The sequence below is a fragment of the Halostagnicola kamekurae genome, assembly GCF_900116205.1.
GTDB classification, from domain to species: domain Archaea; phylum Halobacteriota; class Halobacteria; order Halobacteriales; family Natrialbaceae; genus Halostagnicola; species Halostagnicola kamekurae.
In genome coordinates this window covers 330,245-387,081 of the sequence record NZ_FOZS01000002.1, presented here as the reverse complement: position 1 = coordinate 387,081, position 56,837 = coordinate 330,245, and the positions used below count along the sequence as shown (strand labels likewise).

Sequence of the window (56,837 nt, the reverse complement as noted above, 5' to 3'; positions counted from 1 at the left end):
CGACGTCCTCGAGGACGCCGGCTCGCTGTGGGCCGCGGACCGCGCGATGCCCGAGGGAGACGACGACGTCCTCACCGTCCTGCCCCACCGCGGGTTTCCGGGCGGGACCGACGAGGCGGTCCAGGAGTCGTTCGCCGTCGAGTACCCGGACGTCGAGTTCCCGAGCGCCGCCGTCGTCTCGAGCGAGAGCGTCGGGTTCCACGATATCCCCGGACCGGACGATCCGGCGTCAGGAGCCGACGCGTACGTCGTCTCCAACGCCCGGTCGGCGATCGGCCACGGCGCGGCGCTCGTCGAGACCGTCGTCGCCGTCCGCGAGACGATCCCGGCCGACACCGCCCTGATTTTCTCCGGCGTCGCGACGCCCCGAAACGTCGCCCTGCTGGCCTACGCCGGCGTCGACGCGTTCGACGCCTCGAGAGCGATCGTCAAGGGAACGCAGGGCAAGTACCTCACGAGCGAGGGCGAGTACTACCTCGAGGACTTAGAAGAGCTCCCGAGTCCGCTGAGCGAGGAAACCGATATCGACGCGTTCGACCGCGAGGACTGCGTCGAGCACAACGTCGCCGCCCTCGAGGCCGAACTCTCGATCGTTCGCCAGCGTATTCGGGACGGCCGACTGCGGGACTACATCGAGGGGCAGGCGCGCCACGATCAGTGGCTCACCGCGGCGATGCGCGAACTCGACGACCAGTGGGCGTACTTAGAGGAGCGAACGCCGATCCTCCGGGAGGCTGACCTCGACGCCGCGACGGGCGATACGATCCGGCGGGTGGAGATCCAGCGCTTCGCCGACCGCGTGACGACGCGGTACCGGAATCGGTTCGAGAACCCGCTCGTGCTCACCCCGTGTTCGGCGAAAAAACCCTACAGCGAGTCCAAGAGCCACGGCCGGTTCCACGACGCGATCCAGTGGCGGGCCCACCAGGTGTCGATGACCTCGCCCATCGGCGTCGTTCCCCAGGAACTCGAGACGACCTACCCGGCCCAACACTACGACAGCGTCGTCACCGGCCGCTGGACCGAGGACGAAAAACGGTTCGTCGCGTCGGTCCTCGAGCGCTACCTCGAGCGCAACGAGTACCCACGGGTCGTCGCCCACGTGCCCGACGAGGGCTATCGCGACATCGTCGAGCGCGTCGAGGACTCGCTCGACCTGGACGTCGCCTACACCGTTGGGAAGGGCGCACACCCGACCGACGAGGAGTCAATCGCCGCGCTCTCGAGCGAGCTGTCCGGCGAACTCAAGTACAGCAAGCGCGAGCGCGAGCACAACACGGTCCGGGCCATCGCCGACTACCTGCTCGGCGACGGCGCCGGCGACGACCTCTTTCCCGACATTCAGACGACCAGCAGATACCCCAAGATCCAGGTCCGCGACGACGAGGAGACCCAGCTCGCGACCATGGTTCCCAACTACGGCACCCTCTCGTTCACGCTCGAGGGCGCAAAGCAGTGGGTCGACAGCGACGCGCCGGTCAAACGGGTCGAGATCGACGACTTCGTCCCCCACGGCAGCGTGCTCGCGCCGGGGATCGTCGACGCCGACGAGGACATTCGCGTGGGCGACGAGGTCGTCGTCGAGGGCCCGAAGGCCTTCGCCGTCGGCCGCGCCGAGATGTTCGGGACGGAGATGGTCGAGAGCACGCGCGGCATCGGTGCGGAAATCCGTCACGTCGAAGAGCGATAGCTCGATCGGTCGGCAGCGTCTGCTGGCACGGTACCCGTCCGAAGACACCGACTGGAAACGAAACGGGCGGTTATATGTATATCAATACACAAGAAGTCGGTATGATTCGTCTCTGGAACCGCCCGAAGGGACGCCTCGATCCGGAGTGGCGACTGGCAATCGTCCTCGGACTCGCCTCGATTCCGTTCACGATTGCGTCTTACTGGCAATCGTTCCCGGACTTCACGCGCAACTTCGTTCCCGTGTTTCTCGCTGGCGCGATCGGTGGATCGCTCGCCTACACCACCGATCTGAAGGCGCGCCGAGTTGGCGCACGAACTGGGGTTGTTGGGTCGCTCGCGGAACTCTGGCCGCTCGTCGATCTCCTCGCGTTCATTTCCGGGTTGAACCAGCCGCTCTGGTTTAGCGGGCTGCAGGGGATCATGCTCATCTGTTTCATGCTACTCGTCGTTTTGCTCTCCGCTCTCGTCGGGAGGATCGGCGCAATCATCGGACACTGGACGCTCGAGAAGAAGGATACGTACCGCTCACGTCTGGGAGAGTTTGTCAGATGAGTGTCGTGTTCTCGAGGTCGATGTGATCCGTGGTCGCGCGACGGTCCGATTTCGCTTTCGTTCGTTTCTCGAAAAATATAGCCTGAAAACGGATAGATCTAGAACCCCAACATCGTCGGTCACGATCCCAGACCGGTCCATCTCCCGGAAATACTATCAAATAACGAATGCCTCTATATCTACTCTCGAGTCGTATCTACTGTCGGTGTAAGACAATGAGTTCTACCACGACCACAGACGAATCGACTCCCGGATACTCCCTCGAGCGCGGATGGCGCACGCTCGCACTCGCCGGCGGCGTTATCGGGCTTCTCGGCCTCTTTGCGATCGCGTTGCCGGTCGTAACCGGCCTCTCGATTACCGTTGTACTGGGGGCGGTGCTCATCGTGAGCGGGATCGTCCACGGTGCGCACTCGGTGACGACCCGCGGCTGGAAGGGCTCTGCATGGCAACTCGCGGTCGGCGTCGTGAGTCTCGTCGCCGGGTTGTTCGTCCTCGCGAACCCGGTCGTCGCGCTCGTGAGCTTGACGCTCCTGCTCGTCGCGTACCTGGTGGTCGACGGGATCGCCGAACTCTGGATGGCGACCCGCATGGCCGGCGAACCGGGCCGCGCGACGATCGGCGCGAGCGGCGCGATCTCGCTCGTGCTGGCGGCGCTGCTCTGGGCCGGTTTCCCCGGCGACGCCGCCTGGGCCATCGGCCTGATCGTTGGCGTGAGCCTCCTGCTCACCGGTATCTCGATGGCCGCCGTCGCCATCTCCGGTCGACGCGGCGACGAGGCGAGCGCTCCCGCGGGCGAACCCCGCCGGGCGTGAGCGTCGAGGCTTCGGTTTTCACTATTTTGGCGACTGTAAGTAGCTGGCGCCACTGTGGCTGGTTGGGAGCGCAGATCGGCGGCTACGAGTCGTCCTCGCCCGCGGATTCGAACATCGACTCGAAGAATTTTCGCTCCGCGGTCCGCAAGTGCTGGTTGAGCGTCGCCGGGGAGATATCGAGTCGCTCGGCGATTTCCTCGCCAGTGCTGCCCCGTGGCCAGTCGAAGTAACCGGCCGCGTAAGCCGTCTCGAGCGCGACGCGTTGTTTCTCCGTGAGGCTCTTTTCGAGCACGGACTGTGCGCCCAACTCGTCCGTTTCGCGCTGATCGTAGGATCGCTGGGACAGGTAGCTGATGCCCTCGTGACTGTCTCGGACGAGTTCGACGATGCGGCGGGTGTCGCGACCCTGCGGGAGTTGTACTACGAATCGGAACTCGCCGTCGTCGATCGTCACGGACGAGATCCGGCCGCCGTGGGTCGCGATGGTCTCGAACAGGGAATCGACGACGGGGGCGACCAGTTCGAACTGGAACTGATCGTCGCCCTTCGTGAGGAATCGAACGTCGTCGAACCGCGTCGTTCGATCGATCGCATCCGCAAACGCGTCCTGCGAGACGCCCTCGGCCGAGCCGTACGCCAGCAGCGTTTCTCCCTCCCAGATCAGCCGATTGAACCGGATCGTTACCGACGCTTCCGTCGAGAGGTCGACGAGCGGGTCCGCGAGGTCGTCGATCTGGAACTCGAGTTCGACGACGGCGTCGCTGACGAGCGCTTCCCGGCGCTCGATCGCTGTGATCGCGTGCCCGATGACGTCGCCCATTCGAGAGAGCACGTCGCGTTCAGGGCCGGAGAACGCGTTGACTGCCGTCGAATACACGAGTAGGACGCCGTAGACGAGCTCCTCGTGGCTGATCGGAACCGAGGCGACGGAGCGATAGCCGTACTCCAGTGCGACCTCACGCCACGGTTTGAAGTCGGGATCGGTCCGCACGTCGGCGGTGATCTGGACTTCCTGTGACTCGAGCGCGCTTCCGCCGGGGCCCTGCGCGAACTCGTCGTCGCCGGCGGTGACCGTGATCCGCTCGAGGTACTCCGCGTCAGAACCCGCTTTCGCGCGCGGCGTGACCTCGTCGCTGCCCGGATTCAGGCCGCCGATCCAGGCGAACTGGTAGGCGTCGGAGTCGGCGAGGCGATCGCAGACCTGCTGTTCGAGCTCCCGCCGCGTGTCGCTCGTGATAACCGCGTGGGTCGTATCGTGGGCGATCCGGTTCAGCCGGTTGAGCGACTCCATCTGCCGTCGGCGTCGCCGGCGTTCGCGGCGCTGTCGGGCGCGCTCGATCGCGTGGTAGATCGTCCGAACCAGAAGCGGGGTCGTGACTTCGTCTTTGACGAGGAAGTCCTGCGCGCCGCGTTGGATCGCCCGAACGCCGATCTCCTGATCGCGAACGCCGGTCAACACGACGATCGGCACCGATTCGGCCGTCTCGTGGACCGCCTCGAGCGTCTCGAGCCCGTGGCTATCCGGCAGGTTCAGATCGAGCAAGACGACGTCGATTCGCGTCGTCTCGAGGGTCTCGAGGCCGTCCTCGAGGCGCGACTCGCAGGTGATCGTCGGCCGGTCGCCCGCCCGCTCCTCCAGGTCGAATCGCTGGGTGAGTTCCTCGGACTCGCGGAGCATTTCGCGGATCAACCGCGCGTCGCCGGGGTTGTCCTCGATCAGCAGGACGTGGATCGCCTGATCGGCGTCGGCCTCGCTCGCGTCCGTCACCGTCTGCCGGTTCACCGGGTCGGAGTCGCGGCCCTCCGCGCGCTCGTGGGGATTCGTGCTGGTCACTGTGAATCGTCCTCCGGCGGCAACCGGACCATCGAAAACCAGAACTTCTCGAACGTTCGAACGGTCTCGATGAACGCATCCGGATCGACCGGTTTCGTGAGATAGGCGTTCGCAGACAGATCGTACGACGCGATGACATCCTCTTCGGCCTGTGAACTCGTCAGGACGATCACCGGGATTCGCCGGAGGGTCGGGTCGTCCTGTAGCTCCTCGAGAACCTCCTCGCCGTTCATCCGAGGCAGATTGAGGTCCAACAGAACGAGGTCGGGTCGCGGCGCGTCCGCGTACTCGCCTTCCTGGGAAAGATACTCGAGCGCGTCGACGCCGTCGGAGACGACCTCGAGTTCGATCTCGATCCGGCCGCGTTTGAACGCCTCTTTCGTCAGTCGAACGTCGCCGGGATTGTCCTCGACGAGCAGGATTCGAGCCGGTTCGGCGCTGGAAGTCGGTCGCTTTGTCATTGCTGTAGCCGTGCTGGGAGGTGGACTGAGAACGTGGACCCGTCCGTGCCGTTCGAATCGACCCAGATTCGACCGTCGTGTCGCTCGGCGATTCGCTGGCAGAGCGCGAGTCCGATTCCGGCCCCAGCGTACTCTTCGACGCTGTGAAGTCTGTTAAACACCTCGAAGATCCGGTCGGCGTCCGCCGGATCGATCCCGATTCCCGAATCGCGCACCGAAATCGTCCACGACGACTGGGACTGCTCGGCGAAGACGGTTACACGCGGCGACTCCCCGCCGGCGTAGGTAAGCGCGTTATCGAGGAGGTTCTGAAACAGCTGTCGCAGCTGTCCCGGGTCGCCGTGGACGGTCGGGAGCGATTCGACGGTGATCTCAGCGTCGGTCTCGTCTATCTTCATCTCGAGGTCGGCTAACACGTCCTCGAGGAGCCGCTCGCAGTCGACCGGTTCGAACGGATTCCCGCCGGTATCGACCCGCGAGTACGCGAGCAGTCCGTCGATCATCTCCTGCATCCGGTCCGCGCCGTCGACTGCGAAGTCGATGAACTCCGTTCCCTCTTCGCCGAGAACGTCGCCGTACCGGCGCTCGACGAGCGTGAGATAGCTCGAGACCATCCGGAGGGGTTCCTGCAGGTCGTGCGATGCGGCGTACGCGAACTGCTCTAAGCGTTCGTTCGATTCCTCGAGTTCGTCGACGAGCTCCTCGAGTTTGCGCTTGGAACGAACCCGTTCGGTGATGTCCTGTACCATCATCATGCCGGCGAACACCGTCCCGTCCTCGTCGCTGATCGGAAGCGTGTGTGCGTGCCAGTGCGAATCGAGGTACTCGAAGTCGAACGACCGTCGTTCCCCCTCCAGGGCGGCCCGAAAGTGCGGCTCGAGTTCCGTCGCGAGCGCCGCCGGGTACCGCTCCCAGAGCGTCGCGCCGACGATATCGTCGACGGTGGTGTCGACCGGGTGAACCGACTGCCCGCCGACGAGCGTGTAGCGCAGCTCCTCGTCGAACAACGCGACCGCGCCGTTCGGGAACTGCTCGACGAGGATCCGGTATCGGCGCTCGCTCTCCTCGAGTGCGCGCTCGCGGGCTTTCCGCCGCGAGATGTCCCGCCCGATGCCGGCGAGCACCGTCTCCCCCTCGGGCGTCTCGAGGGCCGAGACGACGAACTCGTACTCGAGCGTCTCGCCGTCTCGCGTTCGAAGCGGCGCTTCGGTTCGGATCTGGCCCGTTTCGAAACCCTGTTCGATCGCGCGTTCGACGGTATCGTCTGCGAGCGCGAAGAACGTCGAGACGTGAACCGACTCGAGTTCGGCCGGCGAATACCCTGTTATCTCGGGAAGCGTCTCGTTCCAGCGTCGAAGCTGGCCGCCCCCGTCGATGATACAGAACACGTCGTCGATCGTATCGAGCACGGCGTCGATGTATCGAACGTATCGCTGGAGGTGTTTTTCACGGCGCTGGCGGCCGAGTTCGTAGCTCACCCACTGGGTGATGAGTTCGACGAACGTCTCTTCGGTCTGCGTAAACGGCGCGGAGCGCGGCGACGTATCTTCGAAACAGAGCGTCCCGTACCGCTCGTCGTCGACGATCACTTCGCCGCCGAGATAACAATCCAGGTTCCACCGATCGTAGATCCGATCGTCGACCGTGTCGGTCGCGCCAATCGTCGAAATGTCGGCGAATCCGAACAATCCATCGGCTTCGATCGTCCGCTGACAGTACGTCTCCGACAGCGGCGCGACCGATCCCGGATAGATGTTGTCGCTCTCGCCGCTGGCGTGTGTCACCTCGAAGCGATCCGCCTCCAGATCGGTCTTCGCCAGATAGCCGACCTCGAGGCCGAGCCGTTCGCGCCCGATCTCGAGCATCTGATCGACCTTCTCGTCGAACGATCGGTGTTGATCCGATGCAATCGAGTACAGCCGATGCAGCGTTTCGGTGTTCTGCGTGCGTTCTCGTTCGATATCCTTCTGCTCGGAGATGTCCTGAAAGTAGACCGACAACCCCGTCTCGGACGGATAGACGTTGATCTCGAACCAGCGCTCGAGCGGGTCCGGGTAGTAGAACTCGAACGACGTTGGCTCCTGGGTCGCCATCGCTCGCTCGTACTCCGCGCGCAACGTCGAATCGGCAGTCCACTCGAAGGCTTCCCAGATCGTCTCGCCGACCAGCCCCCGATCGTGAAAGTCGATCAGTTCCTCGGCGCGGTCGTTGAGGTACGTGAACCGCCAGTCGTCGTCGAGCGAGTAGAAGGCGTCGGTGACCCGATCGAGAGTCGTCTCGAGTTCGTGCTCGAGGCGCGTGCGCTCGGTGACGTCTTCGAGCGCGTACACTGCGCCGTCGAACTCGCCGTCGTCGTCGGTCAGCGGTGCGCAGTGTGCCGACAACCACACCCGCGTTCCGTCGGGGTGGTCGATCCCCAACCGCTCGCCGTGGACGGACTCGCCCGTCTCCTCGACCCGCGAAAACGGCATGTCGTCACCCGAGAGCGGATCGCCGGTTGCGTCGACGAGGTTCCACCGATCGTCGTCGTGATCGTAGGATCGAAGCGTCTCGAGGGGGCGACCGAGGAGTTCTTCCCCGCGGCTGTTCGCGAAGACGTTCCGGCCGTCGTCGTCGATGACGGTGATCCCGACCGGACTCGTCTCGACGATGCGGTCGGTGAGCGTCTCCGCGTCCCGCAGCGACCGTTTCGCTCGTCCGGTGTCGATGGCAGACGCGAGGACGTTCCCGACGGATCGGAGGAACGCCTCCTCGTGGTCGTCGAACTCCCGTCGCTCCGCCGTGTACGCGCCCAGAACGCCCCACAGATCGTCCGCCGGGCCGATTCCAACGCAGAGCCCGCTCTCGAGTTCGTGCGCGTCGAACAGTTCCGCGCCGTCGAACCGGGGATCGGCCGCGAGCTCCGCGACGGCGACCGGCAGCGCAGACAGCAGGTCGGGCGTCCCGTCGGACTCGTCGTCCGTCGGGATCGCTGCGGTCCCGACGGACCCCGACTCCCAGCCGTGGCCCGCCCGCAGGCACAACTCGTCTCCGGCGATCGACTCGAAAACCCCACAGCAGTCGGCCGGAAGCGTCTCCGCGACTACTTCGGCTCCCTCGCACAACAGCTCGTCGACGTCGTCGGTCTCGAGGGCCCGCTGCCCGAGCGCAGCGACGGCCTCCTGCTGTCGAGTGCGAGATCGCAGAGCAGCCCGATGGTGATCGGAGGTCGCCATAGTAGAATGGATTGAAAGAGAGGGTCGAGCAGTGTAAATGTAGCGCTCGACCCGTTAGGCTGACAGAAAATCGGTTTCAGTTGATCGTCGGACAGCGCCGTCACGGTCTCCGCGTTCCGCCACCGCGACCCTCGTTCCGACGATGCGAGCCACTCATTTCGACGATGCGAACGTCGAGAGTCGAACCGTCCGTCCGTCCCGAAGGTGTTCGCGAATCCGGCGACGATCCCACCCCAGCGGCGAGACGACGCTCTCGCAGGCGCTGACGAGCAGGCGCGAGTAGTAGTCGACGTCGACGGACGGACAATCCTCGAACGCGAGGCGGACGCGCTCTATGCCATCCGCGTCGTCGTCGGTCACCACGTATTCGACGGACTGACCGGGGTGGCGGTCGACCCCGTGGCGATCGTACCGCTCGAGGGCGGCGACCGTTCGGGTGCGCTGGCTGTACTCCTCGAGCCGGCGCGAGACGCGTTTCGTGTGGACGAGTCGGTCGGGGTCGACCGCGCCGCGTCGGAGTCGCCCGATCCGCGCCTCGAGCGCGTCGCAGACCGCCGCCGGGTCGCGCTCGCGGTCGAGGACCGTGACGAACTCGCGCTGGCTCTCGGCGACGTACTCGGGCGTGCTCCGCTGTCGGGTCTCGATCCCGCGGAACTTGTAGTTCCCGTCCGTTCGCTTGCCGAAGTACTTGTTGAGCGCGCCCGGCCGCGTCGACCTCGAGCGTGAGTTCGGGGGCGAACTCGAGCTAACGGGCGACACCGAATCTCCCCCGGCAGACGCCCCCTCGCCCGAGTCGCGAAGCGGAACGAAACAGACCCACTCGTAGCGCCCGTCGTGCTCGAGGTCGATCCCGACCGAACTCGAGACGTCCTCGATGACTGCCTCGAGCGGTTCCGGGTCGTCCTCACGGGCGGTCACCCAGAGGCTGTCGACGATGCCGTGGACGACGTGCCAGCCGCCGTCCTCGAGTCGCGTTTTCGCCCGCAGGGCGATATCCCGCGCGTAGGCGTTGATGGATTCGTGGCACTCGATGCGACCGAACTTGGCGTTTCGATACCCCTGGTAGCCGAAACAGGACACTAGCACCCACTTGATCGCGCCCGACTCGGCCCGGAGCCGCCTCGCCGCCTCGTCCGCGAGCGAATCGGACTCGAGTTGCCGTTTGATCTCGGCGCGGTCATCGAGCAGCGGCATGAGAACCTCCGGGAGGAAGCCCGGTTTCGAACAGCGGTCGTACTCGAGTTCCGGGACGGTGGCTGCGTCGTCTCGTGCGGAGTCGAGCGGCGACGCGTCGCTGCCGCCGGATCCGTGATCGCGGTCGCAGCCGATCGTCTCGGGGCTGACGTTTCGCCGGCAGATGATCCGCGGGTACAGCGACGCGAAGTCGATCTCGTGGACGTCCTCGTGAAAGCCGACCTCCGGCGAGAACGTGAACCCGCCGCGGTCGCCGGCGTGGAGCGTCGAGACGTCCTTGAACTCCTCGGGCTCCCACTTGTTCTGGGGCGCGAGCACGTCGTGCTCGTTTCGCGCGAGCCGGATCTGTCTCGAGGTCAACAGCGTGCCGATGCTCCCGCCGGCGACCTCCTGTAGCGGTCTGCCGGTCTTTTCGACCATGTACAGCAATCCCGGGAGTCCGGACTGGTGCCAGAGGAAGCTGTTGGACCTGTCGACGATGGCCCGTCCGGGAACGCGGTACCGGGCCGGCGAGTGACCGACCGCGCCGTAGCTCTCGTAGGTGTTCGCGCCCGCAATTCGACGCCAGCCGGGGAGCCGCCCCAGGTGGAACTCCTCGAGTCCCGCACGCGCGGCCGCCGACTCGAGGACGGGCACGAGGTCGCCGTGGCTCAGGACGAGCACGTCCGGATCGACTCGATCGAGTCGGCGGCCGATCGACCAGCAGACGTCCGCGGGGTCGCCGGTGACGCGCTCGCCGTCGAGTCGCAACTCGGAGACGTCCTCGTCGGCCAGTCCCGGCTCGTCAATCTCGATCTCGAGGGTTCGAAGCCCGCGATCGGGGCCCCGAATCGCCGGAGAGCCGCGCTCGGGCGTCGGGTCGATTCCGTTGTCGAGACAGTACCGAAAGCCCGGGTCGAGGTCGACGTCGTACAGCCGAATCGCGCCGGGCGCGTACCGCTCGCGCTCGTCACCCCCGCGAATCTCGCGAGCCAGCGTTCGAATTTCGTCGACGCGCTCGACGCTGACCCGCAGCAGCTCCGTTCGCTCGTCGACGTGGCTCTCGTGGAGGTCGGCGGCCCACCGCTCTCGCGTCGTCCCCGAAACCTTCGGATCCGATCGCAGGCGCTGCTCGAGACTCGAGAGGTCGGGTGCCGAGACGAAAAGCGACGGGCGGTAGCGTTCGACCTCCCGAAACGTCGCCCCGTCCTCGGTGAGTCGCCACTCGCGGACGAGTCCGTCCTCGAACTCGAAGGTGTAGGGGCCGGTCACGAGCGACCGTCCTCCGGACCGGTCGTCGCGTATTCCTCGAGCCCGGAACCGGTTTCTGCGAGTCTCGCCTCGATTTTCTCGAGCCGACCCTCGGCGTCCTCGAGTTTCGCTTCCGTCTCCTCGAGCCGGCCGCGCACCTGTCGAAGCTCCACCTCGTGGGCGAGCAACACCGACAGCACGAGCGCGCGTTCGGGGTCGGTCGCGTTCGCGTGGCCCGCCGCGTCGGCGAACCCGCGGGCGCGCTCGAACAGGCGGTCGAAGTCGCCCTGGTACTCCCGCCGGAGCGCGCGCCGCATCGGTCCCCACTCTGACTCGAGACTCGAGACCGCGTCGCGATAGGTCGGGTTCGTCCGGCCCATCAGCCCGACGCCTCCGTTCCGGGGGTCCAGGGTGATCCGCCGCTCGATCCGCCGGGTTCTGGAGCCGCGTCGAACAGCCCGCGGTCGGCCGCCGCGACGACGGGATCGATCCGGTCGGCGACGCCGCAGCAGTCGACCCAGTAGGGGATCGTCGTCTGCCAGTAGGCCCCCTGCCAGTAGCCCATCGTCTCCGCGCCGTCGCCCTCGAGGCGAACGCCCTCCCGCGTCCGGACGCACTCGACGCGGTGGTCCGCGTGCTCGGCGACCCGCTCCTCGGCCGAATCGCTCGCCACCGTGATCAGCACCGGAACCTCGAGCGCCCGTCCGAGTTCGGCCAGCGTCTCGAGGCTCGCCGCGAGCAGTTCCTCGCGTTCCCAGGCGGGGACGTCGTCGTCGCGATACCGGCCGACGACGTTCGGCGCGACGATGACCGACGTTCTCGGCGTCGCCTCCTCGACGACGCGGCGGACGATCGAGTGGTGCTGGTAGGCCGTAAACGACCGCGCGATGCGAAGCGAGTCGAGGACGCGAGGACTCGAGGCGCAGTCGTACAGCGCCCGCGTCGAGGCAACGTTTCCCGCGTCGATCCAGTAGGCGGTGCCGGCGGTTTCCGCGAGCCGCGAACAGACCAGTTCGTGGAGGATCGGCGACCGCGCCGACGGCACTCGACAGCACGCCAGTCCGGGTTCGAACTCGAGTCGTGACATACCCGAACGGTCGACCGGCCGGCCCATAAGCGGCGGAACGCGGATTCCGGATTTCCGATAGGGACGGGTTCGCCGCGTTCGGGCGGAACGACGGGGGAACGCTCGAGTGTTCGCGGCGACCGCTCGAGTTCCGAAACGAGGGGAACGGCGATGGCCTCCGGAAAATCGGACCGAAGCGGTGACGGCGAGGCGAAACAGGACGCCGTCCAGACGAACAGCAGGACTGTGGCGTTCAGACGAACAGCAGGACCGCGGCGTACCCCGCCGCACCGAGCGCGAACGCCCAGAACCGACTTTCGCGTTCGGCCGGCAGTTCCTCTTTGATGACGTTGAGGATGATCCCGCCAGCGAGGAAGGCAAAGAGCACCGAGACGAGCGGTTCGGTGATCTCCACCGCGAATCCGACAGCGGAGCCGAGGAGCACCGCCGCAGCCAGCATCCAGCGCCCGTAATCGTGGTAGAGCCGGCCGTGGTGGGATCGAAGCCCGGAGTCGTTCACGGCGAAGTGAAGCGCCATCGCGACGGCGAACGTCGCCAGGCCCGCGACGCCGGGGCTCTCGCGGTGAACCAGCAGGTAGCCGATGAGCCCGTTGTACGCGGCGAACGAGCCCACGTGGATCCAGAAGACGCCCGTGCTCGGCTCGAGGCCGTACCGAAGAGCCGCGACGTTCGACTGGCGGACGTACTGCTCGAGGCCATAGAAGACGACGAACCCGACGAGCACGATTAGGTAGACGTGGGCCTCGGCGAACGAGACGACGGGATCCCAGCCGGCGACCGTCAGCACCGCCTGGTGGATCTCCGGAATGATGTGGACGAAGACGTACGCGATGGAGACCCCGCCCGCGAACGAGAGCCACCGACTGCGAGGAACGCGGTCCGCGAGCGCGAGTCGACCCACGAAGAGGTGGACGAGCGCGAGCGCGACGGCGGAGACTGCGACGAGAAACGCGAGGGGCGTCGAGAGGCCGCTTGCGGACATCTCGAGAACGGACCACGCCGACAGGGATGTAGGTTGCAGGTGGTCGCTCGCGCGGACTGGTCAGTGTGTCGAACCGTCCGCCCTCGAAACGATGGGAGACGCACCGTCCTTACTCGTCGTCGACGAGGCGGTAGGTCCGGCCCCGGCGCTCGCCGACGGCCTCGATCAGGTCGTAGTGGACCATCTTCGTCAGGTAATTTCGTAGCGTCCGGTTGGTCTTCGGGTCCTCGACCGCCTCCTCGTAGGCCGCGTAGAGTTCGCCGGGTTCGATCTCGCCCGCCTCCGCGATGAGGTCGTAGAGCACCCGCTGGTGTTCGATCAACTGCTCGACGGTCTTGCGACGGATCGCCGTCCGCGCGTCCGGAATCGACGCCTCGAGCACGTCGTCGGTGACCGACTCGAGGCCGCGGCGCTCCGCGCGACGAACCGCCGAGCGGAGGATGCCGATCCCGACGCGAGCGTCTCCCGCCGCTGCGTCGGCGATGGTCCGGAGGTGGCGCTCGTCGACTACGCCCGGTTCGAGCCCCTGTACCGCTCGTTCCTCGAGAATCGCGACGAGTTCGTCCGTTCCGTAGCGGTCGAACTGGACGCGAGTCCCGGCGCGCAGTCGCGAGCGAACACGGTCGTCGAAGCTCGCGAACAGCTCCTCCTCGCGGTTGGCGATCAACACGAGCGAGACGTGGGGCAGCCGATGGAGGTCGTAGAGCACCTCGGTCTCCTCGAGCTGGTCCACCTCGTCCAAAATCGCGACGATGGGCTGGTCGTTCGCGTCCGAAAGCCGCCGGAAGAGCTCGTCTTTCGGCGTCGATCGATGGACGTCGAACGCCCGGTCGACGGCCTCGAGAACGCTGTAGAGCACCCGAAACCGGGTGTACTCCTGCCAGCAGTTGACGTAGGCGGTCCGAACGCTCGGGAGCTGTTCGCGAAGCTGGTCGACGGTGTATCGGGCGATGCAGGTCTTGCCGACGCCGGTCGGTCCGAAGAGGAAGGCGGTCTCGGGCCGAGCGTCGGAGAGCAGCGGCTCGAGGGTCTCAGAGAGGTGGTTGACCGCCTCGTGGCGGTGGACCACCTCGCTCGGGACGAAATCCTCGTGGAGGACGCGGTCGTCGACGATCACGGCTCGTGATTCGCGTGCCACCCCCTTAAGCGACGGTGCGGCGGTTCCGATAGTTCCGAAATCGAACCGGTCGTCGTGACGGTTGATTTTTGATTCGACGATCGATTCGGGTCGAATCGGCCCACGGACGTTCGATGACGTATCGTCCTCGCCCTCGGGAGTGGTTCGTGACGGTACGTTTCAGTCGCGATGAGAATATAGCAATCATATAAATTCTTAATGGTACGGTAGACGCGCCTGAACTCGAGGATACCAACTCATGTCTACGTCCAACAGCGTTTCCGACACCGACGGCTCGATACTCGAGGAGTACGTGCTGGGAGTTCGTATCGTCGAAACCGATGAGACCGGCGACGACTACCGGTTCGAAGCGCCCGACCACGTCGGGATTACCTTCGACAGTCTCGAGGACGCCCGCTTGTACGCCGATGTCTACTTCGACGTCAACGGGTTCGTCGAGGCGGATACGGGCGCTCGTGGCGTACCGCCCGAAATCATTCAGGCTGGCAAGGACACCCTCGCCGCGTACCTCCTAACCCTTCCCTGGGCCGACACCAGCTGGGTCGCGTCGTTCTACGGTGTCACGCCGACCGATATCGATCGGTATCGGTCGTGGGTCCACGACCGGGCCGAGGAGATCCGAGCCGAAGTGACGGCGCAGGACCTCGAGTAGTCGCTTTCCGCTCGACGACCGTTTTCAGCGCTCGATTTTTCATCTCGGGCGGCAGTTTCACCGTTCCCGTAGTTCATCGTTCGGCGTTCGGCTTCGATAGCGAGTCGAACCGCTTTCGAGGCGTGTAACTGACCACCGTTCGGTTATTCCGCCGCGACAATCCGACCGACCGCACGACTCGACGACCGGCCGACTGCACGACGTGATGACCGGTCTCGAGCGCTCCATAGCGGTCAATATCCCTTGGGAGGCCCGGTTAGAATACAGTGCGATAGATATAGAAAATAGGTAAGAAATAGAATTTATTATACCTATTATAAACTTCTATTTACTGATGGTTCGGCCATCAAATTGCATGCCCAAATTTACCAGGCGGAACCTGATGGCGTCGTCGATGGCAGCGGCAGTCGGTGCCGGCGTGGTCGGCGTGGCCGGCGCAGCGGATCGACCGGACGAACACGACACGCTGACAGCGCCGTACGTCAACGGGAAGCTCAAACGGTTCTCGACGACTGCACGCGGTGCCGAGGTGACGGGACCGTTCGTCTTCGAGACGGGCGAGTTGCTCTACAGCCTACAGCACCCGAGCGAAGACAACCCGGCGCCGTTCGATCGGGGCGGCGTCGGCGTCATCGACGACTTCCGGTTTACGTTCGACGGAGACAACGACGACTTCGAGGAGCTGGCACCGCCGCGAACCAACGGGGAGCAAGGTCAGGTGCAGTCGGCGGGTGGACAGTATCGCCTCCTCGCGCAGTACGGTGACGAGATCAACGGCGGGACGGAGAACTGGGGAATCCCCAAGACCCCCGACGGGGAGAACATCCCGACCGGCGACAACATGGACATGAACTTCTTCGTCTCGACGAACGAGGACGGCACCGAGGGTTATCTCTTCACGAACAACGAGAACACGCCCGGGTCGATCTCGCGAACGCCGATCAGCCGAACCGAGGAGGGGAGCTGGGAGGTCGACCTCGAGAACGCCGACGAGATCGAGAACCACGACTCCTTTCGCGAACTCGGCGGGACGAAGATCAACTGTTACGGCGACCTGAGCCCGTGGGAGACGCCCCTCTCGGCCGAAGAGGAGTACGACCACCCCCGCGTCGGCGGTCTGGCGACGGTCAGCGACATCGTCGAGGAAGGCAGCGGCGTCGGTATCCGGGGGGGCTGTGAGTTCTGGAACCGGCCTAACCTCGACACCCTCACGGACGATCTCGACGAGATATTCGGCGCCGAGAGCTGGTATCCGATGGGGCTCAGCTCGACCTGGAGCATGGAGCGGCTGGCCAAGTATCTCGGCGCCGACGTCCCGGACCGATCGGACGACGACGAGACGTACACGCCCATCGACGGCGACTTCCCGAACCGCTACCGGTACGGGCACATCGTCGAAATCGCCGACCCGACCGCCGAGGAACCCACCCCCGTCAAGCACCACGTCTTCGGTCGCGCCGCGTGGGAGTGCCCGGAAGTACTCCCCGACGAGAGGACCGTCTACTTGGCCTCCGACGGCGGCGCGAAGGGGATCTACAAGTTCGTCGCCGACGAGCCGATCCCCGAGTACGAGAGCCGAATGGACGTAAGCGGCACGCTCTTCGCGATAAAAGCGACCGAAGTCGGCGACGGACCGGTCGCCGAGACGGACCTCGAGGTCGAGTGGCTCGAGCTGGGCAGCGCGAGCAACGCCGAAGTCGAGTCCTGGATCACGGACTACGACGACGTGACGCAGGTCGACTACCTCGAGACCCACGCCGAGACTGACTGGGAGGACGACCTCGAGACCGCCCTCGTCGAGGCCGATGAGGAAGTCGCCATCAACGGCAACCAAGACTACATCACCGACGAGGAGGTGGTCAAGTGGGCCCGACAGTACGAGGAAGACGGTCCCGACGAGGTCGACGAGAATCTGCGCCGAGTCCCGTTCCTCGAGACGCGGGCCGCCGCCAAGGAGATCGGTGCCAGCATCGAATTTAACAAGGCCGAAGGGATCGACTCTCACGACGACGCCCAGCCCGGCGACTTCATCTACTTCGGCATCTCCTCGCTCGGCGGATACATGACCGACGAGGAAGGAGAACTCCGGTTCGACGAGGTCGACAGTGGCGTCGTCTACCGCGCGGAACTCGAGTCCGGATACGACGTCTCCACGCTCGAGCCGGTCATCGTCGGCCCGAACGCGAGCGACTCCCAGTCCCTGAAAGACGTTTCGCTGATCAACGTCGACAACGTGATGGTGATGGACGACGGCCGAGTGCTGCTCTGTGAGGACAAAGGCGGGTTCGGCCGGTCGTATTCCAACGACACCATGTGGGTCTACGAACCGCCGGCGACGCTTCACGTCGACTCCCTCGGAGTCAGCCAGGAGGCGACCGGCGAGGTCGATCTGACGCTCTCGTCGGTTCCCGACGGACTCGCAGGCGGGCGCATCACCGCGTCCGTCGAACACACGGACGTCGCCGAGATTACGGGCGCGAACTACGGCGACGGAATCGAACTCACCAGCGACCCGACCGTCAGCGACGACGGCTCGACCATCGAGTTCCGGTTCGCGGATATCGGAAACGAGATCGAATCCGGCGAGCGAAACGTCACGCTGGCGTCGATCGAACTCGAGGGCGTCGGGGCGGGGACGACCGACCTCACACTCGCGGTCCACGCGATGGACGACGATTCGGGGATGGCCATCGATCCCCAGCCTCGACCCGGCGTCATCGTCACCGGCCCGCCGTCGCTCGGCGGTGGCGGACCCGGCGGCAGTCCCCCGACCGATCCCGACGGTGACGGGACGTTCGAGGATGTCAACGGCAACGGTCGACTCGACTACGACGACGTCGTCGTCTTGTTCGAGAACATCGAGGGCGATTCCGTCCGACTGAACGATGACGCGTTCGACTTCAACGAGAACGGCCGCATCGATTACGAAGACATCGTCTCGCTCGCCGACGAACTGTGAACCTGATGGGCGGAACCGACTCGAGCGGACCGACCACCGACGCGCAGTTTTCGGTTCGAACGCCACAGCGACGGCGAACGATCCGGACGCTCGCCGCCACCATGGCGATCCTCGTCGCGGTCGGATCGGCCGCGATCGGAGCGGTCGCAGTTGCCGGAGCCGAATCGACTCCCAGCGCGACCGTCGGGAGTCAGGACGCGGCAACCGACCCGACGCTCGTCGTCTCCAACGAGACGGTCGATACCGAGTCAAACGCGACACATCGCATCGCGTTGACCGACGCACCGGAGGGGCTCGCGGGATTCGAGGTCACGCTCGCGCTCGAGACCGAGGGCGTCGCGACCATCGAAAACGCCAGCTATCCGGATCGGTTCGCTCTCTCGAGCGATCCCGTCGTGACCAGCGACGAGCAGACTGTCACGGTCGAAGCGATCGACCTCGACGATGGGGTCACGCCCGGCGAAACGGACGTCACGCTGGCGGAGATTGACGTGACTGGCGTCGATCACGGTGCGACGGACCTGCGCGTCTCGGACGCCCAACTCGACGCCGACGGCGGCGACTCCATCGATCCGGCTCTAGCGGCCGGCACCCTCACCGTCGGCAACGGCGGGGAGGACCCGGCATCACAGAACGAATCCGAGGGCGATAACGGCTCGGACGGCGATTCGGTCCCCGGCTTCGCGGCCGGAATCGCGGTCGCCGCGATCGTGAGTAGTGCGGCCATCCTGGTCGCACGGCGACCCTAACAACCGGCGAGAGCCGCTCGAGGCGTCCTTTTTCCGAGGTACTGAACGACCCTCGGCGAACGGAAGACGTTCGCCGACGATCGAGCCGACATTCTGTATTGCAGTATATGATTTATTGAGGGGGCAGCTGTGATTGAGACGTCCAGTGAACGCCTGGGTACGACATCTCGAGAGCCACAGGGATGATTGGTTCGCATGGCAACCATCTGTGACAGTTGAACCACCAAACGGAACGTTCGAAACGGGGATGAAAGACTACGAAACCTAACTCGAGCGTTCCCGCGACGATCGAACAGAACGGTCGGCGAGTGGCGAATCCGAGCGGGGATAGACGACTCCAAACGTCGACGCCGCCACGAGTCGTGGTCCACCGGCGGTTTGTAGTCCGATCCGACGAGAAGCGACCGCGAACGACCGCAGTATCGGTCTCGAGAGGACTGAAACGCCGACTAATGCGTCGTGGAATCGAACCCGCAATTCGGGGTTCGACTCGTATGGTAGCCGTAATGAAAGACTGGCTGCGATGTCAGTAGAGAAGGTCGGCGCGCCGGATAACTCGTCCGGTGAGCGGGTGCCCGAATTTCGGACATCGGCTGCGGCCTCCAGACGATCGTTGACCGACATGCATACGAGTGATGCGATGGCGGCATTCGTCGCTAAATGATGGCGTAGTCAATCGTCGCTAGTCGAACTTCGGATTCGAAACTATCAAACGATCAGTTACGCCGATCGTCGACAGTCATTCGTCGAGTGAACCACTGGCGGGAGCCACGGTGGGCCCCGAATTGGCAAGCGGACCTCTCTCGAGATCCTCTAGTCGTCCGCAGACCGCAGAAGATAGATCGAAAACACAGTTTCGCGGCTATCTGACGTTCGCTGGCACAAACGAACTCGAGACACGAATGGAGATGATAAACCGTATAATGTGATATTAAATGTGCCGAGCTGTGACGAAGAGGAGAAATCGCGACCGCAACGCGACGGGCGACTCGAGCGCGCAGACTGCGATCGGGATTCAGCGTTCGAAACCGGCCGTCGCGAGCGAGAAATCGGTCGTTCTCGCGACCCCAGTGAGCGAGACCAACAGTACGATGGCCATAATTATGTCCGCCGTCGCCGGGTTCGGTTACTATGAGCACCCATCCGACGTTCTCGTTCGACGACCCCCTCCAGCAGCGGGTGTACGAGTACGTCGAGCGAAACGGCGCCGTCCCGCCCGACGAACTCGCTCGAGCGATCCGCGTCGACGCGGGCGGGTCCCAGTCGAAGCCGGCCCGGTCGGCGGAGTACCGCCAGCAGGTTCGGCCCTCGAGCGACCGACTACAGGACGCGCTCGACGAACTGAAAACGGACGGCTATCTCCTCGAGACCGACGGTCGGCTGCGGATCAGCGTGACCGCGCCGGAGCGAACCGTGGAACTCGAGGATGGGATCGTTCGAATCCGACCGGCTCGGGAATTCGACCGCGACGGCCTCGTCGACGCCATGCGGGAGGTCGCGGGTGAAGAGCAGTACATCGTCGCCGAGAACGTGGCCGATCGACTCGAGCGCGAGTCCGCGCTCGTCCGGGCCAACGCGGATCGCTCCCGCGTGTTCTTCGTCGCCACGTTCGAACCGGACCCCGAGACGGAATCCGAACCGCGCTCCGACGTCGTCGGGTGGCTCCACCTCGACGCGCCGGAACTGCCGTCGCTTCGCCACACCGCCGAGGTGACCGTCGGCGTTCGCCCGGAGGTTCGACGGGAGGGGATCGGCTCGACGCTGCTCGAGTACGGCCTCGAGTGGGCCGGCGAGGCCGACTACCGAAAGGTCACCCAGAACCTGCCGGCGACCAACGAGCGGGCGATCGAGTTCCTCACGGAGCAGGGCTGGCAGCGGGAGGGTGAGCGCGAGCGCCAGTACTGCATCGACGACTCGTTCACCGACGAGGTGCTGATGGGAATCTGGCTCGAGTGACGAGAGCTCGAATGATGGGACCCCGATGAAGGGCTCGAGTAACGGGATTCGACCGGGCGGCGCACGCTCGCTGGGGTTTGCGGGCGAGCGGGCTCCAGAAAAGCTTTGCTCGGGGGCCGCGTTACGAACGACTCGTGACGAGCACCGACGATCCGTCCCGCGCTCGATCCCCACTCCCGCTGCGAACGCGAGCGCGACGGCGCGTTCTGCCGATGCTTCACCGACTCAAACGGCCACTGGGCGGGTTCGCACAGTGTCGCCAACACCCCGCGGAGTACGTCGGTACGGTCCAGCGCAGCCTCGAGGAGTTCCGGACCGACCTCGAGGCGATGTCGTTTTCGCCGGAGCCGATCGCCTCGCTGAAGGTCCACCGCGACGGCCGGCTGTCGGCCGGAAGCTGGGTTCGACGACCGTCGCCGCTCTCGACGTGGCAACTCCACGTCGCGCTGTTTCGCAACGACGACCGGTCGCTCGAGGTATTCGCCCACCGCGAGTACTCGTGGCTGCGCCACCCGTACAAACACTACATCGGCGAGGGATGGGACACGAAATCGGGCGTCGATCGAATGCGAGCACTGCTTGGACGCCACGGCGTCTCGTTCAGCGTCGAGTGAGGGGCGACTCGCTGCCGTCTCGAGCGGGCCGTAACGAGAGCATAGTTTTGGGGACTGCGGGTGGACTCGCCGGCAATGACGCGAGCCGAACGCGTCGCGGCGTTTACCGACCTCTATCACCCGACGGTCAACGGCGTCACCTACACTGTCTCGCTCTGGCGGGACCGGTGGCCGCGCGTTCGAGACTCGATGGCGGTCGTCTTTCCGAAGATGGACGGCTACGACCCCGACGCCGGGGAGTACGCGGTCCCGAGCGTTCAGGCGCCGTTGTATCCGCGCTACCGACTTGGCGTGCCGCGGATTCCGAGCGGGCTCGAGCGTCCGGACGTCGTCCACGTCCACACCCCGTTTACGGTCGGCATCGCCGGCATTCGCTACGCGCGAAAGCACGAGATTCCCACCGTCGCCTCCTATCACACGCTGCTCGACGACCGGGCGGGCCAGCACGTACCGGACGCGCTCGTCGGCGGGCTGGAACAACTCACCCGCGCCTACGAGCGGTCCGTCTTCGAACTCGCCGACCGCGTCATCGCGCCGACCGCGTTCGCTCGACGGAACTTACTCGAGCGCGTCGCGGCGGACGTCGACGTGCGCATCGTTTCGAACGGGATCGACACCGAGTTCTTTCGACCGGTCGATCCGACGCCGTTTCGCACGGCGCACGGACTCGCGAGAATCGACGGACCGATGGTCGGGTACACGGGCCGCCACGGGTTCGAGAAGAACCTCGAGGAACTCGTCGACGGCGTCGCGGGAACTGATGTGACGGCCGTCGTCGCCGGTGACGGTCCCGCCCGCGAATCGCTCGAAGCGCACGCGGCGAGGACCGACGCGGACGTTCGCTTTCTCGGCTTTCTCGAGCGCGGGGAACTGCCGGCGTTTTACTCGGCGCTCGACGCGTTCGTCTTCCCGAGCCCCGTCGAGACGCAGGGACTCGTCGCGCTCGAGGCGACGGCGTGTGGAACGCCCGTCGTCGCCGTCGATGCGGGCGCGCTCACCGAGTCCGTGATCCAGGGCGAGACCGGATACCGGTACGAGGGCGGGGATCTGGAGGACTTTCGGGAGGCGCTCGAGCGAACGCTGGCCGAGCGCGACAGGCTGTCTGACCTCTGTCGCCGACGCCGGCCGATGCTCTCGGTCGAGCACTCCCTCGAGCAGTTGGCGGCGCGCTACGACGAACTACTGTGATCGAGAACGAGTCGAAAACAGAATCGCGATCGCTGGCGTTCAGAGGGTCGTCGCGGCCTCGAGCGAGAGATCGATCGCGCGACCGACGTTGTTCTTCGCCTTCTCGGGCAGTTCGTCGTCTTCGGTGTCGGTCCCCTTCTGGGTTCCCTCGACTAGGTTGCCGTCGACGGTGCAGATCGCGCCCGCGCGCAGTCCCTTCCGGCGGGCGAGCGAGAAGACCGCGGCGGCTTCCATCTCGACTGCGAGTAGGCCGGCGGCCTCCCAGTCGTCGACGGCCGCGTCGGTCTCGGCGTAGTAGGCGTCGTCGCTCGCGATGGGGCCGACGTGAACGTCCTCGTCGTTGGCTTCGGCGGAATCGACCAGCGCCGACAGCACGTCGTAATCTGGCACTGCGGGGTACTCGACGGCCTCGTACCGTTTGCTCGTCCCCTCGTTTTTCGCCGCGCCGGTCGCGACGATCATGTCGCCGATTTCGATGTCGGACTGGAGCGCGCCGGTCGTCCCGACGCGAACGAACGTCTCGACCCCGACGTTGGCAAGTTCCTCTATCGCGATCGCGGCCGACGGACAGCCGATTCCGGTCGAGCAGATGGTCAGCTCCCGTCCCTCGTAACTCGCGTTGACGACCTTGTACTCGCGGTTCTGTGCGATGGTCTCGGCGTCGTCGCAGTGGCTCGCGATTCGGTCGACGCGCCCCGGATCGCCGGGGATCAACGCGATGTCCGTCAGATCGCCCTCATCGACGAGTAAATGCGGTTGTGTCGCCATACCCACCGGTTCCGCGGGCGGCGAGAAAAACCTTCTCCAGTCCGTTCAGGTCGTCTCGAGGGGGCCAACGCCGAGACAGCGATCACCGATCACGACGATCGAGAGAGGGGTTATACCCATCGACAGTAACCATCGACGAAACGACCGAGACGAGCGATGAAAGTACAGAACGAGTAGAGACAGACGACTGCTCGAGCCCACCAGAGCGGCGCGTCGACCGGTTCGTAACGCATCGACCCGTCGGGACCGGTTCGGGGCATCCGACCGGTGCGGAACATTTGACTGGTGCGGGCGGATCGACCAGTGCGGCGGATCGGGCGATACAGACCCGTAACCGGTGCGACGTTCGACCGGTTCGGGACGCGTCGTCTGTGAGACCTCGGTCAACGAGTTGCGTAGACGTGGATCCGCTCCGGACGGACGACGACAGTTGCGTCGTCGGCCTCGAACCGGACCATTCCCGTCGACCGCTCGGTGCCACCAAGGGTGCTCTCGAAGAGATCGTCGAGCGCGTCGGGGTCGATGTACTGGTAGAGTTGGGTGCTGCCAGCGGTCACGTCTTCGCCGTGAAACGACGCGAGCGCCGTTGCGACGGCGACGCTCGGCGGTTCGTCGTCGCGTCTATCGTATTGGACGTGCGTGCGATTGTCGCCAGGTGCAGCCGCCCAGGGGATACCTTTCATCATGTCTCTCAGTCACTGAATCGTGACTTCCTGGTCGAAGGACCAACGCCACCGGGTATATAGCTACCGTCAGACGACACTAATTGAGAACGGACAGGACGCTGGGTCCGAACCTTTCACGACCGGTCATATATCCGTGTCGGTCACCCTCGAGACTCGAGAAAGGTCTCGACGGCGTCGATCGTCGGCGCGCTCTGTGACCCGGTTTGACTCGCGGTGAGCGCGCCGCAGGCGTTCGCGTACGCGAGTGCCGTTTCGGGGTCGCCCGTTCGACGGTGCGCGGCGATAAAGCCCGCGGCGAAGGCGTCGCCCGCGCCGCTCGTATCGACCGAGTCGACCTCGAACCCGTCGTGGACGAACGAGCCGTCCGGCGTGTGGACTTCGCCGCCGTCTCGTCCGAGTTTGGCGACGACCGTTCCCTCGGTGAACGCCGCGACGGGGTCGTCGCCGTCGACCATCGTCTCGAGCTCCCGACCGTTCGCGAAGATTATGTCGGCCAGCGCGAGCGTGTCGGCGTACTCGCGGTCGCCGAGTCGGCGGCCCGGATCGAAGCTCACGGTCGCCCCCGCTCGGGCCGCCAGCCGCGCGATTTCGGCGGCCGTCTCGGGTCGCTGACTCGTCAAATGGACGTGCTCCGCCGCGCGAATCGGTTCCGGATCGACGTCTTCGGGCCCGATCGCCTCGTTGACGCCGTCGTTGCCGAGCACCGAAACCGCCCCCGAGTCGGTGACGAGGAGGTACTTCACCGAGGTCGCGGCGTCCTCGACGACCCGAAGCCCCTCGAGCGCAATGTCAGCCCGCTCGAGTTCGCGCCGGACCATGTGACCGTGCTCGTCGTCGCCGACGCTCCCGACGATTCCCGCCTCGACATCGAGTCTCGAGAGCGCAGTGGCGACGTTGGCGGCGCTCCCGCCGCCGGACTGGTGTCGGGATCGGATCGCCGCCTCACCGTCTGGTTCCGGGAACCGATCGACGCGGAGGGTCACGTCCCAGTTGACGTGACCGGCGATGAGCACCGTGACCATTCACGACTCGGAACACGGCACCGCGGGAGAAAAACGGTTGCGTTCAGGAATCGGCGTGGAGCCGCGTTCGGCGTTCAGGAGATCACGCGATCGTAAAGAGCAATACGTTGTGGACGCCGGGGCCGAGTCCCACGGCGGCGATAAAGGCGAGCAGGAGCCGCGCCTGCCGCGGTGCGTCGCGAACGTACTCTCTGAACAGGCCGACGACGGCCAGCGCGAGCGCGACCTTGACGGCGACGAACAGCCAGCTCGCGCCGATATACTCGGCGGTCGGCAGCGCCTCGCCGGCGGCGAGGATCAGTCGCGAGGCGGGGACGTTCTCGCTCGCCTCGAGCACGCTGTAGCCGACGGCGGTCGAAACGCCGTCGAGCGCGTGGCCGAAGACGACGAGGACTCCCGTCGTGCCCACCAGTGTGGCGGTTTCGCTCGCCCACCGCCGCGTGCCGAGCCAGGCGGCCGCGGTGAGGGCTGCGGCGAGGACGACCGAAAGGGCGGGCCAGAACGCCTCGAGCGTCCCGGTTTCGCGGCCGGTCTCGAGCGCGTATCCCGCGGCGGCAACGAAGCAGCCGGCACCGACGACGCCGAGGACGACCTCGGCGGACAGTTCGGGCCTCGCCCGCTCGAGTGCGCGACCGGCGACCCAGACGAGTCCCGCGACCGTCGCCGTCGTCACGTAGACGACCGGCGCGCCGAAAAGCGGCGCGATCGCGTCGGGGATGGCGGCGACCTGATAGAGGACGTACAGCGTCGACCCGAGCATCATCCAGGGCGTGAACGAAAGCACCGTCAGATCGGTTACCGGCGGGGCGGTCACCCACACCAGCGCGAGAGCGACGGCGAAAGCGCACAGAAGCGGCACCAGAAGTTCCAGCGGCGGGACGGCGAATCCCTCTGGGAGCACCATATACGGCAACTGGTACGTGCCAGCGACTAACCGCTTCCGATCCGCGGACAGCGCCCTCGAGGTCGTGCCGCGAGCGCGGGTCGAGAGGGAGTCGTTCGGCCGAGACTGGCGGCCGCGGACGGAACCGGGCGTATTTTTCAGCCTCCGACCGTTCGTCGTGGTATGGACCGGCACGAACTCGCACCCCTGATCGACCACACCGTTCTCGGCCCCGAAACGACGCCGGCGGACATCGAGGCCGTCCTCGACGACGCCGCGGCCTACGGGATGAACGCCTGTATCCCGCCGTACTACCTCGAGGAGGCGACGGCGTACGCACCCGACGTGACGCTCGCCACGGTGATCGGCTTCCCACACGGGCAGAACGATCACGACACGAAGCGCCGGGAGGGCGTGCTCGCCTGGAAGGCCGGCGCGGACGAACTCGACGTCGTGATCAACGTCGGTCGACTGCAGGCGGGCCAGCTCGAAGCCGTCGCCGCGGAACTCGAGGAACTCGTCGCGGCCGTGCCGATCCCGGTGAAGGTGATCATCGAAACGGCGCTGTTGACCGACGAGCAAAAGCGCGACGCCTGTCGGGCGGCCGTCGACGCGGACGCGGCGATGGTCAAAACCTCGACCGGGTTCGCGGAGAGCGTTGTTTCGGAGAAACAACGTGCGAACGGTGAAACCGTGAGCGGCGGCGCGACCGTCGAAGACGTCGAACTCATGAGCGAGTTCCTCCCCGTCAAAGCCAGCGGCGGCGTCGGGAGCTACGACGACGCGATTCGCATGCTCGAGGCCGGCGCCGAGCGAATCGGGGCCTCGAGTGGCGTCGAGATCCTCGAGGGCGCTCCCGAGTAGCGGTCGTGATAACGGCCGCGAACGTGTCCCGACTACTCCTCGTCGACGAGCCGGTCGATCAAGGCCGACTCGTCGTCGCCGAGCGCAGATCGGACGAGCAGGTGGCCGCCGAGGACGGCCGGGCTGATGACCGTGTCCGCCCCCGCGCGCTCGAGTTTCGGGATGTTCTCGCGATCGGTCGCGGCGGAGACGATCGGCGTGTCGGGCGCGAGTTGGCGGGCCGTCAGGATCGCCAGCGCGTCGTCGGCGTCCGTGTCCGTCGCGACGAGGATCGCTCGAGCGCCGTCGATGTTCGCCCGCTCGAGCGGTTCCTCGTCGCTGGGATTGGCGACGACGACCGGGACTTCGCGCTCTGTAAGCCACTCGGCCGCGCGTTCGTCGTCCGTGACGACGGCGAACGATTCGCCGCTGGTCGTCAGTTCGTCGACGATCGGTTCCGTCAGTTCGCCGTAGCCGAGCACGAGGACGTGTCGGTCGATGAGTTCGATCTGTGAGTCGGTCATGATTCCCAGGGTTCTCGAGATGCGGGCCTGAATCGCGGGGCCGACGAGGGCACCGATCGCGATACCGAAGCTAGCGACACCGAGGACGACGACTGACATCGTAAACAGGATCGCCTCCTGGGTCTGCGGCCCGATGTCGCCGTAGCCGACGGTGCTCGAGGTGATGAGCGTGAAGTAGAAGGCGTCGAGAAGGGTGTCGATACCGTCGAAGCTCTCTCGCAGGGTGTAAGAGCCGAACGTGCCGTAGGCTTGGACGCCGACGAGCGCCGCCCCAGCGGCTAGCTGGGTCGTCGTCAGCGAGAGTCGCTTGTCGAATCGGTCGCGGCTGGCGAGCAGGAACGGAATCGCGAGCACGGAGAGAACGACGAGCGGGTAGGAGTATTCGCTGACCTGCAACAGCCCCTGAATCGCCGTCACCGGGAGCAAGATCAGCGTCGCGTACCAACCGACGCGCAGGCCCCGGCGCAACGCGAGGGCGCTTCCGACCATCAGGAAGCCGGTCAGCGCGCCGGTGAAACCGACCGTTTCCTGAACGGCGAGGGGGACTACCCCTTCGAGGAGACCCCTCGAGACGGTCTCCTGGCTGATCTGGATGACGCCGGTGACCACCGACAGCAACGCGACGAGCAGGGCCAGTGTGACGGCTACCCGCGTCGTCACCAGCCACTTCCAGTCGTCCGGAAGCCACTCGAGGCGCTGCTCGTCGGCCATACGGCTGAGTCGGAGACGCGGTCAAATAAGCGTCTTCGTTCGATGCGCTCGAGTAATGGGCCGACAGGTTGCCGAGGGGGACGCGGTCGGTACGCTGCCGAGAGTGGCTCAACTGAGACGCTGCTGAGAGCGGTAGCTACTTGCCCGCGGCGCTGATACGGCCCCACATGAACTGGAAGTTGTTCGCCGACCTCGCCGAACTGGCGGGCGACAAACACGTCTCCGTCGACGTCGACGGAGACGCGACGGTCGAAGACGCACTCGAGGCGCTGCTCGCCGACCGGCCGGCGCTCGAAGAGCGGGTGCTCGAGGACGGTGAGTTGCGCACGCAGATCAACGTCCTCCGCAACGGAACGAACGTCCAGACGCGAGAGGAGGGCCTCGAGACGGAACTCGAGGCGGGCGACGAACTGGCGCTGTTCCCGCCGGTCAGCGGCGGGTAGGCGAGTTCCGTTCTACGGCGGTCGTAGAGTGAACGCGATCCGTACTGGTAGTGGAAAGATCACGCGCCGGTGAGATCGATCCCCAGAACGAAATCCGGCTCGTCCGCGACATCGACGCCCGCGTAGGAGGCGTCGCTGACGTATTCGACGGTTTCGGGGATCAGCACGCGCGTCTCGTCGGCTCCGATCGACGCGGCGTCTCGAGCGATGGCCGCGAACAGCGACCGCGCCGCGTCGACATCCGCCCAGGCTCCGACGCCGTACTCGGCGAGGGTCGTCTCCCCGCCGTCGGCGGGTCGTTCCATGGTTCGCGTTCGATAGGCGATCGCGCGGACAGCGCCGCGCTCGGGCGTCGCCAGGCCAGCGGCGGGTCCGTCGCCCTCGACCGCGAACAGCGCCGTCTCGTCGGCGAACCGCGAGAAGTCCTCGCGCGTGAGTTCCCTGAGCGCCCAGCTCTGCTCGAGCGCCATCCCGAGCCCGCGGAGGTAATCGCGGGCGTCGCTTTCGTGCCAGAAGCGCCACGCGTCGGCGGGATCGCTCGAAACCGACAGCGGCCCGGACGCGTCCGGATCGGGCTCGGGAGTGGCGAAGCGAAACTCCGTGATCGGCTCGAAGCCGCTCTTTCGGGCCGCCCCGAGCGACGGGGAGTTCCACGAGAAGACCATCACGCGACCGAGCGTCGCGCCCTGCCGGCGAGCCCACTCGAAGGACGCCTCGTTGAGCCGCTGGCTGACGCCCCGACGCTGGTGAGCGGGGTTGACGCGCATGCCCTGGAACCAGGCTTCCTCGGGCGAGAGCATGACCCCCTGAACGATGCCGGCCACGTCGCCCTCGAGTTCGGCGAGAAACGTCTTCTTTCCCGTCTCGTCGTCGTCCTCGAGCCAGTCGTGGTAGACGTCGGGGATGTAGTCACCGCCGCGATCCGCCCAGATCTGACCGGTGAACGCGGCCACGTCCTCGTAATCGTCGTGAGTCGCGCGGCGGATTTCCACGGTGTCGGCGTCTGAGCCTGTTGTCATCGTCGATCGAACGCTAGGCAATTGGCTGGAGCGATATGAAAGCGCTTCGCACGACGCAGAGCGACCCGGAAGGCAGAGCCGATCACCGGTCGTGCGAGAGGGATCTATCAGAAGATACATTCAGTACCGTTCACATGTTCAGCCAATGCCCTCCCGATTCCAGTATGCCGTCCTGTTGATGGTCGTCGGTTCCCTCCTTATCGTCGTCCCGATTCTCCACGGCCCGATCACCACCGAGCCGTCCTACGAATACGGAGTCGAGGAGACGACCGCTGGGGACCAACCTTGGGAAGTCGCCTATCAGGCACCGAACGTCACGCGATGTGTCACGCACTTTTCGGCCCGAGGATGTCTGCTCGAGCAGGTGGTCGCCGCCGAGGAGCCGGAAACGTATATGAACGAGTTCGATGGAGAGGTTGACGCGGGTACTCGAGAGAGCGACACGATCTACATGCTAGGTGTAGACGAGTTCGTGCGGCCAATAGCGACCCACGACGGCAACGGCACGGTAACGCTCACGCACGAGCCGGTAACGGAGGCGGAAGTTATCGAGGCGGGCGTCGTGGACGAGGACCAGTTCGACCACTCGGAGGCTGCCATCGAATCGATCGAATCGGGGCATGTCACGACCGACGAGCCGATCGAAATCTGGGAAGACAATCGCATCGTCGAATACGAGGGCTCGTACTACCAGATGGTCACCATGTCACACCAGCAGCCGACGGAAACGACCTACATGGCAATGACACGCTTTGTGATAGTCATGCTCGGGTTCTGGATGCTTCTGTACGGACGAAAGGTACAGCTACGCGAGCCGAGTCCCTGACACAGGCCGTCGGACAGATCTATACCCCTTAGAATCGGTGATGCGGCTCGCTACTCCCAGGGGACAGAGCGCTCCTGAATCTCGCCCGCGAGCGACGTGCCCATCGCTTCGTCGACGTCCTCGCTGTTCTCGAGCGCCCACATCAACTTGACCTTCGCGGTGCCCGGCAGGGTATCCTCGCCCTCGAGGACGCCCGCCTCGAGCAGGTCGCGGCCGGTGTCGTAGACGCGGTCACAGACTCGGCCCTCGAGACACTGGCTGGTCATGACGACCGTCGTGCCGTCCTCGATCAGCTCCTCGATTTTCGGGATGAGGTCGGTGTGAACGTGTCCGAGACCGGTTCCTTCGACGATCAACCCCGCAGAGCCCTCGGCGATCTCGAGGAACGCGGGATCCATGCCGGGCGTGAACTTCACGAGTTCCACGTCGGTCTCGAGGTCGGGCGATAGCTCGAGGTCGACGGCGTCGCGTTCCCGGTGCGCTCGGCGGAAGGTTACGTCCTCGCTCTCGTAGTCGACGGTGCCGAGCGGTTCCGCGCCGACGGTTTCGAACGCGTCTCTGCGCGAGGTGTGGTTCTTGCGGACGCGAGTGCCGCGGTGGAGTGCGCAGGTCGTGTCCGAATCGCTCGCGTGCATGCAGACGAGCACCTCCGCGCAGTCGCTCTTGGCTGCCTCGACGGCCGAAACCGCGTTCATCACGTTGTCCGAGGACGGCCGGTCGGCCGAGCGCTGGCTGCCCGTAAAGACGATCGGGACGGGCGTCTCGAGCATGAACGCGAGCGCCGAGGCGGAGTACTGCATCGTGTCGGTGCCGTGCATGACGACGACGCCGTCGGCTCCGGCCTCGATCTCCTCGTAAACTGCGCTCGCGAGGTCCTGCCAGATCGTCGGTTCCATGTTCTCCGAGAGGATGTTCGCGACGACGCGCCCGCGATAGTTGGCCCGGCCGGCCAGATCCGGCACCGCCCGGAGGACGTCCTCGGCGTCGAACTGGGCCGTCACCGCGCCCGTCCGGTAGTCGACCGTCGAGGCGATGGTGCCGCCCGTCGAGATGAGCGAGATCGTCGGCAGGTCGTCGTCGAACTCGACCGTCGAGGCCTCGCCCTCGTCGCCGTCCTGTGCGCCGTCGATCTCGTAGACGTCCTCTGCGAGAACGTCGATCTCGGATCCCTCGCGGTCGATTCCGACGTTGTACCCGCCCTCGAGTTTCACGACGAGGTCGTCGTCGGTGCTCGAGGGGAGCAACACGCCTTCGTACGTTCGGTCGTCGGAATCGACGCGGACGCGATCGCCTGGATTCATGCCCGGTGGTTGCGGGCGAGCGGACTTGAAGCCACGCTTTCGAGCGCGGCGTCGGTCAGCCAAACACGCCGAGGAGGAAGAGTCCGAGTCCGAGTACCAGGAGAATGCCGACGATGAGGGTAGTGAGAAATCGCAGCGAGGAAAGCGATTCCCGCGGGGCGTCGAGGTGCGGATAGACGTATCGGGCGGCGAACTCGAACGCGAGCCCGCCCGCGAGTGCGAGGATGCCGAGACCGATCAGATCCGCGTCCATCGAGCGAGTACACCACGCGGAGCGGCAAAAAAGCGCGCCAGCGAGAATCGCGTCGTCAGCGGGGACGATGCGGTCGATTTTCCGGAAGCGCTCGATCGACTCGCCGCCCCTGATCGGCCGACGGCGGCCGAGGAGAGACGGGGAGTGGCCCCGTGTAGGGAAAGGCCCATGGTGTCGGCCGGCCTGTACTCGCACATGAGCGACCGCTCGGACGAGGTGACGACGAGCCGAAACCCGAAGTCCACCGACGAACTCTTAGAGGAGACCGACGACCTGCTTTCGGGGTCTGCCGGTTCGTCGGACTCGAGCGCTCGCGCCGACGACCGATCGACGCGATCCGACGGGATCGAATCCAGCGACGCGCTCGCGGACGAGGGTGCCGAATCCGGCTCGCGCTGGTCGTCGTTCGGCTCCGGCGACGCCGGTTCGGAGTCCGAGTCGGACTCCGAATCGAGCGGCTCCCGGCTCTCGTCGGTGCGGTCGCTGTTCTCGCTGTCGCGGCTGTCGCCGACCAGTTTCTTCTCGCCGAAGGCGTATCTCGCACTCGTGGCGGTCATCGGCGCCGGAATGATCGCCGGCAGCGCCGTCCTCCCGTTCGCCGGGCGGATGATCGGCATGTTCGCCGCGGCGTTTCTCGTCGGACTAGCCGCGTCGAAACGCAGGTACCTCGAGATGGGCGCGGCGGGCGCCTCCGTCGGAATCGTCGCGGCGACGTTCAACTTCGCGATCCTTGTCTCGCTTGGCTTTCCGCAGGGCGTTCTCGCGGTCGGAACCACGACGGGAGCGCTCGCTTGCCTCGTCGGCTACTACTTCGGGCGCGATCTGAAAAGCGGCCTCTCGAAGGACATCGAGTGAGCGGGTGTCGACGGAGTTTGATCGGTGGGGACGGATCGGCGATGAACGGATATGCGGTGGACGGATCTGCAGAGATCGAACTAAGGGAGATGAGAGACGAGACACGTCGTAGCCGCTGGTATCGGAGAACGCGCCGCCATTAGCTGTCGGTCGAAAGCTCCCAGCCCCGCTCGGTCCGCCGGACGACGCCCTCGTTGGCCATGTTCTCGAGTAGGTCGGCGACGATTTCCGGGTGGGCGTCGATATCCGCAGCGAGTTCGGTAACCGATTTGGGGTCTCCGCGAACGCTCGCGAGTAGGTCGGCGTAGATCCGGCTTTCTGGCCCGGTGCCGACGACCGCCGACACCTGATCGAGCGTCTCACAGAGCTGGCCCTGAACCCAGCGCTGGGCCAGCGAGAGTTCGTTCTCGAGGGTTTCGAGGCGCTCGAGCGTTCCGAGCAGCTCCTCGAGTTCGTCGCCTGCTTCCGGAGTGGCGTCGCCCGACTCGGCGGGGGCGTCAGCCGTTTCCGAGGTGCCGTCGTCCGTCTCGGAGGTAGCGGCTGTCTCGGCGGTAGCGTCACCCGCTTCTGTGGCAACGTCGACCGAGAGGTGACGGCAGGCGGTGATATCGACGCTGTTGTTCGCCGGGTACGCGCTCTTGCTGGCGAAGCCGTACGGCGAGACGTTTACCTCGAGGCGGACGTTTCTGGCGATGTGGAAGTACTTCCGCCGTTGATCGTCGACTCGGCTCTCGACCAGTCCGGCCTCGTCTAACTTCCGGAGGTGTTCGATGACCGCCTTTGGACTCACTCCGAGGTACTCCGAGATCTCGGTGACGTAACACGGTTTGCGGGCCAGCAGTCGGAGGATGCGTCTCCGATTTTCGTTCCCCAGCAAATCAAGCAACGCGGCGGAGTCCATCGAGCGAGCCTAGACGGCCACCGCTGAAAAGCGTGTCTGCTTCGGCGACGGACGCCGGTCCGGGCGGACCGGGACTAGCAAAACGAATCGGTGCGATTCCCGGATCGAACAGGCTACTCGAGTTCGCTGCTCGGATAATCGACGACCACCGTTTCGTTGGTCGTCCAATTGAGCCGACTCTCTTCGCCGGTCTCGTTCCCAGCGGGTAGTGTACCGTCAGTTACGTTCAACGTCCCGTCGCCCAAATCCGTCGCGTTCATCGAATCGCTGATAACGCCAGTCGTGTCGGTCGCGTTCATCGTTATATTGGATGGGGTCACCGATACGTTGGTCCCATCGGTCGCATTTGTCGATCCACCGGTCACAGCAGTCGCGTTTACCGCACTATCGGCGAGCGACGTCTCGTTTTCGGCCACGCTGAGAACGGTCGACTCGTTGGTGACGTTATCCGGATCGATGTCACCGATATCGGGCGTCGATTCGTTCACCTGCTCTTTGAGGTTCTCGGGGACGGGATCGGAGAAATCGACTCCAATCAGACCGTCCGCAGCCGCTGTGATATCGGGCGTCCGAAGGGACGTTACACTCGAGCGAAGGTCCTCGAGTACAGGTAAATCGAGGTCGATATCCATCGTGCGCTGTTCGGCGATCGCGACCGATTCCTCGAGCGAGGAGATCTGGGCGGCCAACCGCGTCATCCTAGCGTCGTAAACGACCGGGTGCAGTTCGTCCTCGTTCGATTGCAGACGGTCTCTCTCGGCCTCGAGTTCCGCGACTCGGTCCTCGAGCGTGTCGACACGCTGCGTGACGATCGCCTCGCGTGCGTCGCCGTCGGCGTTCTCGTAACTCGCGTTGAAGATGCCGATGTCGACCGCCGTCTCCGTCTCGACGGCAGTCGATTGCATGAACGTAGAGACGTTGGTGCCCGGCGAGTCGCCGTTCTCGGCCGCCTGGGTGTCGGCCTGAGCCGCGTTCCCGTCCGTGGAGGGGGCCGGGTGGTCGCCGGTTCCACCGTCGATCCCGGCGTCGAAGGCGTTCGTTGGACCGTCGAACGGATCGGCGAACCCCGCGGTCGCGAGCGGTGCGATCGCGAGACCGACGACTGCGATCAGCACCACGATGAGGATGCCGCGGGAACCACTCATTAGGTACCCTTCCGGACGACCTCCGTAAAAAAGGACGCCTTCGTTCTCACCTTTTATCCGAATGTATGCGTCTCGTAGATCCGGTTTGAGCGTTCAAAAACCGCTTTGGGCGGGTCGTTCTGTCCACGCCGGTGGTGAAGCCGATTCGGGCCGTTCTATCCGTCTGGCAACTCGAAAAGCGCTCGGCATAAATGTACCTGCAGAATAGTTATCACTCTTCGGTTCTTGGTACCAAGTGTCATGTTTGAGGTGTTCTCGCGGAGCTACTATCTCGGACGACTGTACGTGACGCCGACGGACGACGAGCACGCGTCCATGCAAACCGACCAGCACGAGCGGATTAACGACGCGGTGTATACATCTGGGGAAGGGATCGAACGACTCGACGCACCGCTCGTGATGAAACTCGAGTCGGGGCACTTTCCGGTCCACGGCGACGACGGCGTACCGGAAAACACGCTCGCGGTCCCCGAATCCGTCCTCGAGCGAACGCAGATCACGAACCCGCCGTCCCTGAAGGAGGTGTTCCTCGCCCGCCGCGAGCGCGCCCAGCAGTTGCTCGAGTTCGCTGGCGCGTGGCCGCCCGCTGGGCCAGAAGACGAGTACCCCGACGCCGGAACCTAAAAGTGGCCCCGGTTCGCGCTTTTTCTCGATGATCGACCAGTTGCTCGGTCGCGCGTCGCTGAAAGACCGAATCGACGAACTCGAGGACGAAGCCGAGCGACTTCGCGAGCGCTACGAGGCCGAATCCGAGCGGAAAGCTGCCGCCGTGACCGCGAAACAGGAGGCCGAAGAGCGCCAGAACCGACTCGAGGACCGCATCGCGCAGTTAGAGGGCGAACTCGAGCGCGTGGACGGGACAGGGGACGACGGCGGGGTCGAGTTCCGCCGCAAAGAGCGACTTCGCGGCGCGCGACTCGAGGAGGTTCTCGACCGCCTCACGTCCGTTCGGACCGGTCCGGAGGGCGCGTGTACGGTATTTCTCGACCCACAGCGCGAGGAAGAGACGCGAAGCGACGGAGAGCGCGACCGGGTGCTTTCCGAGACGCTGGGCGAACGAGCGTCGCTCGTCCGAACCGGCGATCCCTGTCTCGTCTGCGTCGACGACGCCGGACTCGTTTCGGTGCGCCTCAAGCCGCCCGTCCGCCCGGAACGTGACCTCGAGGCGACCTGGAGCGATCGGTTCGAACTCGATCGCGAGTGGTTCCTCCCGACCGGGACCTACGCGCTCGCGCTGGTCCGTGCGGATCTGTTTGCGGTCGGCGTCTACGAGGACGGCGAGCGAGTCGACTACAAAGGGTTCGAGAGCGACGTGAAAGGGAGTCACTCGAAAGGCGGCTTCTCCCAGGCCCGGTTCGAACGCATCCGCGACGACCAGATCGACGACCACCTCGAGCGCTGTCACCGGGCGCTCGCCGAGTTCGACATTGAACCGCTCTACCTCGTCGGCCAGCGCGGCGTCCTCGAAACGCTCGCCGAGGAGGGGGAGTTCGAACCGCGAGCCAGCGCCGCCGTCGACGCGACCGGCGACCCAAAACCCGCACTCGAGGACGCCCACCGGTCGTTCTGGACGACCGAACTGGGCGTGCTTTGAACCGTCACCTCGTCTCGCTTCAACCGCCCCTCTCACCGGGAACTCCACCGTTAAGTGGCCGTCTGGCTATACTCTCCGTATGCGTATCGCGATTCTGGCCCACGAGAAGTTCCCCGACCGCGCCAAAACCGCGCTCGGAATCCTTCGGTACAGCGACGACGAGGTCATCGCGGTCCTCGACCGCGACGACGCGGGGACTCGAGTCGCCGATTTCGTTCGCGACGTACAGGACGCGCCGATCGTCTCGCGGATGAGCGACGTCGACGGACCCGTCGACGCGCTGGTTATCGGTATCGCCCCCATCGGCGGCGGGTTCGACGAGAGCTGGCGCGAAGACGTTCGAACCGCGCTCGAGCGTGGTTGCGACGTGATATCGGGACTGCACTACTTCCTCGCCGACGACGCGGAATTCGCCGCGCTCGCGGCCGAGAACGACTGCGAACTGTGGGACGTTCGAAAGCCACCGACCGATCTAACGGTCAGCGAGGGGATTGCGGCCGACGTGGACGCCGACGTGATCCTGACGGTCGGGACCGACTGCTCGGTCGGCAAGATGACGGTTTCGATGGAACTGGCCCGCGCGGCCCGCGAGGCGGGACACGACGCCGCGGTGATCCCGACCGGACAGACCGGAATCATGATCGAAGGCTGGGGGAATCCGATCGACCGCGTCGTCAGCGACTTCGCCGCCGGTGCCGTCGAGGAGATGATCGTCGAGAAGGGCGACGAGCATGACTACCTCTTCGTCGAGGGACAGGGGTCGATCGTCCACCCGGCCTACTCCGCGGTGACCTGTGGCATCCTCCACGGCGCGATGGCCGACCGACTCGTGCTCTGTCACGACGCCGGAAGGGAAGCAATCCACGGCTACGAGTCGTTCATCCTCCCGTCGATTCCGACCTACGTCGATCTCTACGAAGACCTCGCGTCGCCGGTTCGCGAGACGACGGTCGCCGCAGGTGCGCTCAACACCGCGAGGATCGACGACGAAGCGACCGCCCGCCGCGAACTCGAGGCCTACGAAGGCGAACTCGGCGTGCCCGCGTCGGACGTCGTCCGGTTCGGCGCGGAGCCGATCCTCGAGGCGATCCTATGAGCGAATTTACGACCGAAATCGAGCGCCGGACGCTCGCGCTCGAGCGGCCCTTCTCGATCGCCCGCGGGACCACCACCGATACCGAGGTCGTCTTCGTTCGAATCGAGGACGACGAGGGGGTCGGCGGCGTCGGCGGCGCGGCCCCGACCAGACACTACGGCGAGACGGCGGCGACCGTCGAGGCGGTGTTGCCGGATCTCCTCGACATCGTCGAGGAGGTCGGCGATGTCCACCAGCTAGAGCGGATCGAGCGCCGAATGCGCGCGTCCATCCGACGGAATCCTGCGGCGCGAACCGCGGTGAGCATCGCGCTACACGACCTCGCGACCAAACGCCTCGAGATTCCGCTCTACCGGTACTGGGGACTCGACCCGACGGAGACCCTCGAGAGCTCCTACACCATCGGTATCGACGACACCCAGACGATGCGCGAGAAGACCGAGGCGGCCAGAGAGCGCGGGTTCGGCACGCTCAAAGTCAAACTCGGCACCGACAGGGACGAGGAGATCGTTCGCTCGGTTCGCGAGGCGGCCCCGAACGCGCGACTGTTCGTCGACGCCAACGAGGGGTGGACGCCCAAAGAGGCCGTCGAGCGGATCGATCTGCTCGCGCCGTACGGCCTCGAGTTCGTCGAACAGCCGGTTCCGGCTGAGAACCCCGAGGGCCTGAAGTACGTGTACGAACGTTCGAGACTCCCGATCGCCGCCGACGAGTCCTGTCTGGTCAGCGCGGACGTCCCGAAGATCGCCGACCGCTGTGACATCGTGAACCTGAAACTCGCCAAGTGCGGCGGACTCTGCGAGGCGATCCGACTCATCCACGCCGCTCGAGCGCACGGGCTCGAAGTAATGGCCGGCTGTATGACGGAGTCGAACGCCTCCATCGCACCGGCTGCCCACTTCGCGCCGTTGCTCGACTACGCCGACCTCGACGGCTCGCTCTTACTCGCCGAGGACCCCTACGACGGCGTCCCGATGCCCGGTGGAAAAATCGATTTAGCGGGGCTCGAGCGGCCGGGGACGGGCGCAGTTAGGTGAACAAAATTTCAGGTTACTCCCAGTCGATGTCCTCGCCGCGTCCGGACTCCCGGAGGATGAACGGGCCGATGGCGAGCGTACGTTTGGCCATCGTCGCGATCCGGAGGATGTAGGCGATCAACACCAAGAACGGGGTGACGGCGATCGTCGTCGCCGCGGTGACGATCCACACGAGGACGTCGATACCGAGAATGGTTCCGCTAGCCGTGCCCGCGTCGAAAAAGAGTAACATGGAGGTGGTGACCAGCAGCGCCGGCACCGCGACGTACATCATCGCCCGCGAAAGGTTGATGAGCTCCCACTGAAAGTAAAGCGTCTTGAAGTGCTCGCGAGCGATGCCGAACAGCTTCAGCGACTCGAGTAACTCGTCGTAAGCGTCGCTCGCGTCGTCGGTGAACGAATCGGCGTGCGTTTGTTTGATCCGGCGTGCGCGGAAGATCTTCCACGAGTAGTTGTAATCGAGTGCAGATTTCACGACGCTGTACGTCCCGAACTGCGCGTCCTCGAGATCGTCCCGGATGGAATCGGCGTGCGTCGTCAGGTTGTCGACGAAGTTTTCGACCCGCTCGACGAGTTCCTCGTCGCGGCTGTCCGAAACGGCGTCGCGAAACTCCTCGGCACGCTTCGAGGAGGCCGTCACGATCGCCTGAAGGAACGACGACGGCTCGGGCGGACTCACCGGCGAATCGATCGACGACTCGACGTTCTTTCGAAACTCCATCGATCCCTCGAGCCGTTCGCGCTGGTCTGCGACGGCCCCGAGCTCCTGGGAGAGGACCAGCGAGTTGATCGAGACGACGAGCGTGACGCCGGTGATCAAAGCGGTAACGAGCGCCTGAAACAGCGTCTCGACGGGGTCAGACGCCTCGATGAGCGTCCTGAGTGAAACGGGATTGAGTTGATTCACGACGAGCAGTCCGACAAAGACGAACAGCATGAGACTGGCGGTGACGAGCCATCGGTTCGCGTTCAACAGGAGCGTGTGTTTCCACGTCGAGTCGACGCTTCGCTCGGCCATGGTGTCGCTCGGCTGCGAACTGTCGTCGCTCATCGGTGTACTCCAGTAGTCGAGGACGGCGTGGAAATAGCTATTGATCGGACTAGCCTCCGTCGATTGGAACGTTCGTCCGACGACGAGATACGACGGTCGTCGAACCCAGGGGTCCGCCCGCGCCGTCTGTCACCGATCACGCTCGTCGGACTGTACCTCGAGCGGTCTGTCGTCGGGATCTTTCTGGGGCAACATTGGCCCGACCGACGCCGTCCGCCGCGTGACGGTCGCGGTTCGGAGAATGTACGAGACCAAAAGCGCGAGCGGCGAGACGACGACGGCGATGAGCGCGCTGACGAGAAGCGGGAGGGACCGAACTGCGACGCTCGCACCGCCGATATCCGCGTAGAGCAAGCCGATAGTTATCGCGGCGAGGATCGCGGGAACGCCGGAGTAGATCGTCAGTTGCGAAAACCGGGTCAACTCCCGCTGGAGGTAAGTCGTCTTGAAGTGTTCCTGTGCGACGTCGAACAGTCGGAGCGTTTCGGTCAAGTCGTCGAACGCACCCCGTTGCTCATCCGAGAGATCAAGCGCGTACTGGCCCCGCAGATATCTCGCGGCGTACACCTGCCGATCGTTGTCGTACTCGATCAGCGCGGAAACGGCGTTGAACGTTCCGAACGAAGTTCTCTCGAGCGTCTCGTCGAGCCGTTCGGCGCTCGTCTGGACGCTCGCAACGTACCGATCCACTCGGTCCTCGAGCGCGGCATCGCCGTGCCCGTCGATCGCCGTTTCGAGATCGGCGGCGCGATGATGGACCGCTTCGACGAGCACCTCGAGGATCCGCGTCGGCGCTGCCGGACTCGCCGGAACGTCCGTTCGATCCTCGAGATCGTGTCGAAACTCCGTGACACCCTCGAGTTCCGCGCGGACCTCTCCCGCGGTCGCGAACTCCTGTGAGAGGATCAGTTGGTTGATCGAGACGACGAGCGTGACGAGCGAGAACGTCCCGGCGATCAGCCCGCTCGCGACCCTCGTGACAGAACCCTCGTTGACGAACGAAACGACCCCGAGTTCGTTCAGCGTGAAAAACAGGACGAACGTCGCGAGCGTGAGCGAGATCGTGATGAACAGCCGATCCCCCTCGATCAGCACCCACTCGCGAACCCGCGTCGAGAGATCCGTTCGATCGCCAGTATCGCCTCTGGAGGACTCGAGCGGATCGTCTCGATCGGAAGACCCCATGCGACGAACGGTCACCCCCGGCGACAATAATGGTCGGCGTTGCAAACCGTGACAGCGCCGTTTGGGTCGCCAGTTCAACCGAGTACGCGACTCGTTCAGGCCCTACACTCAAATGGATCCGTCGCGTGCGTGGGAGTATGATCGATGACGGTCGCCGAGTTCGCCGGATTCGAGGAGTGTCCGAGCGTCGGAGCGCTCGAGCCGATCGGTGGTCGCGAGGGCCTCTCGCCTTTCGATGGAGCAGAACTGAAGATGCGAGACAACGAGGACAGTTCAGGGGTCGAGGTCGAGCGTACTGATGTCCACGGAACGGATACGTCGGCGGAAACTCCTCGCGACGATCGGCGGGGTGACCACCGCGAGCCTCGCCGGTTGTAACGGCGTCGACGTCGGAACCGAACCCGAGTACGAAGACGGTGAGGTCGGCGACATCGACGGCGAGGCGCGAACGAACGCGGAGATGGCGACCGCCCAGAGCGCTGCGGAGGGACAACGCGCCAGCGGCGTGACGCCGGTCGACTCGCTCGAGATGGTCGATCACGAGTTCGTCTTCGAGAGCGGCTATCTCGGCTCGACTGTCCAGGGAACCGTCGAAAACGAGGGGACAAACAGGATCGAACTCGTCGAAGTCCGGGTCCGGGTCTACGACGAAACCGGGAGCCAACTCGATCAGTACTTCGATTCGACCGGCGACCTCGCCGGTGGAACCTCGTGGGCGTTCCAGGTCATCCTCCTCGAGTCGCCCGCGGACATCGCAGACTACGATATCGCCGTCCTCGGAACGCCAGCGTAGGGCAGGCGATTCGAGACGGAATCTCGAGGCAACAAAGTCCGCTCTCAGTTCTCCTCGTCCTGTAGCTCCGCGAGTTCGGACTCGACTTCCTCGTCGGAAACGTTCGCGTCGGAAACGTCCGTGTCGAGATCCTCGAGTTCGTCCTCGTCGGCTGCCGTCTCGGGAACCGGTTCGGATTCGGACTCGTCGGCGCCGACGTCGGATTTGAGCGTCTCGAGTTCGGCCTCGACGCCGCTGTCGGTCGAGAGCTCCTCGAGTTCGCGGTCGATGTTGTCCTTATCGGAGAGCACGTCGTCGAAGGCACCCGACTCGTGGAGTTCGTCCATGGCGGCAGAGCGCGCTTCCATGTCCTCGGTCTGTTCTTCGGCGCGTTCGATCGCGCGGCCGACGTCCTCGAACTCCTCGCCAGTTGCCGTCATCGCCTCCGAGACCGTCGAGCTCGCTTCGGCGGCCTCGTAGCGCGCTTTCATGGTCTCCTTTTTGGTTCGGAACTCCTCGATCCGGCTCTGGAGTTCGTCTTTCTGCTCGATGAGCCGGTCCTGCTGGCTCTGGAGCTCGGAGACCTGTCGCTCCAGATCCTCGATCTGGTTCATCTTCGTCTTTTTCTTCTCGAGGGCGCGTCGAGCAAGGTCTTCGCGGTCCTGCTCGACCGCGGTTCGGGCCTGCTCGTTGTGCTTATCGACGTTGTCCTCGAGCCGGCGTTTTTGCATCTCGAGGCGCTTTTTCTGCGTGGTGAGATCGGCGATGCCGCGTTTGACGTCCTGAAGCTGGTCGCGCATCTGCTCGTAGGAGTAATCGAGCGTCTGCGTCGGGTCCTCGGTCCGGTTGAGCACCGAGTTGATCTTCGACCGGATGACGTACGAGGTCCGAGAGAGGATGCCCATACTCCCTAGCTATCGCTCGTCACCCTTAAAAACATCACTTCGATAACAGTCCGAGACAACTCCGGGCGGTTCGAGCCGGTTATCGCCGCTCGAGAGCCGGTCCCCGCCCCCAAACGTCTCGAGCGACGACTGCGGATCGACCGCTTCGAGCGACGGCTACGGATCGATCGCCAGCGAGCGAACCGCGAACTCGTCGTCGACCGCTATCGTCGCCGTCCGCACGATTCCGTCCTCGTCCTCGAGTTCGATCTCGAGGGCGAGTCGCGCCGGGTCTCGAGACTCGGCGCGCACGGTCGGCGTCGGCTGCTCCCAGTCGTGCCGGTCGGGCTCGAGGCCGGCGTCGGCGAGCGGACCCGCGACGCGACCGTCGGCGAGCAGCGCCCCGAGCGGATCCACGCCGACGAGAAACGTACAGTCGTCGCAGACGATTTCGACCCAGTGATCGTCCACTTTGGCGGCGGCCCAGTCGCCGTCGGCGTCCCCGTCGTCGCCCTCGCCCCGGAGGGCCTCGAGGCGGAGGTCGACGGACGTCGTCCCGGCGCAGAACGGACACTGACCGGCCCGCGCCAGGCCGATGTCGCGTCTGGCACGGCGGGTGACCGCGTCGGCGATCGCGTCGGCGTCCCGTCCCTCGAGGCCGTTCTTCGGAAACGGGTAAGTGAAGCCGGTCCACTCGCAGGCCGCGCAATCGACGGTCGCGAACCCACGATCGTACCGCACCACCGGCGCTTGGTCGCAACGGGGACACGCCGAATCGATCGCGGCGGGCCCGTACTCGAGGTGCTCGGTCGGGCGGTGTGCGAGGACGGTCCGGTACAGCGCCGTCACGCTCGCCGTCGGGACGTAGCCGTCCTCGAGTTTCCTGACGTAGACCCCCCGAAGCTTGTCGAGGTGGTAGTTGAACTGTCCGCTGTCGCGCAGTCCGACCGCCGCCATCAACTCGGCGTAGGACTTCGGCTCCGTGTAGACGGCGTGCCAGTCCTCGAGCAGCGCCAGCAGGATGTCGAGGCGGATCTCATGTCCGAGCAGCGAGAACGCCTCCCGAACCCTGTCTCGATCGTCCCCGTTCGCGCCTTCTTCGTTCCGGTTTACGTCCCCGTCGTCCCCGTTTGCGCTCCCGTCGTCTCTCCCCATGAGTGCTCGTTCGCCCGAGGCCGCAATGATCGTTCTGGACTCGAGGATGGTCATTGACCGCTCGAGCCGGACTGGCGAAAACCGAAAGAGGGCGGGCGATCGCTCGAGCGGAGCCGACGAACACCCGACCGGGCCGGCGAATGCTCGAGCGGAGCCGGCAGACGTGTCAAGACGCAGTATGAAACGCAGTTCACAAAGCCGTTACGTTCCTTCCGATCCATCGTCGAACTGATGACCGAGGATTCGACCGCGAAGTCTGCGACCGCGCCACTCGCCGCGCGGCTTCGACAGCGGCTTCGATCGTTCGAACCGCTGTACCTGGCGTTTCTGGGATTGCTCGCGATCCCGAGTTACGTCTTCGACTCGCTTGCTGTTCTGGAAATCTTCGAGATCTTCTATCTCGCCTTCCTCTGGCCGTTCGTCGCGCCGCTGCTCGAGGCCGTGTTGCAACGGGGGACCGATGCGGACGAGGCCACCGAGCCGACCGACTGGATCGACATGGGCCACTGGAGCGAGTACGCCGTCTGGCTGCTTTCGATTCCGTTGACGTTTCTCAACCCCTTCGTCCTGGCCCAAGACTTCCGACAGTGGCTCGGCACCCTCCTCGCGCTCGCGCGCCACCGCGGCTCCGTTCCCGAGGCCGGAGACGACGACCGACAGGTCTCCTACCGGCTCCCCTTCGACGGCGCGTGGACGGTCGTCAACGGTAGCCACAGCCGGGACTACTCCCACTCGTGGTTTCCGCTCAATCAGCGCTACGCCTACGACTTCGTTATCACCGACGCGGAGGGACGCACCCGCCCCGACGGCGCGGCCGCGAGCGTCGGAAACTACTACTGCTACGACGAACCGGTTCTCGCGCCCGCCGACGGGGTCGTGATCGACACCTTCGACGGCGACCTCGAGCCATCCCGCGCCGGCGGGTTCTCCCACCCGTTCAAGCGAGACATCCGCGGGAACTACGTCGTGGTCCAGCACGCGCCCGACGAGTACAGCTGTCTGGCCCATCTCGTTCCCGGGAGCGTGACGGTCGAACCCGGCGAGCGAGTCGAGCGCGGCCAGCGGGTCGGCCGCTGTGGCCACTCCGGGAACTCCTCGGAACCTCACCTCCACTTTCAACTGCAGGATCAGCCGAATTTCGCGCTCGCGACGAGTCGGCCGATCGCCTTCGACGACGTCGCCCTCGAGTGGCCCGGTGCCGAGGCGCCGATCACCGAACCGCACCTCGGCGCGGACGGGAACGACGCCGGTGCGCGCGACGTCGCGCTCCCCGGGGATTTGGCGGACGGAACCTACCGCGCTCGAGCCTTCCTCACCGCCGGTCAGCGCGTGGCCCACGTCGGCCACGACGCCGACGCGGATCGAACCGGCAGCCACGGGATCGGTGAGCGACGCAGCGACCACGCCGTGAAGGCGGGAGCGAGTCGCCGTCGTCCGGCGAGCGTCGCACTCGGACGGGTCGGCTTCGGGGCGTGCGTCGGCGGTGTGGCGACGATCGTCGCGTCGATTTTCGTCTCCCCGCTGACCGTCGCCGGACTCCTCGGCGTCGCCGCTGCGGCCGCTCCGCTCGCGGGAATCGCAGACCGGTCCGCGCACGACGCCGACGCGAGACTCGAGCATCGACTCGAAACGGGTGGAACCGCCGTCGGCGTCGCCGCGGTTGGCGCGGTCGTGGCGTGGTACGGCCTGGCCGATCCGGCGGTCGGTTTCGGCCCGCGAGCCCTCGGTGCGTCGGCCTTCCTGCTCGGGTTCCTCGCCGACGCCGCCGCCGGCGAGTACGATAGGCGACGGTTGCGTGAGTCGTTCCACGACGTCGTTTCCCCCACGGCCGCCTGATTCGATCTGTACCGCCTCTCGAGTCGACCCATCCGTGTCACCGACGGCGCTGGGTCCTCCCAGACACCGTTCAGGGACACTCTGCCGCCGGCAACACGACAGGGTAGCGACACCGATTACTGGACCCGACGACGAGTCCAAACCGAACCGATGATCGACGCACCTGTGCCGGACGGCTGGATCGAAGACGACCTCACGGCCGAGGACGTACGACTGCACTACTACCGAAGCGGCGGTGAGGGACGACCGCTGGTCGTTTCCCACGGCATCACGGCCGACGGGCGTTCGCGGCTTCCGCTGTTCGAGCCGCTCGCGGCGGAGTACGACGTGATCGCCTACGATGCTCGCGGGCACGGGCGTTCTTCGGCCCCCGAAACAGGCTACAACTACGACGAGTTGGCTGGCGACCTCCTCGGCGTCGTCGATACCCTCGAGATCTCGGACGAATCACCCATCCTGTACGGCCACTCGATGGGCGGAACGACCGTCGCTGTCGCGGCGGCCAAACGGCCGGAGCTTCCCGGTGGCGTCGTCCTCGAGGACCCCGAACTGCTACTCGGGCTGGCCGACCGCCAGGACGGAGACGAGCACGACGAAACCGATTCTGACGAAACCGGCCCCGGCGAACCCATCGAAGAGCCGGAGGGCGAGTCGAACGACGACCTCCTCGGACCCATCGTCACGCGCATTCGCGACGAGCTAGACCCCGACTCCCTCCTCGAGACCGACCCCGAGTTGCGGGCGCTGGTCAAAGACGACCGCGGCGACCTCGCGAGACTGCTCGCGGACGCGTACGCGAACGTCGATCCGGCCGTCGGCGGCGTGTTCGAAGCCGACCGTCGCGACCCGGCCGAGGTGTTCGCCGACATCGACGCGCCGACCCTGATTCTGAAGGCAGACGCCGACGACGCTGCTCGCCAGCACCATCGCGAGGCGGCGGAACATCTCTCCGACGGGAAACTCGTCCACGTCGAGGGCGCGGGTCACTGCGTGTTTCGGGATCGACCCGATCGAGCGCTCGAGACGCTGCGGGCGTTCCTCGAGAACCGATGACGGGATTTTGATTAGCCATCGGACCGATCGACCGGTATGAGCGACGTGCTGATCCCCGGCGGTCGCGACGTTCGCGGAACGCTCGAGGAGCCCGCGTTCAGCGACCAAGCGGGCGAACGCGCCCCGAACGCGGTCGTCGTCGCCTGCCCGCCCCACCCCCAACAGGGCGGCTCCCGGAGCGACCAGCGCCTCCGCGCGGTGAGCGACGCGCTGCTCGAGGCCGGGATCGCCTGTCTGCGCTTCGATTACGGTCCCTGGGACGAGGGATACGGCGAGCGCGAAGACGTGCGAAACGCCGTCCGCTGGGCGGACGAACGATACGAGCGAGTCGGCGTCTTCGGCTACAGCTTCGGGGCGACGCTGGCGCTGATCACGGCCTCCGAGGCCGAATGCGACGGCGTCTCGGTTCTCGCTCCGACCGCACAACTTTCGGATACTCGTGATGCACTCAAGGGACTCGAGAAAGCCCAACTACCCGTTCAGGTGCTGTACGGTGAGCGAGATACCACCGTCGACTGGGAACCGGTCGTCGAGCGCGCGAACGAGCGCGGCGATGAGGCAGTCGGGCTGTCCGGCGATCACTTCTTTCTCGGGAAACACGACGAAATCGCGAGCGAGGTCGGGGAGTTCTTCGAGCGAGTACTCCTGCAATCGACCTAGCCGATCGCTGTTCGACCTCGCGGCAGGTCGCCGTCTCGAGCAGCCGTTCGAAACCGCACAGAAACGACGACTCGAATGTCAGGTCCGATACTGTTCATCAAACATAGTGATTGTCTTTTTATAATTTTCATCCGCTATTATTATTACAATCAATACCGAGTTACGATGTGAATGAAGCGACTCACAAGATCGGTAGCTATCACGGCAGTCACGGCGATGCTCGTTCTGGGTCTGATCGGTACCGCGGCCGCAGTACCCGCCTCGAGTACGGCCACGAACGACACGGGAGAAGTCGATAGCAGCGAAAGCGGTGATATCAACATAACTGCCGTCGAGCAGTACGTCCACGAGGCGGTGAACGAGGAACGCACTGCAGACGGCGCAGACGAACTCGAGTTCGACAGCGAACTCCGAAACGTCGCACAGGAACACAGCGAAGACATGGCCGATCGCGGCTACTTCTCCCACGTTGACCCGGATGGAAACGCGTTCACTGACAGGTACGCGGATGCGGGATACGAATGCAGCGTGAACGGGTACACCGGCGGCGAGAACATCGCACAGACGTGGTACGACACGCCGGTCAATACGGGCGACGGGACCATCGTACACTACGAAGACGAGCGAGAACTCGGCTACGGTATCGCCGAACAATGGATGAATTCACCGGGTCACAAGGAGAACCTCCTCGCCGACCACTGGGAGAATCAGGGAATCGGCATTCACGTCACTGATACCGATCAGGTGTTCGCCACGCAGAACTTCTGCTGAACGGACGTTCTCGAGCCCGTTTCGTCCTCCCGTTCCGGTACCGGGTTCGAACAGCCGTCGCGAACAGGTGACGATCAATCCCGTCCGTGTCTGGTGAGACACTTCGAGAGGCCGATCAGTTCGACCGGCTCCGAATTGTCGGGGGAGTAGACGACCATCTGGCCCTTCTCCATGTAGGGCACTTTCGACTCGAGGTTGCTCGGGATGTTCACGCTCTTGATGGCGTCCTCGTCGCCGAGGTTGAGGACGACGGTCGTGTTGATCTGTTTGAAGACCGCGTCGTCGATGTCCTGTGGGTCCTGCGTGATGAGAAAGAGGCCGAGTCGCTCCTTTCGGCCCTGCTTCGCCGCCTCGGTAAACTTGCGGATGACCTTCCCCGCCTGCACGCTGTCGGCGTCGGTCAGGAAGTTGTGCGCCTCGTCCATCCCCAAAATTAGTGGCGTCTCCTTGATCCGGTCGTAGGTCGGATCGTTCGAGAGCTTCTGGTCGATGAGCAGACTCGAGAGCGCGAGGACGACGGCTTCGGTCGCCCTCGAGTCGTTGATGTGGTAGGTCGGGACCACCGAGAGCCCGCCGGGGCGGACGAACTCGTGGATCAGGTCGGTGATCGGCCGAGCGTCCTGATCGAAGACGTGGTCGAAGCCGAGCACGCGTCGGCGGACGGCATCGAAAGTCGCCTCGTGGACCCGACCGGACTCGTCGAGTTCCTCCCGCAGCGCCGGGTCGTCGAGGAAGGTCGTGAACTCGCTGTAGGTGGCGTCGGGGCCGTACTGATCTCGAAAGCGCGGGAGCAGGACGCTCGTGAGCGCGCCGTACTGGTTGTCGTTGAGGCCGCTGCCGGCGACCAGCCACGGGTTCTCGTGGACCATCGAGAACGGAATCGTGAACTCGACCTGCTCGGCGCGGTGGTGGCCCGCCGCGTACGAGGAGTTCCCGACTTTCGGCACGAACGCGGTGGTCTTCTCGACGCCGCCGTAGGCGATGTCCTCGCGCTCGAGCCGCCGCGCGAACTCGCCGTCCAGTTCGGGGTTGTCGTCGTGCATCTGGGCGTACTCGTCCTGCGGGTCGAACTGGACGACCGCGGGCTGGACCTCCCGGCCGTCGTCCATTGGATAGGTCCGGTCCTCGGCGAGGTACTGCCGGAGGACGTTCTTCGCGGCGTGGGTCTTCCCCGACCCCGTTCCGCCGGCGACCAGCGAGTGTCGAAAGACGAGCGGATCGCCCGCCTCGTAGTCGTCTTTCAGCGGGTAATCGATCGTCGGCGGCGAGGCGGCCGTCCGGACCTTCTCACCGCCGACCGAGAGGTGGCCGAGGAAGACCCCGTCCTCGGGGATCTTCAGCCCCGTCTTGATCTCCTCAGTGTCGTCGGCCGTCCGGATCACCGTCTGGGGTTTGGGCACCCGATCGGTCATCCGGCGCTTGAGCTCGCCATCGTCTTCGTACAACACCGCGACCGGCTCGAGCGAGGCGATGAACTTGAAGTCGGCTTCGTCGATGCCGTCCCGGCGCATCGCCCGCCGAGCGTGGATCTCCGTCGCGTCGTCGGCGTGGTACTGCTGGGCGTACTCGAGGCCGGTGATTCGACAGAACAGCGTCTCGTCACTCGCCGCTCCGGCCGGGCCGTTGCCGCCGGTCGTCGATCCCGTGGCCTGTCCCGTCTCCTCGGGATAGGACGCGAGCAGGTACGTTCCGATCCTGATGTCGGAGCGGTTTCCCCGAGTGACGTAGGCCCGAAGCGTCGTGTCGTCTTCGTCCTCGGCGATCCGAAGCCCCTGGGAAACGCAGATGGTGCCGATGCCGACGTCTTCGCCCTGCGGGTCCACCACGGGGGCCTCGAACTCGTCGGCAGCGGTCGCCGCGTTCGTTTCCGTCCCGCCGCCGGCCGAACTGTCGGCCGAATCCGCCGTCCCGCTCGAGTCGTCGCCGCTGTCGGCGGCGTGATCGGTGAAATCGCCCAGATCGCTCATATACACGATATCTGATTCGTCCCTCAAAGAAATACCGAGACACGTGTTGAAGTTGTGTTCTGGACGGCGGTGACTCGAGAGCGATGAAACGAACGATGTGAAAAGCGTCGGTGTAAGAGGAGCGAGCGGAGCGACGACGAGATCTCGAGTCGAAAAACGGGGCTCGGACGGCACTCGAACGATGGAGTGGCCTGCACTGGCGCTCGAGCGGAAGACACCTTCAACCGCCGGTCGGATTCAGTGCATCGTCGGGATCGACTCGGTCGTCGTCCGCACCCACCCGTCTTCGTACTCGATCGCACCGACGTCCGCGAGCGCGGGGAGATGCGAGTGATGGAGCGCGATAGCCGCGCTCTCCGCGTCCGAGATCGGACTGGCTCGAAGCGTCGTCAACTGGGAGGCGAGCACGGCGATCGAACACGTTCGGCCGCGTTCCTGGAGCGTTCGGAGCAGCGGCAGGCGAACGGGGTGTACGACCGTCTCGAGGACCCGCTCGTCCGCGCTCGAGCAGGCCTCGAGGAGAGACGCCACGTTCATCGGCGGGATCGGGGCGTTCGACCCGACAGATGCGGTCTCCCCGTCCCAGTCGATGACGCCGTAACCGGCGAGTTTGGGGAGGTGCGCGTGGACGAGGCTCGTTCGGATCTCGCGTTCGGTCGGCCGGTCCTGACCGGCAGACGCGCTCCGACGGCGAACCTCCGTGACCAGTTCGGCGAGCGGTACTGCCCGGTCGTAGCCCCCCAGGACCTCGAGCACGCGGAGGCGTCGCGGGTGCCGAAGAACGTCGTAACACTCCGACGGGATCTCGGCAAGCGAATCTCTGCTGTCGTCGCCGAAGTGGGCATCCGAACTCATTAGGACGACACACCCGCCCGACGGGTATAAGCCCGTTTCCAAAACGATTTGGGTAGGCGCTTGACAGCCGATCGACGGCGACTCGAGTGGCAGTTCGCCACTCCACGCCTTTTTGCATCTTCGGGCCGTATCTCGGTGCATGTTGCTGGTACGCGGTCGCGCAGGCGGAACCGAACTGACGGGAACGCTCTACGAGCGCGGCGAGCAGGCGCCGTCGTTTCGAGGCGCACCCGACGAAGCTGCCGCGTACGTCTGGGTCTGTGACGAGTTCTACGAGGTCGACAGCGGCGGGACGACCCAGCTCGTCAACGACCGGGAGGTCAACGTCGCCTTCGAGTCGCCGATGCCCCGGGGCTTCGACACGCGCGAACAGGCCCTCGAGGCCGCCAAAGAACACGTCCGGACGCAGTTCGCCCGCATCGGCGTCCCCGAGAGCGAGGTCGAACTCGCGGTCGAAAAGAGCGAGCCCGAACCGGAGATCTAGACCGGTCATCGAGTGCCGCGAGTCGACAGAAACACGACGACGAGACCGACGAAGACGGTTGCAATCAGGACGAACGCGCCGGGACCGAACAGTGAGGCGTCGGACTCGTCTGTCGGCTGCTCGCTACCGTTTTCTTCCCCACCGCCTGCTCCCGTCGCTGCGAGTTCGTCGGGGTCCGGATGCTCGAACGACTCGAGCGACTCGTCCCCGCCGTCAATCGAGACGGAGACGTCCTGCCCGTGGACCTGTAGCGGGTAAGACTGCTCGAGACCGACGCTCGTTTCCGTGACGTCGATAGTGGTCTCGCCGGGCGGTGCGCCCTCGGCGACTTCAACCGTGAACGTCACGAGGCGCTCGTTCCCGGTCGCCCCGCCCTGGACGGGATCGCGCCACTGTTCGAGGACGGCCGTCCCGTTCTCGTGGGCGAGGGTCTCGTCGCTTCGAACCGTCGTCTCCTCGCCCTGCTCGAGCCACGGCCCGGGCTCGATCGAGGTTATCTCGAGGTACTCCGGATGATACTGGGCGACGAAGTCGACGGAGTCGACGCCCTCGCCGCCGTAGCCGCCGTCGGTTACCATGGCGACGTCGACGGTGAACTCCTCGCCGGGATCGGCCTCGACGCTGTGGGGCGTCGGCGTCAACACGGCGAGTTGATCGGCTCCGGCGACCGCGCCGACGGCGAAGCCAGCCGCGGCGAGGAGGATCGCGAGTGTGAGCGCGACACGTCGGAGGTGATCGGTTCGAGTGTGGTCGTCTCTCATGTCCTGTCAGATTGGTTTCGGGCACCGTTCGCAAGTGTAAATACCGGACGGACGATCCTACTAACTCGTTACACGCCAGTCGTCTTGTCGTCTTCGCTCCGCGGTTTGAGAGGGAGTCTCGAGACGTTTACTGTGGGATGAATACCTGACAGGTTTGGATGATAGGGTGCGTCTCGAGGACGGTGAGCGAGCGCCGTTCGCGACGGCCGGTCAGACCAGATCCTCGCCCCACCGGTGATTGTCGTAGGTCCGGTCCCGCGTCGTGTCGAAACTGTCCTCTAAACTCTCGCGGAGCGAGCGCTTCTCCGGATTGCTAATTCGGGCCAGTTCGTCCGCCTTCTCGATGATCGTCGGCGGGCCGTGGGCGATCGCCACGTTCTGGAGCACGTGCGTCGTCAGCCGTTCGCGAAGGTCCGGATCGCGGGTGAAGGCGTAGGGCGCTTCGACTCGGTAGAGCAGGTCATCGCGCGGATCGTAGAGGACGAAAAACGTCACCTCGTAGCTCTCGAGGTCTCGCTTTCGCTCGACGCCGAGCGCGTCGCCCTCGACCGACAGCGGCCGATCGACGCCGCCTCGAGACCGGAACCAGTTGGTGTAGGTCAGCGCGGAGGTGTCTCGCTCCCAGCGCTCGCCGTCGACGTCGTCGACGTACTCCCCGCGCTCTAAGATCCGGGTGAACATCGCGGAGTCGTCGGCCCAGGGAACGTCGATTCCCACGTCTCCTTCCGTTCGCTTCTTTCGTTTGAGCGTCCGGGTTATGACGCGCGTCGCGGGGTTCTTGACGAACCCGATCAGGGGAACGCCCCGCTCACAGAAGCGCTCGACCAGCCGAACGTAGTTCTCGAGGACCGTCTCCGGGCGCGGATCCTCGAGCAGGAAATCGGCGAGATCGGGGTGCTGGTCGGCCCATCGAAGCAGTCCGCGAGGGTAGAGCGGTCCGTCCAGAACGAGCAGATCGGAGACGTCGTCGGCGTGTTCGCGGGCGTGTTCGCTCTCGGCGAGATACAGCGCGAGCGCGTGGACGACGCCCTCCGCGAACCGGGGCAGCGGCGGCACCTTCACGGCTCGCGAGCGACTGTACCCCTCGTCGAAGGCGTCCCATCGATCGTCGACCCGCGCAGTCTCGTCGTTCGAGTGGACCGTCGCGACGACGGTTCGCGAGCGGTGTAAGTCGAGGTCGCTCGGGGTCGTGCTCATCGCGGCCTGTGCAATGTCGATGACCAGCCCGTTTTTGAACGTCGTCGGGTTGATCGTCCCGGCGTCGAGGCCGTGCTGGGTCGGAAACGGCCGCTCGCAGAGCGCGACGTCCTCGCAGTCGACGAGTCGCTTTCGCCGCTCGCCGATCGGCTCGAGAATCGTCCGGCCGTCGTAGGCGAGTGGATCCAGAAACGACTCCCAGACCGTCTCGGCGAACTCCCGGTGGTCCCGCTCGTCGGCACCGTGGTCGATCCGCCGCGCGAGTCGCGCGATGCCGTCGAAGTGGACCGGATCGAGCGTCATGACCGACTCCACCGACCCCACCCGCAAAAATCCCGCGATCGGACCGACCCGTCCGTCGGCTCGAGTCGCCCACGAAACTCACGGCGCGCTCGAGCGGTTCACTCGAGACCGGGTAAATAATTATCAGAAAACGTATATGATTGGGCGTCGACTACCCGAATACCCGATGTCCAAGCGAGGAATTCGGACCGCCGATTCGGAGACCCAACCGATCAACTGGCACCGCACGGAAAACGGCGTGACCATCCGCGACGAGGAAAACCCCGACGCGTGGGTCCGGATGGAGTTCGAGGCGGGCGTTCCGCCCGAACACCGACTCTTTATGATCTGTCCCGACTGCGGCGCGGTGTTCGCCCAGCGAAGCAAGCCGGGCCACGGCACCGTCTGTGGCGACTGCGGCGCTGAGTACGAACACGAATAGCTTCAAATCTGATATATCGATGATCGCTAAGAGCGAATTGGCGATCAGCTGGACGTACATCGAGATGCCGTTGTTACCGCGATGATTTCGTCAGTCTTGGATCTCGTTTCGGAACGTTTCGAGTGATTGAATGCACTCATCGATCTGCTGGGCCGCCTTCTCGGGTGATTCCAACTTAGAAACATCCTCATACTTGTGCCGAATCCCATACAAGAATGCCTCCACTCTTTCTTCGAAGGTGTACTCTTGGTGCGCCGCTATAGTGTCAAGCACCATCCACCACCCGACCGGGTGTTTTGCATCCTCTGCTGGATAGGAGTCAACTGGCGCTGGTGGGGTCTCGAATTCCTCGAAAGCGACCTTAGTCGCCTGATTCGCAACGCGATGGAGTTGGAATAGTAACTCTCCACCCTGCTCCCCTGCAATCTCGTACCAGTCCTCCGTCACCTCGGTCACGTCCCATTCCGACACGAGCCCCTCCTTGACGAGGTCGTCCCAGTCCTCGGACTCGTGGTCGACGAGAGTTTCCATGTCGCCTGCAACCGTGATCCAGACGTTGCCGCCATCGACCGCGTCGTGTGTCAAGGGAATGAACGCCGCGTGATCGCAGAATCCCTGCTGCGGGAGTCTCTCGACTGCGTCTAAGATGTATCGGTCGATGAGTTGCCGGTTTTCCGTCTTGCCGTGAGTCGTAAAGTGGACTTCACTAATTTGTTGCATGCGTTCATATCCTCTGCACCCAGAGGAAAAAGAGGTGTCAATACTGCAAAATGTACCCCAACAACCAAGGGGATTCAAGTTTGAGTATGGAATATCCGAACAGACAATTTCTGAGGGAGCTCGATATATTCCCACTCCTCCTAGCAGTTTTCGCATGTGCGCCGTCGGCACCGTAGTTCTGTTTCCCGTACCTAATTAAAGACGGAAAATAATTCCATAATACAACAGTACCTGTATCTCCTATACTGAACGGCAACTACAGATGCAAATGGAACGCTGGGAAAGATACCGAGCATCCGCGAGCGAAGCGAGCGGTTCCCCGCCGGAGCAGGGTGAAATCCCGCGACGGCGGCCTTTTGGCATCAACGGGTTTTGCCGGGGTTCGACCGAGTGAGTGAAACGAACGAGGGAGGACCCCGGCAAAAGAGGTTGCTGTACTTATCGCGTTTTCATAGGCAATTCTGGTAAATACATCCTATCGAGGTACATTGTTACAAATCCTCGAATGTCGCGCTCGAGCGACTCCCATCCCGACGTGAGCGACAGCTAGATACGGCGGGACCCGTTGGACTCGCACATGAACGCGGCACTGATCGTCCTCGACGGTTGGGGACTCGGTGATGACGACGGCGGACGAAACGCAGTCGAGGCAGCCCACACGCCGGTCTTCGATCGGCTCTCGAGAACGGGCGCGTCGGGCAGCCTCGAGGTCGCCGGCCGGCGCGTCGGCCTGCCCGACGGACAGATGGGAAACAGCGAGGTCGGCCACCTGAACATCGGCGCGGGCCGGGTCGTCTACCAGGAGTACACCCGGATCTCGGACGCCATCGACGACGGCTCGTTCCGCGAGAACGACGCGATCAACGCGGCGTTCGACCACGCCCGCGAGAACGACGGCCGGGTGCACTTTCTCGGCCTCGTCAGCGACGGCGGGGTCCACTCCGATCAGGAGCACCTCCACGCGCTGATCGAACTCGCCGCGGACCGTGACGTCGAGGCCGTCACCCACGCGATCACCGACGGCCGGGACACGTCTCCGACCGGCGGCAAGGGGTATCTGACGGCGCTCGAGGAGGCCATCGACACCCACGGGACGGGCGACGTGGCGACGGTCTCGGGGCGGTACTACGCGATGGATCGCGACCAGAACTGGGACCGAACGAAACGCGCCTACGACGCCATCGTCTCCCGCGAGGCGGAATACGAAGCCGAGTCGGCGGTCGACGCCGTCGAATCGTCCTACGACCGCGGAGAGACCGACGAGTTCGTCGAGCCGACGGTCATTTCGGGTGAGCCGGCGCTTGAGGACGGCGATTCGGTCGTCTGGTTCAACTTCCGATCCGACCGGGCGAGACAGCTTACGCGGATGCTCGCCGATATTCGGCCCGAGTGGGAGTTCGAGACGAGTCCGCCGGACATCGAACTGGTGACGATGACCGAGTACGACGAGACGTTCGATCAGCCCATCGCGTTCCCGCCGAACCAGCCCGAACAGGTGCTGGGCGAGGTGCTCGCTGACGCGGGGATGAGTCAGCTTCGCATGGCCGAGTCCGAGAAGTACGCCCACGTCACCTACTTCCTGAACGGTGGTCGCGAGGTCGAGTTCGACGGCGAACACCGGGAGATCGTCGAGAGTCCGGACGTCCCGACCTACGACCAGCAACCGGAGATGAGCGCCCCCGAGGTGACCGACACCGCGATCGAGACGATTCGACGCGAAGATCCGGACGTGCTCGTGCTCAACTACGCCAATCCGGACATGGTGGGTCACACGGGCGACTACCGCGCCGCCGTCGAAGCGGTCGAAGCCGTCGATTTCGAACTCGGACGGCTCGTCGACACGCTCGAGGATCACGGGGCCCACGTCCTCATCACCGCCGATCACGGCAACGCCGACGACATGGGAACCGAAGAGCGCCCGCACACGGCGCACACGTATAACCTCGTGCCGTTCGTGTACGTTGCTTCCGACGGCACCGACGGCGGCCGACAGGTCCGCGACGGCGGTACTCTCGCGGACATCGCCCCGACGATGCTCGAGTTGATCGGCATCGAGCAGCCCCCAGAGATGACCGGCGAGAGCTTGCTCGAGTAGTTCACCCCGACGAACCGGGCCGCTGAGAGCGCGCGGCGGTCCGTCTCAGCGCTGGGCAACCGCGTCGATCGCCGCACAGCCGAGTTCGATCACGTCGGCGTCGAGGTCGCTCGCCCGGAGTTCGTCGGGCGCGTACCAGGCCCACGCGTCGACACCGGCCTCGCCCGGACCCGGATCGATTTCGCGGCTCGGCACGGAGCCGAAGTAGACGTGATCGATGTGCTGGTGACCGACGGCGCCGTCGTAGACGTCGACGTCGTAGAGCATCTGCCGACGAGGTTGTGGAAGGCTCCGTCCCGCGTCGCTCTCGAGTGAGTCCTGAACTCGCGGGATCGACGCCTCGAGGCCGGTTTCCTCGCGACACTCCCGGATCGCCGCCTCGTGTGGCAGTTCGTCGCGGTCGATGTGGCCGCCGGGCGGGATTCGTTTCCCGAGCTTGTCG

Annotated in this window: 54 protein-coding genes (2 of these 54 running past the window's edge); 26 read left to right on the top strand and 28 right to left on the bottom strand. The window is 64.9% G+C overall.

Features of this window, described 5'->3' with window-relative positions; all coding sequences use genetic code 11:
• The 3 genes from arcS to BM348_RS09785 all read left to right on the top strand — a co-directional run.
• Nucleotides 1-1,690, top strand: the 3' portion of a protein-coding gene (gene arcS, locus BM348_RS09795; RefSeq protein WP_092904435.1) for an archaeosine synthase subunit alpha. 95 nt of this gene lie to the left of the window's left edge; only the last 1,690 of its 1,785 coding nucleotides appear in the window; its start codon lies beyond the left edge, outside the window; it ends in the stop codon at nt 1,688-1,690.
• Between the two features lie 101 nt (nt 1,691-1,791).
• On the top strand, nt 1,792-2,244 hold the full coding sequence (locus tag BM348_RS09790) for a DUF5518 domain-containing protein (protein ID WP_092905517.1): 453 nt from the start codon (nt 1,792-1,794) through the stop codon (nt 2,242-2,244).
• Nucleotides 2,245-2,459: 215 nt separating this feature from the next.
• Nucleotides 2,460-3,059 (top strand): HdeD family acid-resistance protein, encoded by a 600-nt coding sequence (locus tag BM348_RS09785; protein WP_092904433.1) that lies wholly within the window; start codon nt 2,460-2,462, stop codon nt 3,057-3,059.
• Between the two features lie 82 nt (nt 3,060-3,141).
• On the opposite strand, the gene BM348_RS09780 is transcribed toward BM348_RS09785, so the two are convergent.
• From BM348_RS09780 to BM348_RS09745, 8 genes are all read right to left on the bottom strand, one after another.
• Entirely contained in the window at nt 3,142-4,842 is a 1,701-nt protein-coding gene (locus tag BM348_RS09780; protein ID WP_245779457.1) for a bacterio-opsin activator domain-containing protein, read from the bottom strand.
• Between the two features lie 47 nt (nt 4,843-4,889).
• Nucleotides 4,890-5,354: a response regulator gene (locus BM348_RS09775; protein WP_092904430.1), complete on the bottom strand. Its 465-nt coding sequence runs from the start codon at nt 5,352-5,354 to the stop codon at nt 4,890-4,892.
• Nucleotides 5,351-8,569, bottom strand: a complete 3,219-nt coding sequence (locus BM348_RS09770; RefSeq protein WP_092904428.1) for a PAS domain-containing protein — start codon at nt 8,567-8,569, stop codon at nt 5,351-5,353. Before BM348_RS09770 ends, BM348_RS09775 begins: the two co-directional genes overlap by 4 nt.
• 153 nt (nt 8,570-8,722) lie before the next feature.
• Nucleotides 8,723-11,014, bottom strand: a complete 2,292-nt coding sequence (locus tag BM348_RS09765; protein WP_092904426.1) for a DNA polymerase domain-containing protein — start codon at nt 11,012-11,014, stop codon at nt 8,723-8,725.
• Nucleotides 11,011-11,373, bottom strand: a complete 363-nt coding sequence (locus BM348_RS09760) for a hypothetical protein (RefSeq protein WP_092904424.1) — start codon at nt 11,371-11,373, stop codon at nt 11,011-11,013. Before BM348_RS09760 ends, BM348_RS09765 begins: the two co-directional genes overlap by 4 nt.
• On the bottom strand, nt 11,373-12,080 hold the full coding sequence (locus tag BM348_RS09755; protein ID WP_139231176.1) for a hypothetical protein: 708 nt from the start codon (nt 12,078-12,080) through the stop codon (nt 11,373-11,375). Before BM348_RS09755 ends, BM348_RS09760 begins: the two co-directional genes overlap by 1 nt.
• A gap of 232 nt (nt 12,081-12,312) precedes the next feature.
• Nucleotides 12,313-13,062 (bottom strand): hypothetical protein, encoded by a 750-nt coding sequence (locus BM348_RS09750; RefSeq protein WP_092904419.1) that lies wholly within the window; start codon nt 13,060-13,062, stop codon nt 12,313-12,315.
• Nucleotides 13,063-13,171: 109 nt separating this feature from the next.
• Nucleotides 13,172-14,179, bottom strand: a complete 1,008-nt coding sequence (locus BM348_RS09745; RefSeq protein WP_092904417.1) for a Cdc6/Cdc18 family protein — start codon at nt 14,177-14,179, stop codon at nt 13,172-13,174.
• A 259-nt stretch (nt 14,180-14,438) separates the two neighbouring features.
• Here BM348_RS09745 and BM348_RS09740 point away from each other — a divergent pair, with 259 nt between their 5' ends.
• The 6 genes from BM348_RS09740 to BM348_RS09715 all read left to right on the top strand — a co-directional run bounded on the left by BM348_RS09740 (nt 14,439) and on the right by BM348_RS09715 (nt 22,318).
• Entirely contained in the window at nt 14,439-14,852 is a 414-nt protein-coding gene (locus BM348_RS09740) for a hypothetical protein (protein WP_092904415.1), read from the top strand.
• Nucleotides 14,853-15,207: 355 nt separating this feature from the next.
• Nucleotides 15,208-17,811, top strand: coding sequence for an alkaline phosphatase PhoX (locus tag BM348_RS09735; RefSeq protein WP_092904413.1), 2,604 nt, complete (start codon nt 15,208-15,210; stop codon nt 17,809-17,811).
• Nucleotides 17,812-17,816: 5 nt separating this feature from the next.
• Nucleotides 17,817-18,560 (top strand): hypothetical protein, encoded by a 744-nt coding sequence (locus tag BM348_RS09730; protein WP_139231175.1) that lies wholly within the window; start codon nt 17,817-17,819, stop codon nt 18,558-18,560.
• A 1,131-nt stretch (nt 18,561-19,691) separates the two neighbouring features.
• Entirely contained in the window at nt 19,692-20,516 is an 825-nt protein-coding gene (locus BM348_RS09725; RefSeq protein ID WP_092904409.1) for a GNAT family N-acetyltransferase, read from the top strand.
• A gap of 134 nt (nt 20,517-20,650) precedes the next feature.
• Nucleotides 20,651-21,130: a hypothetical protein gene (locus BM348_RS09720; RefSeq protein WP_092904407.1), complete on the top strand. Its 480-nt coding sequence runs from the start codon at nt 20,651-20,653 to the stop codon at nt 21,128-21,130.
• Between the two features lie 75 nt (nt 21,131-21,205).
• Nucleotides 21,206-22,318 carry a glycosyltransferase gene (locus BM348_RS09715; protein ID WP_092905513.1) on the top strand — a complete coding sequence of 371 codons (1,113 nt, stop codon included), beginning with the start codon at nt 21,206-21,208 and terminating at the stop codon, nt 22,316-22,318.
• 39 nt (nt 22,319-22,357) lie between these two features.
• Here BM348_RS09715 and BM348_RS09710 read toward each other — a convergent pair whose 3' ends face one another.
• From BM348_RS09710 to BM348_RS09695, 4 genes are all read right to left on the bottom strand, one after another.
• Nucleotides 22,358-23,086: a nucleoside phosphorylase gene (locus tag BM348_RS09710; RefSeq protein ID WP_092904405.1), complete on the bottom strand. Its 729-nt coding sequence runs from the start codon at nt 23,084-23,086 to the stop codon at nt 22,358-22,360.
• Nucleotides 23,087-23,469: 383 nt separating this feature from the next.
• A complete protein-coding gene (locus BM348_RS09705; protein ID WP_092904403.1) occupies nt 23,470-23,772 on the bottom strand; it encodes a HalOD1 output domain-containing protein in 303 nt (100 codons plus the stop codon).
• A gap of 140 nt (nt 23,773-23,912) precedes the next feature.
• Nucleotides 23,913-24,794: a carbohydrate kinase family protein gene (locus tag BM348_RS09700; protein WP_092904401.1), complete on the bottom strand. Its 882-nt coding sequence runs from the start codon at nt 24,792-24,794 to the stop codon at nt 23,913-23,915.
• Between the two features lie 82 nt (nt 24,795-24,876).
• Nucleotides 24,877-25,698 (bottom strand): DUF63 family protein, encoded by an 822-nt coding sequence (locus tag BM348_RS09695; protein ID WP_092904399.1) that lies wholly within the window; start codon nt 25,696-25,698, stop codon nt 24,877-24,879.
• 162 nt (nt 25,699-25,860) lie between these two features.
• Here BM348_RS09695 and deoC point away from each other — a divergent pair, with 162 nt between their 5' ends.
• Nucleotides 25,861-26,541 (top strand): deoxyribose-phosphate aldolase, encoded by a 681-nt coding sequence (gene deoC / locus BM348_RS09690; protein WP_092904397.1) that lies wholly within the window; start codon nt 25,861-25,863, stop codon nt 26,539-26,541.
• 32 nt (nt 26,542-26,573) lie between these two features.
• Here the strand turns inward: deoC and BM348_RS09685 are convergent, their stop codons facing one another.
• On the bottom strand, nt 26,574-27,755 hold the full coding sequence (locus BM348_RS09685) for an NAD-binding protein (RefSeq protein WP_092904395.1): 1,182 nt from the start codon (nt 27,753-27,755) through the stop codon (nt 26,574-26,576).
• A 167-nt stretch (nt 27,756-27,922) separates the two neighbouring features.
• On the opposite strand from BM348_RS09685, the gene BM348_RS09680 reads away from it, so the two are divergent.
• Entirely contained in the window at nt 27,923-28,198 is a 276-nt protein-coding gene (locus BM348_RS09680) for a ubiquitin-like small modifier protein 1 (RefSeq protein WP_092904393.1), read from the top strand.
• A gap of 59 nt (nt 28,199-28,257) precedes the next feature.
• On the opposite strand, the gene BM348_RS09675 is transcribed toward BM348_RS09680, so the two are convergent.
• Nucleotides 28,258-29,217, bottom strand: a complete 960-nt coding sequence (locus BM348_RS09675) for a GNAT family N-acetyltransferase (protein ID WP_092904391.1) — start codon at nt 29,215-29,217, stop codon at nt 28,258-28,260.
• A gap of 145 nt (nt 29,218-29,362) precedes the next feature.
• Between BM348_RS09675 and BM348_RS09670 the strand changes: the two genes are divergently transcribed.
• A complete protein-coding gene (locus tag BM348_RS09670) occupies nt 29,363-30,043 on the top strand; it encodes a hypothetical protein (protein WP_139231174.1) in 681 nt (226 codons plus the stop codon).
• 50 nt (nt 30,044-30,093) lie between these two features.
• Here the strand turns inward: BM348_RS09670 and gatD are convergent, their stop codons facing one another.
• Both gatD and BM348_RS09660 read right to left on the bottom strand, forming a co-directional pair.
• Complete coding sequence (gene gatD / locus BM348_RS09665; RefSeq protein ID WP_092904387.1) at nt 30,094-31,344, bottom strand: Glu-tRNA(Gln) amidotransferase subunit GatD; 1,251 nt, start codon at nt 31,342-31,344, stop codon at nt 30,094-30,096.
• Between the two features lie 55 nt (nt 31,345-31,399).
• The gene (locus tag BM348_RS09660) at nt 31,400-31,597 is read right to left on the bottom strand and encodes a hypothetical protein (RefSeq protein WP_092904385.1); all 198 of its coding nucleotides are present in this window, start codon (nt 31,595-31,597) and stop codon (nt 31,400-31,402) included.
• Nucleotides 31,598-31,792: 195 nt separating this feature from the next.
• On the opposite strand from BM348_RS09660, the gene BM348_RS09655 reads away from it, so the two are divergent.
• Nucleotides 31,793-32,452, top strand: a complete 660-nt coding sequence (locus BM348_RS09655; protein ID WP_092905511.1) for a hypothetical protein — start codon at nt 31,793-31,795, stop codon at nt 32,450-32,452.
• A gap of 139 nt (nt 32,453-32,591) precedes the next feature.
• Here BM348_RS09655 and BM348_RS09650 read toward each other — a convergent pair whose 3' ends face one another.
• Together BM348_RS09650 and BM348_RS09645 are read right to left on the bottom strand one after the other, a co-directional pair.
• Nucleotides 32,592-33,353 (bottom strand): ArsR/SmtB family transcription factor, encoded by a 762-nt coding sequence (locus BM348_RS09650; protein WP_092904383.1) that lies wholly within the window; start codon nt 33,351-33,353, stop codon nt 32,592-32,594.
• Between the two features lie 113 nt (nt 33,354-33,466).
• Nucleotides 33,467-34,498: an ABC transporter C-terminal domain-containing protein gene (locus tag BM348_RS09645; protein ID WP_092904381.1), complete on the bottom strand. Its 1,032-nt coding sequence runs from the start codon at nt 34,496-34,498 to the stop codon at nt 33,467-33,469.
• A gap of 240 nt (nt 34,499-34,738) precedes the next feature.
• Here BM348_RS09645 and BM348_RS09640 point away from each other — a divergent pair, with 240 nt between their 5' ends.
• The 4 genes from BM348_RS09640 to BM348_RS09625 all read left to right on the top strand — a co-directional run bounded on the left by BM348_RS09640 (nt 34,739) and on the right by BM348_RS09625 (nt 38,225).
• The gene (locus BM348_RS09640) at nt 34,739-35,122 is read left to right on the top strand and encodes a DUF5802 family protein (RefSeq protein ID WP_092904379.1); all 384 of its coding nucleotides are present in this window, start codon (nt 34,739-34,741) and stop codon (nt 35,120-35,122) included.
• A gap of 28 nt (nt 35,123-35,150) precedes the next feature.
• Nucleotides 35,151-36,092 (top strand): Vms1/Ankzf1 family peptidyl-tRNA hydrolase, encoded by a 942-nt coding sequence (locus tag BM348_RS09635; RefSeq protein WP_092904377.1) that lies wholly within the window; start codon nt 35,151-35,153, stop codon nt 36,090-36,092.
• A 79-nt stretch (nt 36,093-36,171) separates the two neighbouring features.
• Nucleotides 36,172-37,188, top strand: coding sequence for a DUF1611 domain-containing protein (locus BM348_RS09630; protein WP_092904375.1), 1,017 nt, complete (start codon nt 36,172-36,174; stop codon nt 37,186-37,188).
• On the top strand, nt 37,185-38,225 hold the full coding sequence (locus BM348_RS09625) for a dipeptide epimerase (RefSeq protein WP_092904373.1): 1,041 nt from the start codon (nt 37,185-37,187) through the stop codon (nt 38,223-38,225). The genes BM348_RS09630 and BM348_RS09625 overlap by 4 nt, the downstream gene beginning before the upstream one ends.
• Before the next feature lie 13 nt (nt 38,226-38,238).
• On the opposite strand, the gene BM348_RS09620 is transcribed toward BM348_RS09625, so the two are convergent.
• Both BM348_RS09620 and BM348_RS09615 read right to left on the bottom strand, forming a co-directional pair.
• Complete coding sequence (locus BM348_RS09620) at nt 38,239-39,276, bottom strand: hypothetical protein (protein WP_092904371.1); 1,038 nt, start codon at nt 39,274-39,276, stop codon at nt 38,239-38,241.
• A 129-nt stretch (nt 39,277-39,405) separates the two neighbouring features.
• Nucleotides 39,406-40,461 (bottom strand): hypothetical protein, encoded by a 1,056-nt coding sequence (locus BM348_RS09615; RefSeq protein ID WP_092904368.1) that lies wholly within the window; start codon nt 40,459-40,461, stop codon nt 39,406-39,408.
• Between the two features lie 144 nt (nt 40,462-40,605).
• Between BM348_RS09615 and BM348_RS21300 the strand changes: the two genes are divergently transcribed.
• On the top strand, nt 40,606-40,839 hold the full coding sequence (locus tag BM348_RS21300) for a hypothetical protein (protein WP_175507152.1): 234 nt from the start codon (nt 40,606-40,608) through the stop codon (nt 40,837-40,839).
• Entirely contained in the window at nt 40,811-41,254 is a 444-nt protein-coding gene (locus BM348_RS09610) for an FxLYD domain-containing protein (protein WP_394328092.1), read from the top strand. The genes BM348_RS21300 and BM348_RS09610 overlap by 29 nt, the downstream gene beginning before the upstream one ends.
• A gap of 44 nt (nt 41,255-41,298) precedes the next feature.
• Here the strand turns inward: BM348_RS09610 and BM348_RS09605 are convergent, their stop codons facing one another.
• Nucleotides 41,299-42,138 carry a PspA/IM30 family protein gene (locus BM348_RS09605; RefSeq protein WP_092904364.1) on the bottom strand — a complete coding sequence of 280 codons (840 nt, stop codon included), beginning with the start codon at nt 42,136-42,138 and terminating at the stop codon, nt 41,299-41,301.
• A 156-nt stretch (nt 42,139-42,294) separates the two neighbouring features.
• On the bottom strand, nt 42,295-43,326 hold the full coding sequence (locus tag BM348_RS09600; RefSeq protein ID WP_245779429.1) for a winged helix-turn-helix domain-containing protein: 1,032 nt from the start codon (nt 43,324-43,326) through the stop codon (nt 42,295-42,297).
• Between the two features lie 177 nt (nt 43,327-43,503).
• Here BM348_RS09600 and BM348_RS09595 point away from each other — a divergent pair, with 177 nt between their 5' ends.
• The 4 genes from BM348_RS09595 (at nt 43,504) to BM348_RS09580 (ending at nt 47,592) form a co-directional block, all read left to right on the top strand.
• Nucleotides 43,504-45,108 (top strand): M23 family metallopeptidase, encoded by a 1,605-nt coding sequence (locus BM348_RS09595; protein WP_092904362.1) that lies wholly within the window; start codon nt 43,504-43,506, stop codon nt 45,106-45,108.
• Between the two features lie 150 nt (nt 45,109-45,258).
• A complete protein-coding gene (locus tag BM348_RS09590; protein ID WP_092904360.1) occupies nt 45,259-46,161 on the top strand; it encodes an alpha/beta fold hydrolase in 903 nt (300 codons plus the stop codon).
• A gap of 36 nt (nt 46,162-46,197) precedes the next feature.
• The gene (locus BM348_RS09585) at nt 46,198-46,821 is read left to right on the top strand and encodes an alpha/beta hydrolase (protein ID WP_092904358.1); all 624 of its coding nucleotides are present in this window, start codon (nt 46,198-46,200) and stop codon (nt 46,819-46,821) included.
• Between the two features lie 171 nt (nt 46,822-46,992).
• Complete coding sequence (locus BM348_RS09580; protein ID WP_092904356.1) at nt 46,993-47,592, top strand: CAP domain-containing protein; 600 nt, start codon at nt 46,993-46,995, stop codon at nt 47,590-47,592.
• 74 nt (nt 47,593-47,666) lie between these two features.
• Here BM348_RS09580 and BM348_RS09575 read toward each other — a convergent pair whose 3' ends face one another.
• Together BM348_RS09575 and BM348_RS09570 are read right to left on the bottom strand one after the other, a co-directional pair.
• On the bottom strand, nt 47,667-49,559 hold the full coding sequence (locus BM348_RS09575) for an ATP-binding protein (protein ID WP_092904354.1): 1,893 nt from the start codon (nt 49,557-49,559) through the stop codon (nt 47,667-47,669).
• A 237-nt stretch (nt 49,560-49,796) separates the two neighbouring features.
• Nucleotides 49,797-50,414 carry a DUF7344 domain-containing protein gene (locus tag BM348_RS09570; RefSeq protein ID WP_092904352.1) on the bottom strand — a complete coding sequence of 206 codons (618 nt, stop codon included), beginning with the start codon at nt 50,412-50,414 and terminating at the stop codon, nt 49,797-49,799.
• Nucleotides 50,415-50,553: 139 nt separating this feature from the next.
• Between BM348_RS09570 and BM348_RS09565 the strand changes: the two genes are divergently transcribed.
• A complete protein-coding gene (locus tag BM348_RS09565) occupies nt 50,554-50,898 on the top strand; it encodes a DUF7113 family protein (RefSeq protein ID WP_050051050.1) in 345 nt (114 codons plus the stop codon).
• Between the two features lie 5 nt (nt 50,899-50,903).
• On the opposite strand, the gene BM348_RS09560 is transcribed toward BM348_RS09565, so the two are convergent.
• Entirely contained in the window at nt 50,904-51,659 is a 756-nt protein-coding gene (locus tag BM348_RS09560; protein WP_092904350.1) for a cohesin domain-containing protein, read from the bottom strand.
• Between the two features lie 210 nt (nt 51,660-51,869).
• Nucleotides 51,870-53,159, bottom strand: a complete 1,290-nt coding sequence (locus tag BM348_RS09555; RefSeq protein WP_092904348.1) for a DNA double-strand break repair nuclease NurA — start codon at nt 53,157-53,159, stop codon at nt 51,870-51,872.
• 166 nt (nt 53,160-53,325) lie between these two features.
• On the opposite strand from BM348_RS09555, the gene BM348_RS09550 reads away from it, so the two are divergent.
• Complete coding sequence (locus BM348_RS09550) at nt 53,326-53,580, top strand: hypothetical protein (protein WP_175507151.1); 255 nt, start codon at nt 53,326-53,328, stop codon at nt 53,578-53,580.
• 90 nt (nt 53,581-53,670) lie between these two features.
• Here the strand turns inward: BM348_RS09550 and BM348_RS09545 are convergent, their stop codons facing one another.
• Nucleotides 53,671-54,300, bottom strand: coding sequence for a hypothetical protein (locus BM348_RS09545; protein ID WP_092904346.1), 630 nt, complete (start codon nt 54,298-54,300; stop codon nt 53,671-53,673).
• Nucleotides 54,301-54,877: 577 nt separating this feature from the next.
• On the opposite strand from BM348_RS09545, the gene gpmI reads away from it, so the two are divergent.
• Nucleotides 54,878-56,395 carry a 2,3-bisphosphoglycerate-independent phosphoglycerate mutase gene (gene gpmI, locus BM348_RS09540; RefSeq protein WP_092904344.1) on the top strand — a complete coding sequence of 506 codons (1,518 nt, stop codon included), beginning with the start codon at nt 54,878-54,880 and terminating at the stop codon, nt 56,393-56,395.
• A gap of 45 nt (nt 56,396-56,440) precedes the next feature.
• Here the strand turns inward: gpmI and BM348_RS09535 are convergent, their stop codons facing one another.
• Nucleotides 56,441-56,837, bottom strand: the 3' portion of a protein-coding gene (locus BM348_RS09535; protein WP_092904342.1) for an NUDIX hydrolase. It continues 71 nt past the right edge of the window; the window shows 397 of its 468 coding nt (coding positions 72-468); its start codon lies off the right edge, out of view — the gene reads right to left on this strand; the stop codon is at nt 56,441-56,443.

Coding starts and splice junctions, on each gene's coding strand:
- BM348_RS09790 (WP_092905517.1), top strand. CDS start 1,792: ATGATTCGTCTCTGGAACCGCCCGAAGGGACGCCTCGATCCGGAGTGG.
- BM348_RS09785 (WP_092904433.1), top strand. CDS start 2,460: ATGAGTTCTACCACGACCACAGACGAATCGACTCCCGGATACTCCCTC.
- BM348_RS09775 (WP_092904430.1), bottom strand. CDS start 5,354: ATGACAAAGCGACCGACTTCCAGCGCCGAACCGGCTCGAATCCTGCTC.
- BM348_RS09770 (WP_092904428.1), bottom strand. CDS start 8,569: ATGGCGACCTCCGATCACCATCGGGCTGCTCTGCGATCTCGCACTCGA.
- BM348_RS09760 (WP_092904424.1), bottom strand. CDS start 11,373: ATGGGCCGGACGAACCCGACCTATCGCGACGCGGTCTCGAGTCTCGAG.
- BM348_RS09755 (WP_139231176.1), bottom strand. CDS start 12,080: ATGTCACGACTCGAGTTCGAACCCGGACTGGCGTGCTGTCGAGTGCCG.
- BM348_RS09750 (WP_092904419.1), bottom strand. CDS start 13,062: ATGTCCGCAAGCGGCCTCTCGACGCCCCTCGCGTTTCTCGTCGCAGTC.
- BM348_RS09740 (WP_092904415.1), top strand. CDS start 14,439: ATGTCTACGTCCAACAGCGTTTCCGACACCGACGGCTCGATACTCGAG.
- BM348_RS09735 (WP_092904413.1), top strand. CDS start 15,208: ATGCCCAAATTTACCAGGCGGAACCTGATGGCGTCGTCGATGGCAGCG.
- BM348_RS09730 (WP_139231175.1), top strand. CDS start 17,817: ATGGGCGGAACCGACTCGAGCGGACCGACCACCGACGCGCAGTTTTCG.
- BM348_RS09725 (WP_092904409.1), top strand. CDS start 19,692: ATGAGCACCCATCCGACGTTCTCGTTCGACGACCCCCTCCAGCAGCGG.
- BM348_RS09715 (WP_092905513.1), top strand. CDS start 21,206: ATGACGCGAGCCGAACGCGTCGCGGCGTTTACCGACCTCTATCACCCG.
- BM348_RS09710 (WP_092904405.1), bottom strand. CDS start 23,086: ATGGCGACACAACCGCATTTACTCGTCGATGAGGGCGATCTGACGGAC.
- BM348_RS09705 (WP_092904403.1), bottom strand. CDS start 23,772: ATGATGAAAGGTATCCCCTGGGCGGCTGCACCTGGCGACAATCGCACG.
- BM348_RS09700 (WP_092904401.1), bottom strand. CDS start 24,794: ATGGTCACGGTGCTCATCGCCGGTCACGTCAACTGGGACGTGACCCTC.
- BM348_RS09695 (WP_092904399.1), bottom strand. CDS start 25,698: ATGGTGCTCCCAGAGGGATTCGCCGTCCCGCCGCTGGAACTTCTGGTG.
- deoC (WP_092904397.1), top strand. CDS start 25,861: ATGGACCGGCACGAACTCGCACCCCTGATCGACCACACCGTTCTCGGC.
- BM348_RS09685 (WP_092904395.1), bottom strand. CDS start 27,755: ATGGCCGACGAGCAGCGCCTCGAGTGGCTTCCGGACGACTGGAAGTGG.
- BM348_RS09680 (WP_092904393.1), top strand. CDS start 27,923: ATGAACTGGAAGTTGTTCGCCGACCTCGCCGAACTGGCGGGCGACAAA.
- BM348_RS09675 (WP_092904391.1), bottom strand. CDS start 29,217: ATGACAACAGGCTCAGACGCCGACACCGTGGAAATCCGCCGCGCGACT.
- BM348_RS09670 (WP_139231174.1), top strand. CDS start 29,363: ATGCCCTCCCGATTCCAGTATGCCGTCCTGTTGATGGTCGTCGGTTCC.
- gatD (WP_092904387.1), bottom strand. CDS start 31,344: ATGAATCCAGGCGATCGCGTCCGCGTCGATTCCGACGACCGAACGTAC.
- BM348_RS09660 (WP_092904385.1), bottom strand. CDS start 31,597: ATGGACGCGGATCTGATCGGTCTCGGCATCCTCGCACTCGCGGGCGGG.
- BM348_RS09655 (WP_092905511.1), top strand. CDS start 31,793: ATGAGCGACCGCTCGGACGAGGTGACGACGAGCCGAAACCCGAAGTCC.
- BM348_RS09650 (WP_092904383.1), bottom strand. CDS start 33,353: ATGGACTCCGCCGCGTTGCTTGATTTGCTGGGGAACGAAAATCGGAGA.
- BM348_RS09645 (WP_092904381.1), bottom strand. CDS start 34,498: ATGAGTGGTTCCCGCGGCATCCTCATCGTGGTGCTGATCGCAGTCGTC.
- BM348_RS09640 (WP_092904379.1), top strand. CDS start 34,739: ATGTTTGAGGTGTTCTCGCGGAGCTACTATCTCGGACGACTGTACGTG.
- BM348_RS09635 (WP_092904377.1), top strand. CDS start 35,151: ATGATCGACCAGTTGCTCGGTCGCGCGTCGCTGAAAGACCGAATCGAC.
- BM348_RS09630 (WP_092904375.1), top strand. CDS start 36,172: ATGCGTATCGCGATTCTGGCCCACGAGAAGTTCCCCGACCGCGCCAAA.
- BM348_RS09625 (WP_092904373.1), top strand. CDS start 37,185: ATGAGCGAATTTACGACCGAAATCGAGCGCCGGACGCTCGCGCTCGAG.
- BM348_RS09620 (WP_092904371.1), bottom strand. CDS start 39,276: ATGAGCGACGACAGTTCGCAGCCGAGCGACACCATGGCCGAGCGAAGC.
- BM348_RS09615 (WP_092904368.1), bottom strand. CDS start 40,461: ATGGGGTCTTCCGATCGAGACGATCCGCTCGAGTCCTCCAGAGGCGAT.
- BM348_RS21300 (WP_175507152.1), top strand. CDS start 40,606: ATGACGGTCGCCGAGTTCGCCGGATTCGAGGAGTGTCCGAGCGTCGGA.
- BM348_RS09605 (WP_092904364.1), bottom strand. CDS start 42,138: ATGGGCATCCTCTCTCGGACCTCGTACGTCATCCGGTCGAAGATCAAC.
- BM348_RS09600 (WP_245779429.1), bottom strand. CDS start 43,326: ATGACCATCCTCGAGTCCAGAACGATCATTGCGGCCTCGGGCGAACGA.
- BM348_RS09595 (WP_092904362.1), top strand. CDS start 43,504: ATGACCGAGGATTCGACCGCGAAGTCTGCGACCGCGCCACTCGCCGCG.
- BM348_RS09590 (WP_092904360.1), top strand. CDS start 45,259: ATGATCGACGCACCTGTGCCGGACGGCTGGATCGAAGACGACCTCACG.
- BM348_RS09585 (WP_092904358.1), top strand. CDS start 46,198: ATGAGCGACGTGCTGATCCCCGGCGGTCGCGACGTTCGCGGAACGCTC.
- BM348_RS09580 (WP_092904356.1), top strand. CDS start 46,993: ATGAAGCGACTCACAAGATCGGTAGCTATCACGGCAGTCACGGCGATG.
- BM348_RS09575 (WP_092904354.1), bottom strand. CDS start 49,559: ATGAGCGATCTGGGCGATTTCACCGATCACGCCGCCGACAGCGGCGAC.
- BM348_RS09570 (WP_092904352.1), bottom strand. CDS start 50,414: ATGAGTTCGGATGCCCACTTCGGCGACGACAGCAGAGATTCGCTTGCC.
- BM348_RS09565 (WP_050051050.1), top strand. CDS start 50,554: ATGTTGCTGGTACGCGGTCGCGCAGGCGGAACCGAACTGACGGGAACG.
- BM348_RS09560 (WP_092904350.1), bottom strand. CDS start 51,659: ATGAGAGACGACCACACTCGAACCGATCACCTCCGACGTGTCGCGCTC.
- BM348_RS09555 (WP_092904348.1), bottom strand. CDS start 53,159: ATGACGCTCGATCCGGTCCACTTCGACGGCATCGCGCGACTCGCGCGG.
- BM348_RS09550 (WP_175507151.1), top strand. CDS start 53,326: ATGTCCAAGCGAGGAATTCGGACCGCCGATTCGGAGACCCAACCGATC.
- BM348_RS09545 (WP_092904346.1), bottom strand. CDS start 54,300: ATGCAACAAATTAGTGAAGTCCACTTTACGACTCACGGCAAGACGGAA.
- gpmI (WP_092904344.1), top strand. CDS start 54,878: ATGAACGCGGCACTGATCGTCCTCGACGGTTGGGGACTCGGTGATGAC.